General features: G+C 74.5%; 44 protein-coding genes (1 of these 44 only partly in view). 11 read left to right on the forward strand and 33 right to left on the reverse strand.

The genetic code is table 11. From position 1 onward, the window contains the following. Positions 1-963 carry the final stretch of a LuxR C-terminal-related transcriptional regulator gene (locus ABT263_RS17495; RefSeq protein WP_352291268.1) on the forward strand. It extends 1,095 nt beyond the left edge of the window, so 963 of the gene's 2,058 nt are visible here — the last part of the coding sequence; its start codon lies off the left edge, out of view; the stop codon is at positions 961-963. A gap of 259 nt (positions 964-1,222) precedes the next feature. On the opposite strand, the gene sucD is transcribed toward ABT263_RS17495, so the two are convergent. The 5 genes from sucD to ABT263_RS17520 form a co-directional block, all read right to left on the reverse strand. After that, a complete protein-coding gene (sucD, locus tag ABT263_RS17500; RefSeq protein ID WP_329488045.1) occupies positions 1,223-2,107 on the reverse strand; it encodes a succinate--CoA ligase subunit alpha in 885 nt (294 codons plus the stop codon). Between the two features lie 18 nt (positions 2,108-2,125). Next, positions 2,126-3,298: an ADP-forming succinate--CoA ligase subunit beta gene (sucC, locus tag ABT263_RS17505; RefSeq protein WP_329488047.1), complete on the reverse strand. Its 1,173-nt coding sequence runs from the start codon at positions 3,296-3,298 to the stop codon at positions 2,126-2,128. 337 nt (positions 3,299-3,635) lie between these two features. After that, positions 3,636-4,826, reverse strand: a complete 1,191-nt coding sequence (locus ABT263_RS17510) for a VWA domain-containing protein (RefSeq protein WP_352291269.1) — start codon at positions 4,824-4,826, stop codon at positions 3,636-3,638. A gap of 155 nt (positions 4,827-4,981) precedes the next feature. Further along, positions 4,982-7,294, reverse strand: a complete 2,313-nt coding sequence (locus ABT263_RS17515; RefSeq protein WP_352291270.1) for a DUF5682 family protein — start codon at positions 7,292-7,294, stop codon at positions 4,982-4,984. Positions 7,295-7,431: 137 nt separating this feature from the next. Continuing rightward, on the reverse strand, positions 7,432-8,514 hold the full coding sequence (locus ABT263_RS17520) for an ATP-binding protein (protein ID WP_352291271.1): 1,083 nt from the start codon (positions 8,512-8,514) through the stop codon (positions 7,432-7,434). A 178-nt stretch (positions 8,515-8,692) separates the two neighbouring features. Between ABT263_RS17520 and ABT263_RS17525 the strand changes: the two genes are divergently transcribed. Both ABT263_RS17525 and ABT263_RS17530 read left to right on the forward strand, forming a co-directional pair. Continuing rightward, complete coding sequence (locus tag ABT263_RS17525; RefSeq protein ID WP_352291272.1) at positions 8,693-10,015, forward strand: SWIM zinc finger family protein; 1,323 nt, start codon at positions 8,693-8,695, stop codon at positions 10,013-10,015. Positions 10,016-10,124: 109 nt separating this feature from the next. After that, positions 10,125-11,795: a DUF5691 domain-containing protein gene (locus tag ABT263_RS17530; RefSeq protein WP_352291273.1), complete on the forward strand. Its 1,671-nt coding sequence runs from the start codon at positions 10,125-10,127 to the stop codon at positions 11,793-11,795. A gap of 262 nt (positions 11,796-12,057) precedes the next feature. On the opposite strand, the gene icmB is transcribed toward ABT263_RS17530, so the two are convergent. Next, positions 12,058-12,465 carry a coenzyme B12-dependent isobutyryl CoA mutase small subunit gene (icmB, locus tag ABT263_RS17535; protein ID WP_329492132.1) on the reverse strand — a complete coding sequence of 136 codons (408 nt, stop codon included), beginning with the start codon at positions 12,463-12,465 and terminating at the stop codon, positions 12,058-12,060. Positions 12,466-12,816: 351 nt separating this feature from the next. On the opposite strand from icmB, the gene ABT263_RS17540 reads away from it, so the two are divergent. Further along, positions 12,817-13,626, forward strand: coding sequence for a M23 family metallopeptidase (locus ABT263_RS17540; RefSeq protein WP_352291274.1), 810 nt, complete (start codon positions 12,817-12,819; stop codon positions 13,624-13,626). A gap of 111 nt (positions 13,627-13,737) precedes the next feature. On the opposite strand, the gene pcrA is transcribed toward ABT263_RS17540, so the two are convergent. The 3 genes from pcrA to ABT263_RS17555 form a co-directional block, all read right to left on the reverse strand. After that, a complete protein-coding gene (gene pcrA / locus ABT263_RS17545) occupies positions 13,738-16,368 on the reverse strand; it encodes a DNA helicase PcrA (RefSeq protein WP_352291275.1) in 2,631 nt (876 codons plus the stop codon). Positions 16,369-16,485: 117 nt separating this feature from the next. Beyond that, positions 16,486-17,184 carry a LuxR C-terminal-related transcriptional regulator gene (locus tag ABT263_RS17550; protein ID WP_329488057.1) on the reverse strand — a complete coding sequence of 233 codons (699 nt, stop codon included), beginning with the start codon at positions 17,182-17,184 and terminating at the stop codon, positions 16,486-16,488. After that, on the reverse strand, positions 17,177-18,523 hold the full coding sequence (locus tag ABT263_RS17555) for a PspC domain-containing protein (protein ID WP_502885816.1): 1,347 nt from the start codon (positions 18,521-18,523) through the stop codon (positions 17,177-17,179). The genes ABT263_RS17550 and ABT263_RS17555 overlap by 8 nt, the downstream gene beginning before the upstream one ends. Positions 18,524-18,785: 262 nt before the next feature. On the opposite strand from ABT263_RS17555, the gene ABT263_RS17560 reads away from it, so the two are divergent. Together ABT263_RS17560 and ABT263_RS17565 are read left to right on the forward strand one after the other, a co-directional pair. Continuing rightward, complete coding sequence (locus ABT263_RS17560; protein WP_352291276.1) at positions 18,786-20,225, forward strand: PspC domain-containing protein; 1,440 nt, start codon at positions 18,786-18,788, stop codon at positions 20,223-20,225. Then, positions 20,222-20,443 carry a hypothetical protein gene (locus ABT263_RS17565; protein ID WP_352291277.1) on the forward strand — a complete coding sequence of 74 codons (222 nt, stop codon included), beginning with the start codon at positions 20,222-20,224 and terminating at the stop codon, positions 20,441-20,443. Before ABT263_RS17560 ends, ABT263_RS17565 begins: the two co-directional genes overlap by 4 nt. A gap of 29 nt (positions 20,444-20,472) precedes the next feature. Here ABT263_RS17565 and ABT263_RS17570 read toward each other — a convergent pair whose 3' ends face one another. The 7 genes from ABT263_RS17570 to ABT263_RS17600 form a co-directional block, all read right to left on the reverse strand. Continuing rightward, a complete protein-coding gene (locus tag ABT263_RS17570) occupies positions 20,473-21,522 on the reverse strand; it encodes a Rieske 2Fe-2S domain-containing protein (RefSeq protein ID WP_329488063.1) in 1,050 nt (349 codons plus the stop codon). Positions 21,523-21,727: 205 nt separating this feature from the next. After that, positions 21,728-23,323: a glutamine-hydrolyzing GMP synthase gene (gene guaA, locus ABT263_RS17575; RefSeq protein ID WP_329488065.1), complete on the reverse strand. Its 1,596-nt coding sequence runs from the start codon at positions 23,321-23,323 to the stop codon at positions 21,728-21,730. Between the two features lie 1,157 nt (positions 23,324-24,480). Then, entirely contained in the window at positions 24,481-26,019 is a 1,539-nt protein-coding gene (locus ABT263_RS17580; RefSeq protein ID WP_352291278.1) for a hypothetical protein, read from the reverse strand. Between the two features lie 304 nt (positions 26,020-26,323). Continuing rightward, positions 26,324-28,126, reverse strand: coding sequence for a GMC oxidoreductase (locus ABT263_RS17585; RefSeq protein WP_352291279.1), 1,803 nt, complete (start codon positions 28,124-28,126; stop codon positions 26,324-26,326). Between the two features lie 99 nt (positions 28,127-28,225). Beyond that, the gene (locus tag ABT263_RS17590; RefSeq protein WP_329488071.1) at positions 28,226-29,869 is read right to left on the reverse strand and encodes a succinic semialdehyde dehydrogenase; all 1,644 of its coding nucleotides are present in this window, start codon (positions 29,867-29,869) and stop codon (positions 28,226-28,228) included. Positions 29,870-29,975: 106 nt separating this feature from the next. Next, positions 29,976-31,766 carry a protein kinase domain-containing protein gene (locus ABT263_RS17595; protein ID WP_352291280.1) on the reverse strand — a complete coding sequence of 597 codons (1,791 nt, stop codon included), beginning with the start codon at positions 31,764-31,766 and terminating at the stop codon, positions 29,976-29,978. 159 nt (positions 31,767-31,925) lie between these two features. Continuing rightward, positions 31,926-33,026, reverse strand: coding sequence for a protein kinase (locus ABT263_RS17600; RefSeq protein ID WP_352291281.1), 1,101 nt, complete (start codon positions 33,024-33,026; stop codon positions 31,926-31,928). A gap of 110 nt (positions 33,027-33,136) precedes the next feature. Between ABT263_RS17600 and ABT263_RS17605 the strand changes: the two genes are divergently transcribed. Next, entirely contained in the window at positions 33,137-33,685 is a 549-nt protein-coding gene (locus ABT263_RS17605) for an SHOCT domain-containing protein (protein WP_352291282.1), read from the forward strand. A 45-nt stretch (positions 33,686-33,730) separates the two neighbouring features. Here the strand turns inward: ABT263_RS17605 and ABT263_RS17610 are convergent, their stop codons facing one another. Beyond that, positions 33,731-35,668, reverse strand: coding sequence for a serine/threonine-protein kinase (locus ABT263_RS17610; protein WP_352291283.1), 1,938 nt, complete (start codon positions 35,666-35,668; stop codon positions 33,731-33,733). A gap of 252 nt (positions 35,669-35,920) precedes the next feature. On the opposite strand from ABT263_RS17610, the gene ABT263_RS17615 reads away from it, so the two are divergent. Beyond that, positions 35,921-36,499, forward strand: coding sequence for a hypothetical protein (locus tag ABT263_RS17615; RefSeq protein WP_352291284.1), 579 nt, complete (start codon positions 35,921-35,923; stop codon positions 36,497-36,499). Between the two features lie 58 nt (positions 36,500-36,557). Here ABT263_RS17615 and ABT263_RS17620 read toward each other — a convergent pair whose 3' ends face one another. The 4 genes from ABT263_RS17620 to ABT263_RS17635 all read right to left on the reverse strand — a co-directional run bounded on the left by ABT263_RS17620 (position 36,558) and on the right by ABT263_RS17635 (position 41,312). Next, the gene (locus ABT263_RS17620) at positions 36,558-37,685 is read right to left on the reverse strand and encodes a GuaB3 family IMP dehydrogenase-related protein (protein WP_352291285.1); all 1,128 of its coding nucleotides are present in this window, start codon (positions 37,683-37,685) and stop codon (positions 36,558-36,560) included. Between the two features lie 167 nt (positions 37,686-37,852). Beyond that, positions 37,853-39,355: an IMP dehydrogenase gene (guaB, locus tag ABT263_RS17625; protein ID WP_352291286.1), complete on the reverse strand. Its 1,503-nt coding sequence runs from the start codon at positions 39,353-39,355 to the stop codon at positions 37,853-37,855. A gap of 260 nt (positions 39,356-39,615) precedes the next feature. Further along, entirely contained in the window at positions 39,616-40,200 is a 585-nt protein-coding gene (gene shbA / locus ABT263_RS17630; RefSeq protein WP_329492134.1) for an RNA polymerase sigma factor ShbA, read from the reverse strand. A gap of 500 nt (positions 40,201-40,700) precedes the next feature. Next, the gene (locus ABT263_RS17635; RefSeq protein WP_014136228.1) at positions 40,701-41,312 is read right to left on the reverse strand and encodes a response regulator transcription factor; all 612 of its coding nucleotides are present in this window, start codon (positions 41,310-41,312) and stop codon (positions 40,701-40,703) included. A gap of 559 nt (positions 41,313-41,871) precedes the next feature. On the opposite strand from ABT263_RS17635, the gene ABT263_RS17640 reads away from it, so the two are divergent. Further along, a complete protein-coding gene (locus ABT263_RS17640) occupies positions 41,872-42,198 on the forward strand; it encodes a WhiB family transcriptional regulator (protein WP_329488083.1) in 327 nt (108 codons plus the stop codon). 79 nt (positions 42,199-42,277) lie between these two features. Here the strand turns inward: ABT263_RS17640 and ABT263_RS17645 are convergent, their stop codons facing one another. The 3 genes from ABT263_RS17645 to groES form a co-directional block, all read right to left on the reverse strand. Beyond that, the gene (locus tag ABT263_RS17645) at positions 42,278-43,297 is read right to left on the reverse strand and encodes a LysR family transcriptional regulator (RefSeq protein ID WP_352291287.1); all 1,020 of its coding nucleotides are present in this window, start codon (positions 43,295-43,297) and stop codon (positions 42,278-42,280) included. Between the two features lie 132 nt (positions 43,298-43,429). Then, positions 43,430-45,058 (reverse strand): chaperonin GroEL, encoded by a 1,629-nt coding sequence (gene groL, locus ABT263_RS17650; protein ID WP_352291288.1) that lies wholly within the window; start codon positions 45,056-45,058, stop codon positions 43,430-43,432. 132 nt (positions 45,059-45,190) lie between these two features. Further along, the gene (gene groES / locus ABT263_RS17655; RefSeq protein ID WP_014136232.1) at positions 45,191-45,496 is read right to left on the reverse strand and encodes a co-chaperone GroES; all 306 of its coding nucleotides are present in this window, start codon (positions 45,494-45,496) and stop codon (positions 45,191-45,193) included. A gap of 350 nt (positions 45,497-45,846) precedes the next feature. On the opposite strand from groES, the gene ABT263_RS17660 reads away from it, so the two are divergent. Beyond that, positions 45,847-47,022, forward strand: coding sequence for a THUMP-like domain-containing protein (locus ABT263_RS17660; protein ID WP_352291289.1), 1,176 nt, complete (start codon positions 45,847-45,849; stop codon positions 47,020-47,022). 12 nt (positions 47,023-47,034) lie between these two features. On the opposite strand, the gene ABT263_RS17665 is transcribed toward ABT263_RS17660, so the two are convergent. The 5 genes from ABT263_RS17665 to tsaB all read right to left on the reverse strand — a co-directional run bounded on the left by ABT263_RS17665 (position 47,035) and on the right by tsaB (position 50,660). Further along, positions 47,035-47,973, reverse strand: a complete 939-nt coding sequence (locus ABT263_RS17665) for a polysaccharide deacetylase family protein (protein WP_352291290.1) — start codon at positions 47,971-47,973, stop codon at positions 47,035-47,037. 60 nt (positions 47,974-48,033) lie between these two features. Beyond that, positions 48,034-48,351: a hypothetical protein gene (locus ABT263_RS17670; protein ID WP_502885815.1), complete on the reverse strand. Its 318-nt coding sequence runs from the start codon at positions 48,349-48,351 to the stop codon at positions 48,034-48,036. After that, a complete protein-coding gene (gene tsaD / locus ABT263_RS17675; RefSeq protein WP_352291291.1) occupies positions 48,348-49,436 on the reverse strand; it encodes a tRNA (adenosine(37)-N6)-threonylcarbamoyltransferase complex transferase subunit TsaD in 1,089 nt (362 codons plus the stop codon). The genes ABT263_RS17670 and tsaD overlap by 4 nt, the downstream gene beginning before the upstream one ends. Continuing rightward, the gene (gene rimI, locus ABT263_RS17680; protein WP_329492135.1) at positions 49,429-49,908 is read right to left on the reverse strand and encodes a ribosomal protein S18-alanine N-acetyltransferase; all 480 of its coding nucleotides are present in this window, start codon (positions 49,906-49,908) and stop codon (positions 49,429-49,431) included. Before rimI ends, tsaD begins: the two co-directional genes overlap by 8 nt. Before the next feature lie 95 nt (positions 49,909-50,003). Next, on the reverse strand, positions 50,004-50,660 hold the full coding sequence (gene tsaB / locus ABT263_RS17685) for a tRNA (adenosine(37)-N6)-threonylcarbamoyltransferase complex dimerization subunit type 1 TsaB (RefSeq protein WP_352291292.1): 657 nt from the start codon (positions 50,658-50,660) through the stop codon (positions 50,004-50,006). A gap of 174 nt (positions 50,661-50,834) precedes the next feature. Here tsaB and ABT263_RS17690 point away from each other — a divergent pair, with 174 nt between their 5' ends. After that, positions 50,835-51,407 (forward strand): hypothetical protein, encoded by a 573-nt coding sequence (locus tag ABT263_RS17690; protein WP_329492136.1) that lies wholly within the window; start codon positions 50,835-50,837, stop codon positions 51,405-51,407. Positions 51,408-51,515: 108 nt separating this feature from the next. Here the strand turns inward: ABT263_RS17690 and ABT263_RS17695 are convergent, their stop codons facing one another. From ABT263_RS17695 to alr, 4 genes are all read right to left on the reverse strand, one after another. Next, positions 51,516-51,713, reverse strand: coding sequence for a hypothetical protein (locus ABT263_RS17695; RefSeq protein ID WP_352291293.1), 198 nt, complete (start codon positions 51,711-51,713; stop codon positions 51,516-51,518). A 173-nt stretch (positions 51,714-51,886) separates the two neighbouring features. Next, positions 51,887-52,384, reverse strand: coding sequence for a tRNA (adenosine(37)-N6)-threonylcarbamoyltransferase complex ATPase subunit type 1 TsaE (tsaE, locus tag ABT263_RS17700; protein WP_352291294.1), 498 nt, complete (start codon positions 52,382-52,384; stop codon positions 51,887-51,889). Positions 52,385-52,487: 103 nt separating this feature from the next. Further along, the gene (locus tag ABT263_RS17705; RefSeq protein WP_352291295.1) at positions 52,488-53,957 is read right to left on the reverse strand and encodes an alpha/beta fold hydrolase; all 1,470 of its coding nucleotides are present in this window, start codon (positions 53,955-53,957) and stop codon (positions 52,488-52,490) included. Continuing rightward, positions 53,954-55,210 carry an alanine racemase gene (gene alr, locus ABT263_RS17710; RefSeq protein ID WP_352291296.1) on the reverse strand — a complete coding sequence of 419 codons (1,257 nt, stop codon included), beginning with the start codon at positions 55,208-55,210 and terminating at the stop codon, positions 53,954-53,956. Before alr ends, ABT263_RS17705 begins: the two co-directional genes overlap by 4 nt. Positions 55,211-55,480: the final 270 nt, after the last annotated feature.

Here is a 55,480-nt window from a genome sequence, read left to right on the forward strand (position 1 = left end):
GTCTTCCTGCTCACCTCCTGCAAGCACCGCGCCGTGCACTGCGTGCGGCTGGCCTTCGGCGAGGCGCGCCGGCACTGGGACGAGGTGGCGGCCGGGGCCGATCCGGAGGGCTGGGTGCGGGCGCGGGCCTGTGAGGCGGCGCTCTCGCCGTGGCACCGGGGCGGTCCGCGGCGGACGCACGTCTGGCGGCTGCCGCACCGGCGGATCAAGGTCCGCCCGGCCGACGAGTCGCAGGCCGTACTGCCGGACCACGACCGGCTCACCGACCGGGACCGCGCTCTGCTCAAGGCGCTCAAGCGGCTCTCCCGCCCGCAGCGCCGGGCGCTGGTGCTGCACGACGGCCTGGGCCTGCCCGCCACCGCCGTGGCCGTCGAGGTGGAGTCGACCGTGGCGGCCGCCGAGGGCCGGGTGTGGGCCGCCCGGGCGGCGTTGGCGGAGTGGGTACCGGACCTGGTCGGGTCCGATCCGGCCGCCGAGGGTTTCGCCGACGGGCTCGCCGGACTGCTGCACCGGGCCGCCGTCCGCGGCTGCCCGGAGCCGCAACGGCCTCCGGTGCCGGTGCTGCGCGCCAGGCACCGACTGGCGAACGCCACCCGGACCGGGGCGGCGGTGCTGATCACGGTGGCGGTCGGCGGCGCGGCGGCGGCGACACTGGCCGGCAGCGGCCCGGGGTCGCTGTTCCACCGGGCCCCCGAACCGCCGAAGCAGGCGGTCTGCGGCGCGGTCAACGGCTCCGCCGTGCCGCTCGTCCCGGACGGTCCGCCGACGGGCATCCGCAGTCTCTGGTGCAGTCCGACGCCCGGGGTCGAGCCGGTCGTGGCGGACCCGCCGCCGCCCCGGGCGCCGCTGTGGGAGCTGCCGGCCGCCGCGCGCGCCGCGGCGGCCCTGCCCCCGCCCGGCTCGGCGGGCGGGCCGGCGGCCTGCACCCGCTGGTCGCTCCTCCCCTGCCCGGCGGACCGCTGAGCGGCCCGCCGACGGAGTCCCCGGCCTCCGACCCGGGCCAGGGCGGACGCCGGGGCGCCGGGGCGACGGGGCGCCGGGACGCCGGGACGCCGGGACGCCGGGGCGCCGGGGCGACGGGCCACACCTCACCGGCGACCGCCGGAGCCGCGGCCGGATCGGCGAACGGTGGGGCCGCCGCTCTCCCGGCCGGAGGCCCCGCCACAACGGCGAGCGCCCCGCCCGGAGATCCGGACGGGGCGCTCGATGCGCAGGGCGAGCGTCAGCCGTTGATCAGCTCACGCGCCAGGCGGGCGGTCTCGGACGGCGTCTTGCCGACCTTGACGCCGGCGGCCTCCAGGGCCTCCTTCTTCGCCTGCGCGGTGCCCGAGGAGCCGGAGACGATGGCGCCGGCGTGGCCCATGGTCTTGCCCTCGGGGGCGGTGAAGCCCGCGACGTAGCCGACGACCGGCTTGGTGACGTGCTCGGCGATGTAGGCCGCGGCACGCTCCTCGGCGTCGCCGCCGATCTCACCGATCATGACGATGAGCTCGGTCTCCGGGTCCTCCTGGAAGGCCTTGAGAGCGTCGATGTGGGTGGTCCCGATGACCGGGTCACCGCCGATGCCCACGGCCGAGGAGAAGCCGATGTCCCGCAGCTCGTACATGAGCTGGTAGGTCAGGGTGCCGGACTTCGACACCAGGCCGATCTTGCCGGCCTGGGTGATGTCCGCCGGGATGATGCCGGCGTTGGACTGTCCGGGGCTGATCAGGCCCGGGCAGTTCGGGCCGATGATCCGGGTCTTGTTGCCCTTCGAGCCCGCGTACGCCCAGAAGGCGGCCGAGTCGTGGACCGGGACACCCTCGGTGATGACGACCGCGAGGCCGATCTCGGCGTCGATGGCCTCGACGACGGCGTCCTTGGTGAACTTCGGCGGCACGAAGATGACGGTGACGTCGGCACCGGTCTTCTCGATGGCCTCGGCGACGGAGCCGAAGACGGGCACGTCGGTGCCGTCGACGTCGACCGTGGTGCCGGCCTTGCGCGGGTTCACGCCACCGACGATCTGGGTGCCCGAGGCGAGCATGCGGCGGGTGTGCTTCATGCCCTCGGAGCCGGTCATGCCCTGGACGATGACCTTGCTGTCCTTGGTAAGGAAGATAGCCATGGTGTTAAGTCCCCTTCCTTACTTGTTGGCCAGCTCGGCGGCACGGTCGGCGGCGCCGTCCATGGTGTCGACGCGCTGCACCAGCGGGTGGTTGGCGTCGTCGAGGATCTTGCGACCAAGCTCGGCGTTGTTGCCGTCCAGGCGGACGACCAGCGGCTTGGAGACGTTCTCGCCCTTGGACTCCAGCAGGGCCAGGGCCTGCACGATGCCGTTCGCGACGGCGTCGCACGCGGTGATGCCACCGAAGACGTTGACGAAGACCGACTTGACGTCGGGGTCGCCCAGGATGATCTCCAGGCCGTTCGCCATGACCTCGGCGGACGCGCCGCCACCGATGTCGAGGAAGTTGGCGGGCTTGACGCCGCCGTGGCTCTCGCCCGCGTAGGCGACCACGTCGAGGGTGCTCATGACGAGACCCGCGCCGTTGCCGATGATGCCGACCTGGCCGTCGAGCTTGACGTAGTTCAGGCCCTTGGCCTTCGCCGCCGCCTCCAGCGGGTTGGCGGCGGCCTTGTCCTCGAGCGCCTCGTGCTCGGGCTGGCGGAACTCGGCGTTCTCGTCCAGGGAGACCTTGCCGTCGAGCGCGATGATCTTGCCGTCGCCGGACTTGATCAGCGGGTTGACCTCGACGAGGAGGGCGTCCTCCTTGATGAAGACGACCCAGAGCTTCTGCAGGACATCGGCGACCTGGTCCGCGATCTCCGCCGGGAACTTCGCGGCGGCGACGATCTCGGCGGCCTTCTCCGGGGTGCAGCCCTCGTTGGCGTCGACCGGGATCTTGGCGAGCGCCTCGGGGTTCTCCTCCGCGACGACCTCGATCTCCACACCGCCCTCCACGCTGGCCATGGCCAGGAAGGTGCGGTTGGTGCGGTCCAGCAGGAAGGAGACGTAGTACTCCTCCTTGATGTCCGCCGTCTGGGCCAGCATCACCTTGTGAACGGTGTGGCCCTTGATGTCCATCCCGAGGATCGCCTCGGCCTTGGCGACGGCGTCCGCCGGGTCGGCGGCGAGCTTCACGCCACCGGCCTTGCCTCGGCCGCCCACCTTCACCTGAGCCTTGACGACGGCGCGGCCGCCGAAGCGCTCCGCGATGGCGGCAGCGTCTGCGGCGGTCTCGATGACATCACCGTCAAGCACGGGAACCCCGTGCTTGGCGAAGAGGTCCCTCGCCTGGTACTCGAACAGGTCCACGTGTTTGTCCTTGTTCGTGGTCGCGGATTGTGTCTCTACGAGCGTGCCACGGCAGGATCTTCGCTGCGGGTCGTCGGGGCGGTGCGGGTACGCAGAGGTACGGCCTTGCGGCCCACACAGCCACGGGCGCACACGTCAATCAACACGCGCGTCACGTCCGTCTGGCAGGTTATCCCCGGACGGCAGGCGTGTTTCGCCCGGGACCGGCCCGGCTTGGGTGAGAACCGTCACAGCCAGGCCCCGACCGGCTGCCGCGCGCCCTGCTCAGCAGGTGCGCAGATCAGCGGTGGGGCCGGGCCCGGGTTCGCTCGTCCGGGTGAACCCGCGCACCCGGTCGCTACCCGCCCTGCGGCGGGACGGGGATCGGCCGCTTCTCGATCGCCGCCGCCATGACGTCCGGGAACGCGTCCGGCGTGCAGGCGAACGCGGGGGCGCCGAGCGTGGCCAGGGCGGCCGCGTGCGCGTGGTCGTACGCGGGCGCCCCTTCGTCGGAGAGCGCGAGCAGCGCGACGAACTGGACGCCGGCCGCCTTCATCGCCGCCACCCGCTTGAGCATCTCGTTCCGGATGCCGCCCTCGTAGAGGTCGCTGATCAGCACCACGACGGTCTCGGACGGGCGGGTGATCCTCGACTGGCAGTAGGCCAGCGCGCGGTTGATGTCGGTGCCGCCGCCGAGCTGGGTCGCGAACAGGACGTCCACCGGGTCGCCGAGCTGCTCGGTGAGGTCGACCACCGAGGTGTCGAAGACCACCAGCCGGGTGTCCAGCGTCCTCATCGAGGCCAGCACCGCGCCGAACACCGCCGAGTGCACCACCGAGGGGGCCATCGAGCCGGACTGGTCGATGCAGAGGATGACGTCCTTCTTCACCGCGCGCTGCGCCCGGGCGTAGCCGACCAGCCGCTCGGGGACGACGGTGCCGTGCTCGGGCAGGTAGTTCTTCAGGTTGGCCCGGATGGTGCGGTCCCAGTCGATGTCGCGGTGGCGCGGGCGGTTCACCCGGGCGCTGCGGTCCAGCGCGCCGCCCAGGGTGGCCCGGGTGCGGTCGGCGAGCCGGCGCTCCAGCTCCGCGACCACCTTGCCGACCACCGCACGGGCGCTCTCCCGGGTCGTCTCGGGCAGCGCGTGCTTCAACGAGAGCAGGGTGGCGACCAGGTGGACGTCGGGCTCGACGGCCTCCAGCATCTCCGGCTCCAGCAGCAGGCGGTCCAGGCCGAGGCGGGTGATGGCGTCCTGCTGCATCAGCTGGACGACGCTGGTGGGGAAGTACTCGCGGATGTCCCCGAGCCACCGGGCCACCTGCGGCGCCGAGCCGCCCAGCCCCGCGGTGCGCCGGCCGGACCGCCCGGCCCGGCCCTCCTGCGGCGTGCCCCGGTACAGCGCGGCGAGCGCGCCGTCCATCGCGGCGTCCCGGCCGCGCAGCGCGCTGCCGGTGCCGTCCGCCTCGCCGCCGAGCACCAGCCGCCAGCGGCGCAGCCGCTCCTCGGCGGCGAGGGTGACGGGAGCGGCGGGGGTGGTGGCCTCTGCCATCGGGTGCTCCTTCCGGTCCATCGGGTCAGGTGCGTCGTCGGGTGCGGGTGCGGGCGCATCGGGTCGGGCGCGTCGGTGCGTCGGGTCGGGCGCGTCGGGTGCGGGTGCGGGCGCATCGGGTCGGGCGCGTCGCGCCGGGCGCGCCGGGTGCGGGGTCAGGTGTCGCGGCCCTCGGCCTGTCGGGGGATCCGCGGCGGCCCCGCGGGGTGGACCGGGCAGCCGGGCAGGCCGAGCAGCAGGGCGACCACGGGCAGCGCCGCGTCGGCGCGGGCCGGATCCAGCTCGGGGCCCGTGCCCGCCGCCGCCACCGGCTCGGTGCCCAGCGGACCGGCCGCGACCCTGCTGCCGACGGTGGTGCGGACGCCCGCCTCCAGCGCGGAGAAGGTGCGGCGCAGCAGCGGCAGCACATCGGTGAAGACCTCGGCCGGCACCGCCGTCAGCCACCCGTCGAGCAGGCCGAGCAGCCGGGTGTCGTGCAGCAGCAGGGCGCCGCCGCCGCTGAGGAAGCCCTCCACCCAGCCGGCCGCGTCCGCCGGGGCGTTGGCCGCCGAGAGGACGAGGCCCATCCGGCGGCCGGCCTCCTCCGAGTCGAGCCGTCCGTCGTCCAGCAGCAGCCGGACGGCGCGCCCGCGCAGCAGGCCGGGCACGCCCGTGGCCGGACCGCCGACCGGTTCGCGGCGGGCGAGCGCCCGCAGCGTCCCGGCCCACCGGTCGACGAGCCCGCTGCCCGCCTCCAGCAGGCCGATCGCGCCGTGCACCTCGTCGAGCCGACCGCGCACCGCCTCCGCGCCGGCCGTGTCCAGCCCGGTGCAGGCGGGCGGCAGCCCGACGCAGATCCGGTCGGCGAGGCCGGTCGCGACCTCGCCGAGCGCACGGTGGTCGGTGCCGCGGACATCGCCGTAGCGCAGCGCGCGGACCAGCGCCGGCAGCGCCCCGGCCAGCTGGGCGACGTCGGTGTCGAGCGCGGCGCAGTCGGCGAGGATCCGCATCACGGCGGGCAGCGCGTCGGCCAGCCCGGCCAGCAGGCAGGTCTCGACCAGGGCGGTCAGCTCGGCGAGCTCCACCGCGGCCCGCGCCGCGCCGACCGCCCGGCCGGTCGCCGCCTCCTCGACGGTGGTGCCCCACTGGGCGGCCTCGGCGATCCGGACGGCGAACTCGGGCTGCCAGCAGAGCCGCCAGCTCTCCCGGAAGGTGCCCGTCGAGGTGACGGCGGAGCGGCTCGGCACGCCCCAGTCGATGCCGAGCAGCCGCAGCCGGTGCAGCAGCCGGGAGCGGGCCGCGTCGTTCTCCTTACGCAGGTCCAGGTCCAACTCCCGCGGCTCGACCGCCGGCTTCAGCCGCAGCGAGCGCTGCAGCCGGGTCAGGTCCCGCTGCAACGGCACCGCCGGAGCGCCGTCCGGCACCCCGCCGAGGACGTCCCCGGTGACCAGGCGGTCGTGCACCAGCGCCAGTGCGACGTCCGAGCCGTCGCACATCACCGAGCGGACGGCGTCCAGGGTCTCGGTCAGGCCGGCGAGCGGGCGGCCGCGCATCACCGCCAGCGTCCGGGCCAGCCGGACGGCCTCGATCACGTGCGCCGAGGAGACCGGGTGGTCCTCGGCCCGCAGCAGGTCGGCGGCCCTGGTCAACCAGAGCGGCACCGGATCACCCGTGGTGGTGAACAGGTGGTGGTACCAGCCCGGCGAGACGATCCCGGCGCCGTAACCGCTCTGCTGGGAGAGCCGGCGGTGCGTCCACGGCACCCAGGTGATGTCGGTGCGCACCTTCTTCGGCAGGCCGGCCAGCACCGCCCGGTCGTGCGCGACGGTCGGCAGCACGGCCAGCGCCGGGACGTGGAACGCCCCGCAGACCACGGCGATCCGCCGGTGCCCGGCCCGCTTGGCGGCCCGGATCTGCTGGCGCATGTACGCCTCCCGCAGGTCGTCGCGCCGGACGGGCCCGCCGGGCGCGACGTCCTCGCGCAGCGCCGCCATCGCCTCGGCGACCGCGGCGAACGGGGCCAGCGCGTCGGTACCGGGCGAGCGGTGCTCGATCACGTCCTCCCACCAGCGCTCCGGGTCGTCGCTGCCGGCGGCCTCGGCGAGCATCCCGATCGGGTCCGCCGCCCGCTCCGGCTCCTCCCCCTGCTCCGGCTGCTCCCGCTCCTCGGCTAGGCCGTAGGCCGCCGGGAGGTCGATGAAGCGGACCGGTACGCCGGCGTCGAGTCCGTACCGGATCGCCACCCACTCCGGGGAGAACTCGGCGTAGGGCCAGAACGCGGCCCTGGCCGGGTCGTCCACGACGTGGGCGAGCAGGGCGACCGGTGGCACCATGTCCTTCTCGGCCGCCAGCCCGACGATCGGATCGGCCTCCGGCGGGCCCTCGATCAGCACCGCGTCCGGCCGCAACTGCTCCAGTGCGGCGGCCACCGCGCGGGCCGAGCCGGGACCGTGGTGCCGTACGCCCAGCAGCGTCACCTCCGCGCTCATCGCGCCCTCCCTCCTCGTGCCTCGAACTGACTCGGACTGAATCGAACTGCTCAGCACTGCTCTGAACTGCCTTGAACTGCCTTGGACCGCCTCGAACTGCCGCGAACCGCCGTGAACTGCCATGAACTGCCATGGCGTCAGCGGGCGTTCTCCCGGGCGGCGCGGTAGAAGTCCTTCCAGCCGTCCCGCTCGCGCAGCACGCCCTCGACGTACTCGCGCCAGACCACCTGGTCCGCCACCGGATCCCGGACGACGGCGCCGAGGATGCCGGCCGTGACGTCGCCGGCCCGCAGCACGCCGTCCCCGAAGTGGGTGGCCAGCGCCAGACCGTTGGTCACCACCGAGATGGCCTCGGCCGTCGACAGCGTGCCGCTCGGCGTCTTCACCTTCGTCCGGCCGTCCACCGTGAGGCCGGCCCGCAGCTCCCGGAAGACCGTCACCACCCGCCTGATCTCCTCGGCTCCACCGGGCAGTGGGGCGAGCTCCAGCGAGCGGCCGAGCTGGTCGACCCGCCGGGTGACGATGTCCACCTCCTCCTCCAGCGAGCCGGGGAGCGGCAGCACCACGGTGTTGAACCGTCGGCGCAGGGCGCTCGACAGCTCGTTGACGCCGCGGTCCCGGTCGTTCGCCGTGGCGATCAGGTTGAACCCGCGCACGGCCTGCGTCTCGCCGCCCAACTCCGGTATCGGCAGCGTCTTCTCCGACAGGATGGTGATCAGACTGTCCTGGACGTCCGCCGGGATCCGGGTCAGCTCCTCGACCCGGGCGATCTTCCCGTCCGCCATCGCCCGCATCAGCGGCGAGGGCACCAGCGCCGCCCGGCTCGGACCGTTGGTCAGCAACTGGGCGTAGTTCCAGCCGTACCGGACGGCCTCCTCCGGCGTACCGGCCGTCCCCTGCACCAGCAGGGTCGAATCGCCGCTGATCGCCGCCGCGAGGTGCTCCGACACCCAGGTCTTCGCGGTGCCGGGCACGCCGAGCAGCAGCAGCGCCCGGTCCGTGGCCAGCGTCGTCACGGCGACCTCGACGATCCGCCGCGGGCCGATGTACTTGGGGGTGACCACGGTGCCGTCCGGCAGCTCGCCACCGAGCAGATAGGTGGCGACGGCCCACGGCGAGAGCTTCCAGTGCTCGGGACGCGGGTGGTCGTCCTGCGCGGCCAGCGCGGCCAGTTCCGCCGCGAAGGCGTCCTCCGCGTGCTGCCGCAGAACGTCGGTCATCAGGGGGCTCCTTCGGGTCGGCCGCCGGACACACCGGTGGCGGGCGGCGAGGTGATCGGGGGGAGCCAGGTCGGCGTCCCGGCCTGTGGGAACCACCCTGCACCGGACCACTGACAATCCTGACCGGACCTCAGTTCGACCACCCGGCCTGTCAGTCCCTCCGCCTACCGTCGTCGGCATGGAGGAACGCTGGAGCACCGAACACGTCCTGTCCCTGGCACCCGACGCGAGCTCGCAGAAGGCCGCGGGCAAGCTCTCCTCGCCCGCGCCCTGGTCGGCCACGGGCACCGACGGCGCCGCGCTCTGGGGCGAGTGCAGGGGCAGCGGCCGGACGCCCTACCGCACCGCCGTCGAGCTGGCCACGCCCGCCTACTCGTGCACCTGCCCGAGCCGGAAGTTCCCCTGCAAGCACGCGCTCGGGCTGCTGCTGCTCTGGAGCGGCACCCCCGAGGCCGTCCCGGCCGGCGAGCCTTCCGACTGGGCATCCGACTGGCTGGCCGAGCGCCGCGACCGTGCCGAGCGGCGGCCGACCGGCGCCACCGCCGCGGCCGACCCGGCCGCCGCCCTCCGCCGGGCCGAGAAGCGCCACGCCCGGGTGGCCGCCGGCGCCGGTGAGCTGCGTCTGCGGCTGGCCGACCGGGTCCGCCACGGCCTCGCGGACCCGTCCGCCGCCGGCCCCTGGGAGGAGGTCGCCGCCCGGATGGTCGACGCCCAGGCCCCCGGCCTCGCCACCCGCGTCCGCGAACTCGACGCCGTCACCGGGCCCGACCTCCTGGAGGAGTACGCCATGCTCCATCTGCTCGCCACCGCCGCCACCCGGATCGACGACCTGCCCGCCCCGCTCGCCGCCACCGTCCGGGCCCGGGTCGGCTACACCACCGACGCCGCCGAGGTGCTGGCCGGCCCCACCGTCCGCGACCGCTGGTACGTCCTCGGCAGCCGCACCTCCCCGCTGGACGGCGCAGCGGACGAACGCCTCACCACCCGCCGGCTCTGGCTGCGCGGCGCGAAGACCGGCCGGGCCGCCCTGCTCCTCGCCTTCGGCCGCCCCGGCCGGGCCCCCGACCTCGCTCTCCCCACCGGCCACCTGCTGGAGGCCGAACTCGCCTTCCACCCCGGGGCCCGCCCCCTGCGCGCCGCCCTCGGCACCCGCTACGACGCCCCCGGCCAGGGCCCCGCCGCCCCGCCGCCCGGGCTCACCCCCGCCGAAGCGGTCGCCGCCTACGGCGACGCCGTCGCGGACGATCCCTGGCTGGACGCCTGGCCGGCCGTCCTGACCGGCGTCGTCCCGGTCCTCACCCCCGACGGCTGGCAGCTCACCGACGGCCGGCACACGCTCCCGGTCCACCGCGGTGCCATCCCCGAAGCGGCCCTCTGGCGCCTCGCGGCCGTTTCCACCGGCCGCCCCCTCACCGTCTTCGGCGAGCAGGGCCACCACGGTTTCGCCCCGGTCACCGCCTGGGGCGCGGACCACCGCCCGATCGACCTCACCACCGGGTAGGCCCCGAAGCGGGGACCGGCCCGCGCGGCCCACGGGCCCGCCGCGGGCCCCGGCGCCCCACCCGCCCGAGAGCCTCCGACCAGCACCCACCGACCCGCAGGAGCCCCGCGTGCCGCCCACCGCCCCGACCCCGACCGACCCCTGGGAGTCCCTCCACACCACCGCCCTCCTCGGCACCGACCGCCGCCCCCTGCCGCCCCCGGCCGCCGGTGACTCCGCCGCCCACCTGGCCGTCGACCGCACCGACCCGGCCACCGCCCTGCTCGAACTCGCCGCCCTGGAGACCGTCCGCCGCCGCGCCGGAGCCCGCCCGGCCCCCGCCGGCGAGGCCGTCACCGCCCAGCTCGCCGCCCCCGCCCCCGAGGACCACCGGCCCGAACTGCCCGCCCCCGCGGCCCGCCGGCTCACCCTCCTGCTCGGCAGCCGGGGCGCCGGATCCCCCGGCACCCTCGCCAACCTCACCGAACTGCTCCCGCAGTGGCTCGCCACCGCCCGCGCCCGGGGCTTCCGCCCACCCGCCGCCGCCGTACCGGCCCTGCTGGACGCCGCCCGCGGCCGGACCGAGCTGCGCCCCGACGCCGTGGCGCTGGCCGGCCCCCTGGGCCGCTGGCTCGCCGCCCGGAACGCCGACTGGCGCTTCGTCCTCCGCACCACCACGGACGCGCCCGCCGGCACGGCCGCGCCCGGCGGACCGGACGGACCCGACGGAGCGGCGGCTCCCGGGGACCACCACCTCTGGCACGAGGGGCTCTTCGCCGAGCGCGTCACCCATCTGACCGCGCTGCGCCGGAGCGACCCCGCCGCCGGCCTCGCCCTGCTGGTGAGCACCTGGCCCACCGAGCGCGCCGAGGACCGGCTGCTCTTCCTGGACGCCCTCCAGGACGGCCTCTCGCTCGCCGACGAGCCCTTCCTCGAAGCCGCGTTGGGCGATCGCAGCAAGAACGTCCGGGCCACCGCCGCCGAGTTGCTCTCGACCCTCCCCGGCTCCACCCTCGCCCACCGGATGGCCGAGCGCGCCCGGGCCGCCGTCCGCCTCTCCGAGCGCGGCACGCACCTGCTCGTCACCCCGCCCACCGAGTGCGACACCGCGATGCAGCGCGACGGCATACCACTCAAGTCGCCCACCGGGCGCGGCGAGCGGGCCTGGTGGTTCGGCGAGGTGATCGCCGCCACGCCGCTCTCGCTGTGGCCGGAGTCCACCGGTCTGACGCCGGGCCGGCTGCTCGGGCTCCGGGTGGGCGACAGCCTCGACGAGAGCGACAGCAGCTGGGCCGACGACCTGCGCGAGGCCTGGGCCAGGGCCGCCGTCCGCCAGCAGGACGCCGACTGGGCACGGGCGTTGCTGGGCCCCGCCCCGGCCCCCGCACCGGGGTCCCGCGGCGGCCGCGCCGCCCGTGCCCCCCGGAGCACCGGGGCCCCCGCCAAGCTGCTCGCCGTCCTCCCGGCCGCCGAACGCGCCGTCTGGACGGCCGCGTTCATCGAGGTGCACGGCCTCGGCGAGGCCTTCCAACTGCTCGGGGCCTGCGCGGCTCCGTGGACCCCGCCGCTGTCCACCGCCGTCGTCGCGGCGCTCGCCCGGGCGGCCGCCTCCGGGGCGTACCCGTGGAGCCACAGCGGGGTGCTCGGCATGACGGAGCGCGCGCTCTCCCCCGCAACGGCCACCGCCGTCGAGGAGTTGGCCGCCGAGGCGGCGCCCGCCGGCGCCTGGGCCGAGACCTTCTCCCGGCTGGCCGGCACCCTGCGCTTCCGGGAGGCGATGCTCGCCGAACTCGGCGCCTGACCGCCCGCGCCGGAACGCGGCCGGGCCGGTACGGGGGTGTCCCGTACCGGCCCGGCCCAGCGCTCGGCAGGCACGCGCCCCATCGGCGCGCACCCCTCGGGCACGCACCCGGCTGGCGCACGGTCGAAGCAGGCGCACGGTGGAAGCAGCCGCTCGGTGGAAGCAGCCGCTCGCCCGCAGCGGGCGCGCTACGGCAGGCGCGCACTTCGGCGGGCGCGTACCCGGCAGGCGCGCGCCCCGCGGAACACCTCCGCCCGAGGGGTCAGCTCGCGGCCCGCAGGTTCGCCTCGACCCAGGCCACCACGTCCCGGGTCGGCGTCCCCGGGGTGAAGATGTCCGCGACGCCCATCGCCTTGAGCTCGACGATGTCCTCTTCCGGGATGATGCCGCCGCAGAAGACCTTGATGTCCTCCGCCTCGCGCTCCCGCAGCAGCTCCAGCACCCGCGCGCAGAGCGTCATGTGCGCCCCGGAGAGGACCGACAGCCCGATGCCGTCCGCGTCCTCCTGGATCGCGGTGTCGACGATCTGCTCGGGCGTCTGGTGCAGGCCGGTGTAGATGACCTCCATACCGGCATCACGCAGGGCACGCGCGATGACCTTGGCGCCGCGGTCGTGACCGTCGAGCCCGGGCTTGGCGACCACCACACGGATCGGGCCTGACACACCCATCACTGCCTCCTGGACTTCGTCGTCCACCACCCACCGGACCTCGTCGGGCACGGGCGCGGTTAACCAGCAATAACAACCTGAGGGGAGGTTAGCGTCACCCGGGCGGACTGACCGTGCCGCCCCTCAAGAGGAGGGCAAAATCACAGGCCCACCCCTTGCTACCGACGGGTATACCCCGACGGCTCCGTCCGCAGGCCGCCAACTCCCCTCTTGACATACGGACTTTTGTCCGGATCCCGGCGTTACGGCTACAGTCTCGGCTGTTTTCCCCTCGCCTTTCCGTCCGTCCCTCCCCTCGCCCTTCCCCTCGCCCGACGATGTGCCCGAGGTCCACCGAGGAGGCAGCCCCCGATGGCTCCCGACGCAGCCGCCCGCCCGACCCGTGCGGAGCTGCGGGTGGCCGCCCGCGAGCAGTCGCGCGCCCAGCGCCGCGGCGCCGCCAAGGCCGCCACCCGGACCGCCCTGCTGCGCGTCGCGCTGCCGTCGATGGCCGCCCTCGGAGTGGCCGGGGCAGCCGCCGCGACCGTCCAGGGCGAGGCCGACCAGCAGCGTGCGCAGGCGGCCGGCCGGGCCCCCGAGCAGGCCGCCGAGGCCCCGGACACCGCGCCCGCCAGGGCCGCCGCCCAGCAGGTCCTCGCCGCGGGCGAGGCCGACCAGGCATCCCGCGGCGACGCCCGCGCTCCCCTCTCCGGCACCCAGCCCGCCGGCCCGGCGGGCGGGACGGCGCTCGCCGCTCCGGCCCCGACGCCGGAGCCCGAGCTCCCGAAGGTCATCCTCCCGGTCGCCCAGCACGGGCTCGGCGAGATGTTCGGCGCGTCCGGGACGCACTGGGCGGCCCGCCACACCGGCATCGACTTCCCCGTCGACGGCGGCACCCAGGTCATGGCGGTCACGGACGGCGTGATCCGCACGCAGTGGAACCCGTCGTACGGCTACATGTCGATACTGAAGATGGCCGACGGCACCGAGGCCTGGTACTGCCATCTGCGGTCGTACAAGATCCGCAAGGGGACCGTGAAGGCGGGCGACGTCATCGCCTTCGTCGGCAGCAGCGGCAACAGCACCGGCCCGCACCTGCACTTCGAGATCCGCCCGGCCGGCGGCGGCGCCCCCGTCGACCCGCTGCCGTGGTTCCTCGCCCAGGGCGTCGACCCCCGCTGACCGCGCCCCGCCGGGCGGGTACTTCGCCCCGGCCCCGCCCCGCCGGACCGGTCGCGGCCGCCCCGGCCCGGCGCGGACCCGGGTGGAACCCCGGGTCCGCGCCGCCGGGCCCTACAGCTTCTCCACCGGCGCGTACCGCAGCAGCAGCTGCTTGCGCCCCTCCGTTCCGAAGTCCACCGTGGCCTGCGCCTTGTCGCCGACACCGGCGGTGGCCACCACGGTGCCCAGGCCGAAGGTGTCGTGGGTGACGCGGTCCCCCACCGCCAGGGCCACGACCTCCCGCTCGACCGCCGTACCGGCCCGCCGGGCCGACTGCCCCCAGCCCGCCTTCGGCGAGGCCGTCGCCGCACCGCGCGACGCGCCCCGGGAGGAGCCGCCCGAACCGGCGGACTTCCCGCCCCAGGACGACCCCGAGGAGTACCCGCGCGAGGCCGGCACCGACGCCGCGCCCGTCCGCTTCCACTCCACCAGCGTCTCCGGGATCTCCTCCAGGAACCGCGAGGCCGGGTTGTACGAGGGCTGCCCCCAGGCACTGCGCAGCACCGAACGCGTCAGGTAGAGCCGCTCCCGCGCCCGGGTGAGGCCGACGTACGCGAGCCGGCGCTCCTCCTCCAGCTCCTTGACCTGGTTGAGCGCCCGCATGTGCGGGAAGATGCCGTCCTCCATGCCGGTCAGGAAGACCACCGGGAACTCCAGCCCCTTGGCGGTGTGCAGGGTCATCATCGTGATGACGCCCCGGCCCTCCTCGTCCTCGTCCGGGATCTGGTCCGAGTCCGCGACGAGCGCGACCCGCTCCAGGAAGTCGGCCAGCGAGCCGACCGGCGGCGCGTCGTCCTCCCCCGCGTCGGGCCGCTCGCCCGGGTCCTGCTCGTACTCCAGGGCGACGGAGGCCAGCTCCTGGAGGTTCTCCACCCGCGTCTCGTCCTGCGGGTCCGTGGAGGACTGCAGCTCGGCGAGGTAGCCCGTCTCCTCCAGCACCGCCTCCAGCACCGCGGCGGGCCCGGCACCCGACTCGACGACCTGCCGCAGTCCGGCCATCAGCGCGTTGAACTTCTTCACCGCGTTCGCCGAGCGGGCGGCCATGCCGTACGCCTCGTCGACCCGCTGGAGCGCCTGCGCGAAGGAGATCCGCTCGCGCCCGGCGAGCGCGTCGATCATCGCCTCGGCCCGCTCGCCGATGCCGCGCTTGGGCACGTTGAGGATCCGGCGCAGCGGCACGGTGTCCTCCGGGTTGGAGAGCACCCGCAGGTACGCCAGGACGTCCCGGACCTCCTTGCGCTCGTAGAAGCGCACCCCGCCGACCACCTTGTACGGCAGGCCGACCCGGATGAACACCTCCTCGAACACCCGGGACTGGGCGTTGGTCCGGTAGAAGATCGCGACGTCGCCGGGCTTGGCGTCGCCCCGGTCGGTCAGCCGGTCGATCTCGTCGGCGATGAACTGGGCCTCGCCGTGCTCGTCGTCCGCGACGTAGCCGACGACCTTCTCGCCGTGGTCACCGGCCGTCCAGAGCTTCTTCTCGCGGCGGCTGGTGTTCCGCTCGATGACGGCGTTGGCGGCGCTCAGGATGGTCTGCGTGGAGCGGTAGTTCTGCTCCAGCAGGATCGTGGTCGCGTTCGGGTAGTCCTCCTCGAACTGGAGGATGTTGCGGATCGTCGCACCGCGGAAGGCGTAGATCGACTGGTCCGCGTCACCGACCACGCACAGCTCGGCCGGCGGCACCTCGGCCAGCCGTCCGGCGGCCGGGTCGACGTAGTCGCCGTCCACGGTGCGCTTCGGCGCGGCCGCGGCGGAGCCCCCGCTGAGCTCCCGGACCAGCATGTACTGGGCGTGGTTGGTGTCCTGGTACTCGTCGACCAGGATGTGCCGGAACCGCCGCCGGTAGTGCTCCGCGACGTCGGGGAAGGCCTGGAGCAGGTTCACCGTCGTCATGATGATGTCGTCGAAGTCGAGCGCGTTGGCCTCGCGCAGCCGCCGCTGGTAGAGGAAGTAGGCCTCGGCCAGCTTCTTCTCCATCGGGTTGGCCGCCTGGTCGGCGTACGTCTCCTCGTCGATCAGCTCGTTCTTGAGGTTGCTGACCTTGGCCGTGAAGGACTTCGGCGGGAACTGCTTCGGGTCCAGGTCGAGGTCCCGGCAGACCAGGGACATCAGCCGCTGGGAGTCGGCCGAGTCGTAGATCGAGAACGAGGACGTGAAGCCGAGGAGCTTGCTCTCCCGGCGCAGGATCCGCACGCAGGCGCTGTGGAAGGTGGACACCCACATCGCCCGGGCCCGCGGCCCGACCAGCTGCTCGACGCGCTCGCGCATCTCGCCGGCCGCCTTGTTGGTGAAGGTGATCGCCAGGATCTCGCCCGGCTGCACCCCGCGGGCGCCCAGAAGGTGGGCGATCCGGTGGGTCAGCACGCGCGTCTTGCCGGAGCCGGCGCCGGCCACGATGAGCAGCGGCGAGCCCGCGTGCAGGACCGCCTCGCGCTGCGGGTCGTTCATCCCCTCCAGCAGCTGGGCCGGGTCCACCACCGGGCGGGCGGCGCCGTTGCGGTAGAAGGCGTCCCGCTCGGCCTGGGCCGCGTGGTCGGTCTGGAACAGCCCCTCGGGGATCGCCTCCTCGTACGCGTCGTACGGGACGTCGTCCTCGAACGGCGGCGGCTCCTGCGTCGTCGGGGCGGCGGCGGGCTGCTGCTTCGACCCGGCGGCGGGGGCCTCGAAACCGGGGAGCGGGAGGTCGTCAAAGAGGCTACTCATGGCACTCCGAGTCTATGGCCCCGCACTGACAAGCCCGCCCGGCCCGGAGGAATCCGGGCCGGGCGGGCGGCCTCGCGAGGGCCGTCGGCCCTGGCGCGAGCGGCGTCGCGAGGGCCGTCAGACCAGGCGGCGGGCAGTGGCCCACCGGGTCAGCTCGTGCCGGTTGCTCAGCTGGAGCTTGCGCAGCACGGCCGAGACGTGGCTCTCCACCGTCTTCACCGAGATGAACAGCTGCTTCGCGATCTCCTTGTACGCGTAGCCGCGCGCGATCAGCCGCAGCACCTCGCGCTCGCGCTGGGTCAGCCGGTCGAGGTCCTCGTCCACCGGCGGGGTGTCCGTGGCGGCGAAGGCGTCCAGCACGAAGCCGGCCAGCCGCGGCGAGAACACCGCGTCGCCGTCGGCGATCCGGAAGACGGCGTTGACCAGGTCCGTGCCGGTGATCGTCTTGGTGACGTAGCCGCGGGCCCCGCCGCGGATCACGCCGATGACGTCCTCGGCGGCGTCCGAGACGGACAGCGCCAGGAACTTCACCTGCTCGCCCATCAGCCCGGCCGAGCGGCGCAGCACCTCGACCCCGCCGCCGCCCGGCAGGTGGACGTCGAGCAGCACCACGTCGGGCCTGGTCTCGGCGACCACGCGGACCGCCGACTCCACGTCGTCGGCCTCGCCGACCACGTCGATCCCGGTGACCTCGGTGCGCCCGATCTCGGCCCGCACCCCCGTCCGGAACATCCGGTGGTCGTCGACCAGTACGACCCGCGCGACCCTCCCCCCGCCCTCGGCCGGGGTCCCTCCCGTCGGCGCTGCGTCAGTCATTCGTTCTCTCCATCTCCAGCTCGACCTCGGTGCCGCCGTCCGGCGCGGGCCGCACCCGTGCGGTGCCGCCGTTGCGCTTCATCCGGCCGATGATCGACTCGCGGACACCCATCCGGTCCTCGGGCACCGTGTCGGGGTCGAAGCCGGGGCCGTGGTCGCGTACGAACACCGACACCGTCTCTCCCTCCACCTCGGCGTAGACCTGGACCGGTCCCCCGCCACCGTACTTGGCCGCGTTGACCGTCGCCTCCCTCGCGGCCTGCATCTGCGCGGTGATCCGCTCGTCCATCGGGCAGTCGCCGACCACGACCAGCTCGACCGGGACGCCGTGCCGGTCCTCGACCTCGGCGACCACCGCGCGCAGGCTCTCCGCCATGGTGTCCGGCGCGTCCTCGGCGACCGCCTCCGGGCGGTAGAGCCAGAGCCGCAGCTCGCGCTCCTGGGCCCGGGCGAGCCGCAGCACCTCCTTCGGATCCTCGGCCCGGCGCTGGATCAGGGTCAGGGTGTGCAGCACCGAGTCGTGGACGTGGGCCGCGATCTCGGCGCGCTCCTGCGCGCGGATGCGGGCGGTCCGCTCGGCGCCGAGGTCCTGCCACATCCGCAGCGCGTACGGGCCCACCAGCACCAGGACGCCGGCCAGCACCGCCAGCGAGGCCTCCACCACCGAGCCGAGCGTGGAGCCGCTGCCCTGCATGGCGAGGAAGGCGATGGTGCCGGCGACCACCAGCAGCACACCGCCGCCGACCCGGGTGTAGGCCCCGCGCCGCTTCTCGCCCTCCTCCAGGCCGAACCAGCGCTGCCAGCGGGAGTCGTCGGCCTGCCGCCAGACCAGCGCGACACCGACGCCGATCGCCAGCAGCGGCCAGGTGTACGGCCGGGCGGTCTGCACGCCGAGCGCGTTCAGCAGGGCGATCAGCCCGATCACCACCATGACCAGCGCGGCGAGCTGCCCCAGACCGCCCTGGCGCCGCCCGGCCCGCCCCGGGGCGGGCTCCCCGCCCGGTTCGACCACCGCCGTGGCGGGCTCGCCCTGCAGCGCGTGCTGCAGCAGTTCGCGCAGCCGGCCGATCCAGCCGCGCCGACCCTTGCTCAGCTCCGCCCCCGACGCCCCGGAGGCCTGCCAGGAGCCGGCCGGCACGAAGGCGCCGTTGACGTAGACCCAGTGCGCGCCGCCGCGCTGCGCGGGCTCGCCGATGCCGATCGGCACCACGAACCAGAACGCCGCGTACAGCAGTGCGCCGATCCCCTGCGCGAAGAAGAGCAGCACGAAGGCGACCCGGACCCAGGCGACCGGCAGCCCGAGGTGCACCGCGAGCCCGTGCGCGACGCCGCCGAGCATCCGGCCCTGGGGGCTCCGGTAGAGCCGCCGGTACGGCGGGCGCTCGCTGCCGGGCACGGCCGGGTCGGCGACGGCCGCCGACGCGGGGTCGGGGACGAGGGGGCGGGGATCGGTACCGGGTGCTGCCACGGCACCGATGGTTCCACGCACGCGGGCCCGGGCGCATCAGGGTGGAGCCCCCATCCCTCTCAGGGACAAGTCAGGGTACGGACAGGGCTCGCACCGGTTGGGCGGCGCCGCCGGAGCCACCAGGATGGTGGGCATGACCGAGGACCACCGCATCCAGGAGACCGGGACGAGCGCCCCGCCGGCACCCGACCGCCCGCCGCTGAACCGCACCGAGCACCACCGCGTGGTGGCCGGGGTCTGCGGCGGCCTGGGCCGGCACCTGGACATCGACCCGGTGGTCTTCCGGGTGGTGACGGTCGTGCTCTGCCTCTCCGGCGGCCTCGGGCTCTTCCTGTACGGGCTGGCCTGGCTGATCATCCCGACCGAGCCGGTCCCGGACGGCCGGGGCGGCAGCAAGGGCGGACGCACCGAGCTCCAGCGGGTGCTCACCGGCCGGGTGGACGGCCAGTCGATCGGCGCGGTGCTGCTGACCGTGATCGGCACCGGCGTCTTCTTCGCCTCGATGGGCGACGGGGACACCATGTTCCCGCTGCTGCTGCTCGGGGCCCTGGTCTTCCTGGCGGTCCGCTACGACCCGGAGCGGCGCCACGGCCGGCTGCGCGGGCGCCGGCGCGGCCGGGACCGGCGGCACGGCCCGTACGACCGGTGGTTCCCGGAGGCCGAATCGGCCGCCGCCGACCACTCCTGGCCGCGCACCGACGAGGGCGAGCGGGCCCGCGAGCGGCACGCCCGGGAGCGGGCATCCGGCACGGTGCCGGCCGACACCCCGCACGCGGGCCCGAGCGGCTACCTGTGGGACCCCCGCCACCCCGAGCGCAACCCGTACGGCGCAACCGCCACGCCTCCTCCCGGCGGCCCCGCGCAGCCCTGGTGGCAGCGCCCCGACCTGCCCGAGGGCGACCCGCTGCGCAAGGGCGGTCCGGCCGCCCCGGCGCCGCCGCGGCCGGTGGTGGTGCACCGCCGGCACGAGCGCTCGCCGCTCGGCCTGATCGGGCTGCTCCTGGCGGTCGGCGCGGCCAGCGCGGTCTGGTCGGCCTCCGCCCACGGCGGCGCCGAGGTGGTGACCGGCACGGTACTGGCCACCGCGCTGCTGGTGGTCGGGCTGACCCTGCTGGTGGGCGCCAAGTTCGGCCGGGCCCGCCGGCTGGTCGTCCCGGGCCTGCTGCTCACCCTGGCGCTGGCGTTCACCCACGGCTCGTCGTTCTCGGTCCAGAACGCCGTCGGCGACCGCGACTGGACGGTCGCCTCGGCGGGCGACCTGGACGACCGGTACACGCTCGGACTCGGCAACGGCCGGCTGGACCTCAGCGGGCTGGACCCGGCCGGTGCCACCCTGCACAGCACCGTCGACCTCGGCGCGGGGCAGCTCACCGTGGTGGTGCCCCCGGACGTGACGGTGAGCCTGGACACCAAGGTCGGGCTGGGCAACGTCAAGGTGCCCGGGTCGGACGAGGTCAGCGGCAACAGCTCCCGCAGCTTCCGACTGCACCCGGTGGACGGTCAGGCATCCAAGGGCACGCTCGTCCTCTCGCTGAGGGTCGGGCTCGGCGACATCAAGGTGGTCCAGTCGTGAGGAAGCACCAGCTCGACCCGTTCTCGCTGATCGCGGGAGGCCTGTTCACCGTGATCGCGGTGCTCTACCTGGTGGCGGCGATCAACGACGTCTCCGTGAACGGCCGGATCGTCATCCCGGTGACCTTCATCGTGCTCGGCGTCGGCGGGCTGGCCGGGGCGGTCGCGGCGGCGGTGCGACGCGGCCGTCCGGAGCCGCGGGACCAGGACGCGCCCTGACGGGCGCGCCCCGGCGGGGGCCGCGCAGCTCAGCTCTGCAGCGGCCCGAGGTTCAGCTTGTCGCCGTCCTTGGTGACCCCGTACCGGGGCAGCGGCTTGGTGGCCGGGCCGTTGACCACCGCGCCGGTGGCCGCGTCGAACCGGGAGCCGTGGCACGGGCAGTAGAACTGGCCGTTCTTCGGCGCGTCGACCGCGCAGCCGGAGTGCGTGCAGATCGAGGAGAGCCCGCAGTACTGGCCGGCCTTGGGCTGGACGATGTAGACCGCGTCACCGGTGGCCGGGTCCTTGACCTGGGCCGAGCCGCCGACCGGGACGCTCGCGGCGTCCACCGAGACGGGCGGTCCGGCGGGCGCCGGCGCGGCCGAGGGGCCGACGGCCTTCTTGTCCCGGCCGAAGGTGGCGGTCAGCGAGCCGGTGAGCAGCCCGGCGCCGCCGATCGCGACGGCCGCGATCCCGCCGTCCATCAGGGCCCGCCGCCGGACGTGCTGCTCGCGCAGCCCGCGCTCGCGGTCCCGGGCGGCCCGCCGGGCCAGGTAGCCGTCCAGCGAGAGGTACGGGGTGCCGGCCAGCACCAGCGGGGTCCAGGCCATCAGGTAGGCCAGGTCGTTGCCGAGGTAGTACGGCGAGACGTTCCAGCTGACGGTCAGCCAGAGGCTCAGGTTGATCAGCGCGCCGCCGAGCGCCGCGACCCGGCCCCAGAGGCCGAGCAGGGTGCCGAGGCCGACCGCCAGCTCGCCGAAGGCGACGGCGAGCGCGAACAGGGTCGGCGCGTCGAGCGCGGCTCCGAGCAGGAACGAGATCGGGCTGGAGCCCTTGGCCGCCTGGGTCTGCGAGACGAACGACGCCGGGTCGCCGGCGCCGGCCAGGTAGTGCGAGTCGGCGAGCTTGTCCAGCGCCGCGTAGACGAAGGTGACGCCCAGGAAGATCCGCAGCGGCAGCAGCGCGTACCGGGAGGCGGCCGCCTTGCGCTGGGCCAGTCGCCCGGCCCTGCCGCCGCCCGCCGCCACCGCGCCGGTCACCGTGGAGTCGCCCGCCGCCGTGGAGCTGCTGGTCGCCACGGAGCTGCTGGCCTCCGACATCCCTCACACCTTCCTTCACGGCCCGCCATCACCTGACAGGTCCGGTCCGCATTCTGCACGCTCGTGAGCGCTTTCGGTGGGAGATCCCACCCGGCGGGCGCCCGGTGCCCCGGTCCGCCACCGCGAACGGCCGCGCCGTCGCTCCCTTGTGTACGGGAACGACGGCGCGGCCGTTCAATGCCGGTTCAGGGCCGGCGGGGAGTGCCTACTCCCACTCGATGGTGCCCGGCGGCTTGCTGGTGCAGTCCAGCACCACGCGGTTCACGTCGGCGACCTCGTTGGTGATCCGGGTGGAGATCTTCGCCAGCACGTCGTACGGCAGGCGCGACCAGTCCGCCGTCATGGCGTCCTCGGAGGAGACCGGGCGCAGCACGATCGGGTGGCCGTACGTCCGGCCGTCGCCCTGGACGCCGACGCTGCGGACGTCCGCGAGCAGCACCACCGGGCACTGCCAGATCTCGCGGTCCAGGCCGGCCGCGGTCAGCTCCTCGCGGGCGATCGCGTCGGCCTCGCGGAGCAGGTCCAGGCGCTCCTTGGTGACCTCGCCGACGATCCGGATGCCCAGGCCGGGGCCCGGGAACGGCTGGCGCTGGACGATCTCCTCCGGCAGGCCGAGCTCCTGGCCGACCATCCGGACCTCGTCCTTGAAGAGCTTGCGCAGCGGCTCGACCAGCTGGAACTGCAGGTCCTCGGGCAGGCCGCCGACGTTGTGGTGGGACTTGATGTTGGCGGTGCCGGTACCGCCGCCGGACTCCACCACGTCCGGGTACAGGGTGCCCTGGACCAGGAAGTCCACGGACTCGCCGTGCTCGCCGGCCTCGGCCACGATCTCGGCCTGGGCCTGCTCGAAGACCCGGATGAACTCCCGGCCGATGATCTTGCGCTTCTCCTCCGGGTCGCTGACGCCCTTCAGCGCGTTCAGGAAGCGCTCCTGCGCGTCGACGACCTTCAGCTGCACACCGGTGGCCGCGACGAAGTCCTTCTCGACCTGCTCGGTCTCGCCCTTGCGCATCAGACCGTGGTCGACGTAGACGCAGGTCAGCTTGGTGCCGATGGCCTTGTTGACCAGGGCGGCCGCGACCGCGGAGTCCACGCCGCCGGAGAGGCCGCAGATGGCGCGCTTGTCGCCGACCTGGGCGCGGATCAGCGCGACCTGCTCGTCGACCACGTTGCCGGTGGTCCAGGTCGGCGCGATGCCGGCGCCGCGGTAGAGGAAGTGCTCCAGGATCTGCTGGCCGTGGTCGGAGTGCAGCACCTCGGGGTGGTACTGCACGCCGTAGAGGCGGGCCTCGTCGTTCTCGAAGGCCGCGACCGGGACCACCCCGGTGGAGGCGGTGACGGTGAAGCCCTCGGGCGCGGCGGAGCAGGCGTCGCCGTGCGACATCCACACCGAGTGCTGCGCCGGGACGCCCTCGAACAGGGTCGAGCCGGTGCGGGAGACCGTCAGCGGGGTGCGGCCGTACTCACGCGCACCGCTGTTGTCGACGGTGCCGCCGAGCGTCTTGGCCATCAGCTGGAAGCCGTAGCACATGCCGAAGACCGGCACCCCGGCCTCGAAGATCGCGCGGTCGAGCTGCGGCGCGCCCTGCTCGTAGACCGACGAGGGACCGCCGGAGAGGATGATCGCCTTCGGGTTCTTGGCGAGCATCTCCGCGACCGGCATGCTGCTCGGCACGATCTCGCTGTAGACCCGGGCCTCACGCACCCGACGGGCGATGAGCTGGGCGTACTGGGCACCGAAGTCGACGACCAGGACGGTGTCGGTCTCAGGCGCGGACTGGTCGGGAATAGCAGAGGACACGGACGGCCTTCCGGCAGCGGTATCTAGAGGTGTCGCGGAGCACGCCCCCGGAGGGACGGCGGCGGCGACGGGCGGGGGTCTGGGCACGAGTCTACCGGGCTGCCCGGTTTCACTCGTCTGCACGTCCAGGAGACCGTGACCGGCCGGGCGGCCGCTTCGTTGCATCTGACGAACGCACGACCGCGCCGCGCCCGCCAGGTGCGCCGCCTCCGCCCCGGCAGGGGCGCCGCCGTGCGGACTAGCAGGACCACGCGTGGAGCTCATCCCAGTCCACCGGCGCGCGTGGCGCAGCCGCTGTCCCGGCCCCGCCGGGAGCGCTGCGCCGTGGGACCGCGCGCGGGTGCAGCGGCCGGCCAGCAGGGGACAGCGACCCCGGCCGTGACTGGACACCCAAGGAGGTGGGGCGGCCGGCCCCGGGGACGCCCGGGTACCGGCCGCCGCACCCCGGCGCGCCCCGGGCGCGCACCGTTCACCGTCCCCGCGCCACCGTGCGCTTCCCTGTGCGCTGCAGCACCACCACTACGCACGGTGATCATCGACAGCGCCCGCCCCGTGCCTCCCGGCGGACCGCCGAGCCGGTCCGAACGGCCGCCGCGCCCCGGCCGGGACGAAAATGGACTGTGCCGAATCATGCCGAATCGGTTGCAGAGCAAGCCCTTCGTCCAGCACGATGCTGCTTGGAAGAGGTTCTCCCGGCAGCCGAAGGCCCCCCGCGGAGTGCCGTCCCGATGCCTCCGAGACCCGCGATGGCAACGATTATCACCTCACGCTCCGTGAGCGAGAGTCCGGTGCAGGCATGCGCGCCGGCCCGCCCCGCCGCGTGCGTACCCGCCCTGCGCGACCGGCCCACCTCATGCCGGTGCCGCGCCGGCACCACCCAGAAGCCATTCGACGCGACGGCGCTCCTCCCCCGGCGCCGTCACCCCCAGCACCGGCGCAGCCCTGACGCCGAGTGCTGAGCGACAAAGGGCCCCGTTCCCCCGCGGGGCCCTTTGCCCTGTTCGGGGACGGAGCGCCCGGTTCCGCACCGCTCCGGCCGCGCCACCGCTGCCGACCACGCCACCGCTGCCCGCCCGCGACCGCGTTCCGGCGGCGGTCGGCCGAGCCGCACGGACGCGTGAGGGGCGCGCGGCTGCTGGCCACGCGCCCCTCGACCGCTACTGCTGCTTGCGCCAGACGCTCGGGTCGACCGGGTCGTCCTCGCCCGGCGACCGCGCGGGCGGCACCCCGCCGGACGGCATCGCCGGCGGCTCCTCGTGCGAGCCGATCACCTCGCTCACCCCCGGCCGCACGCCGGGTTCCGGCGCGATCCCCGCCTCCTGCGGCGCGCGGTCCGGAGCGGGCGCCCCCTGGTACGGCGCGTCCTGCGGCGCCGCGCCGGGCACCGCCTGGGCCCGGCCGCCGCCCGTGGCCGCCAGCAAGGGCGGCACCGCCAGCGCGCCGACCGCCGCCCAGACCACATTGACCGCCAGCACGGTGGCGAAGGCCAGCCCCACCGCGTACTCGGCGCCGAACTCCCGCTGCCGCCCGGAGTACGTCGTGGTGGAACTCGTCGAGACCACCGCGCCGGCGATCGCCATCAGCAGGCTGAGCCCCGCCGCGTACACCACCGCCAGCCGGAGCCGGTCGGCCGCGTCCAGCCGCCGCCGGTACGCCGTCCACCCGAGGAAGGCCACCGCGGCCAGCGCGAGCAGGCCGGTCCACCGCCAGTCGGCGCTCTCCCCGTGCAGGTCGAAGAAGGAGAACTCGCCGTTGTCACGCGGGCCGGACTCCCAGTCCGGGTCCGCGGTGGAGGGGCTACCGCCGCTGCCCACCTTCAGCGTCGCCGCCGACCCCAGGCCGAGCAGCAGCAGACCGACGTTCGGCAGCACGGCCAGCGAGGCGCCGGCCTCGCCGCCCTCGCCCTGGACGGCGATCAGCACGAAGCCGACGAGCGAGGCGAGGCCGATCGTCATCGTCAGCGCACGGCCCGCCGCCAGCGCGGCCACCGCCCAGCCGCGTACCGCCCGGTTGCGCCAGGCCGCCCAGCGCAGCGCGTCCGTCCCGTGGACGGCGAACGCCACCAGCCCGGCCAGCAGCGCCGTCGAGCCGACCGCCTGGAGCCAGCCGGAGTCGGCCGAGTACGTCACACCGCCCAACGAGCCGGCGTAGTCGTCCACGTCGAACCGGCCGCCGGAGGTCCCCGGGTGCCAGTCGGCGCCGGCGACCAGGCCGATCAGCAGGGTCACCGCCGCCGCGGCCACCGCGGTCCGCAGCGCCTCGGCGGCCGCCTGCCGGCTGGTCCACTGCTCACCGGTACCGGCCTGGCGCCGGCGCGCGGCGGCCCGCAGACCGATCCAGAGCGCGAGCAGCCAGAGCGCGGTGACCGTCATCGGCACCGCCCGGACGAGCGCCTCGCCGCCACCGTCCCCGTACCGGCCCCCGCCGGTGAAGCCCAACTCGAACGGCGCGCCGAGGGCGGCCAGCGCGAGCGCCAGCGCACCACCGAAGCGCTCGCCGAAGGACGGCGCCCGGAACAGGTAGAAGAAGGTGTAGTCGTCCGGGACCGCCGCGATCAGCGCCGCCAGGAACAGCACCGCGGTCGGCGCGACCATCACCTTGAACGCCGGGCGCCAGTCCGCGCCGGTCAGCCCCCGCAGGAGGGCCGGGCGCGCGGTGGCCGGGTCGTAGGGCCGGCCGGTGCCCCAACTGCCCACCGCCGGCGGCGCGAAGGCGGGCGGGGCCGGTGGTGCGGCGGGCGGCGGAGGCGTGAACCCGGCGGGCGGTGCCGCGGGCGGGGCGGGCGGCGGCGGGGGCGGCGGCATCAGCGGCCGCCCGCACGAGGCACAGCCGAGCGCCCCCTCCCCCGAAGCCGCGCCGCACGATGCGCAAATGGCCATGGACCCCGAACCCCCCGTGAACGGTTGCTCCCTGGTCCCCCCAGGGAGCCCGTTTATCCCATCGTGCCCGGACGGCTGTCAACCGGCGCCGGCCACGGCTGCCCAGCGGACCGGCGGAGCGTCAGGAGGCTTCCGGGTCACGCTTCTTGGGCACCGCCGGAACGGCGAGCAGCGGCAGTCGCAGCGCACCGAAGGCCCCGGCCGGCACGGCCGGACGCACCGGCGCCACCGCCGCGACCCGCCGGTAGGCCTCGCCCGGAGCCGGGCGGCCGTCCGCCTCGCCCTTGTTGGGCCACATCGACATGGCCCGCTCGGCCTGCGCGGTGATCGTCAGTGAGGGGTTCACCCCGAGGTTGGCGGAGACCGCGGAACCGTCCACCACGCTGATCCCGGGGTGGCCGTGGAGCCGGTGGTACGGGTCGACCACGCCGGTCTCGGCGGAGTCGCCGATGGGGCAGCCGCCGAGGAAGTGGGCGGTCATCGGGATGTCGAAGATCTCGCCGACGGTGCTGCCCGCGAACCCGTTGATCTCGGCGGCCAGCGCCTGGGCGCCCTGCTCGGCCGCCGGGATCCAGCTCGGGTTGGGCGCGCCGTGGCCCTGGGTGGAGGTCAGCTGGCCCTTGCCGAGGCCCTTGGTCTTCAGCGAGACGGTGATCGAGTTGTCCAGCGACTGCATCACCAGGCCGATGATGGTCTTCTCCGACCAGCGGTGCTGGTTCATCGACCGCGCGAAGGTCACCGGGTGGCGGGCCGCCGTGCCCAGGTAGCGCAGCCAGCGGGGGCCCTTCCCGCCGCCCTTGACCTGCATGATGGACAGCGCGCCCATCGCGTTGGAGCCCTTGCCGTAGCGCACCGGCTCGATGTGGGTGTTCGCGTCCGGGTGGATCGAGGAGGTGATCGCGACGCCCTTGGTGAAGTCCGCCCGGCTGCCGTAGCGCCGGTCGGTCGTCTGCGCGCCGACCAGCGCCTCGGAGTTCGTCCGGGTCAGCTCGCCGAGCCGGGCGGAGAGCCGCGGCAGGTGGCCGCCGTCGCGCATCCGGTGCAGCAGCGACTGGGTGCCGTAGGTGCCGGCCGCGACCACCACCCGGGCGGCGGTGATCGTGCGCGCGCCCGCCTTGACCCGGTCCGTCGTGGAGCGGGCGTCGGTCCGGCGGACGTCCACCGCGAAGCCCTCGCCGTGCTCGCGGATCCGGGCCACCGTGGTGAGCGGGTGGATCTCGGCGCCACCGCGCTCGGCCAGGTACAGGTAGTTCTCGGTGAGCATGTTCTTGGCCCCGTGCCGGCACCCGGTCATGCACTCGCCGCACTCCACGCAGGCCCGCCGGGCCGGGCCGGCCCCGCCGAAGTACGGATCGGCCACCTCCTCGCCGGGCGCCGCCCCGACAGCGCCGTCGGAGTCCTTCCCGTCGCCGAAGAAGACCCCGACCGGGGCCAGGTGGAAGGTGTCCCCGACGCCCATCTTCTCGGCGGCCGCCTTCAGATGGACGTCGGAAGGGGTGACGGTCGGGTTGAGCCGGACCCCGAGCATCCGCTGCGCCTGGTCGTAGAACGGCGCCAACTCCTCCTGCCAGTCCGTGATGTGGCGCCACTGGCGGTCCTCGAAGAACGCCTTCGGCGGCACGTACAGGGTGTTCGCGTAGTTCAGCGAGCCGCCGCCGACCCCGGCGCCCGCCAGGATCATCACATTGGCCAGCAGGTGGATCCGCTGGATGCCGTACAGGCCGAGCCTGGGCGCCCACAGGTACTTGGCGAGGTCCCAGGAGTTCCGGGGCAGTTCGTCGCGCTCGAAGCGCCGCCCGGCCTCCAGGACGGCGACCCGGTAGCCCTTCTCGGTCAGCCGCAGCGCGGAGACCGAACCACCGAAGCCCGAGCCGATCACGACCACGTCGTAGTCGAAGTCCGCCTCGTCGCGGGACGCCACCATGTGCCACTGCTCCTTCGGGATACGAACGGACTTCGGGGCCGGGCGCCCGGGCCGGGCGGCTCGGCCGGTCGGTCCGGCCCTCGGCCGGACCGGAGGGGACTACTTGAACCGCAGCGCCTTCAGGACCCGCAGCCCGCCGGTGAACACCGCGGCGAACTGCCGGTCGTCCAGGCCGAAGGCGGGCGCGAGCGGCATCACCCGCTGGCTGGCGATGGTCTGCGCCTCGGTGAACCGCAGGATGCCCTCGGCACCGTGCCGCCGGCCGAGCCCGGACTCGCCCATCCCGCCCATCGGCGAGCCGACCGAGCCGTACGCCGCCGCGTAGCCCTCGTTGACGTTGACCGTGCCGGTACGCAGCCGCGCCGCGATCGCCCGGCCGCGCCGGCCGTCCTTCGTCCAGACGCTGGAGTTGAGCCCGTACGGCGTGGAGTTGGCGATGGCCACCGCCTCGTCCTCGGTGTCGAAGCGGTACACCGAGACCACCGGGCCGAAGGTCTCCTCGGAGCAGACCGCCATCTCCGGGGTGACCCCGTCCAGGATGGTCGGCTCGTGGAAGAACGGGCCGAGGTCCGGACGGGCGCGGCCGCCGGCCACCACCGTGGCGCCGGCCTTGACCGCCTCCTCCACGTGCCGGGTGGTGGCGTCCAGCTGTCGCACCGAGACCAGCGACCCCATGTCCGCGCCGTAGGCGAGGCCGCCGCCCAGCCGCAGCGCACGGGTGCGCGCGGCGAACTTCGCCAGGAACGCGTCGGCCACCGAGCGGTGCACCAGCAGCCGCTCGATCGAGATGCAGAGCTGGCCGGCGGAGGAGAAGCAGGCCCGGACGGCGCCCTCGGCGGCCCGGTCGAGGTCGGCGTCGGCGAGCACCAGCATGGCGTTCTTGCCGCCGAGTTCGAGCGAGGCGCCGACCAGCCGGGCGGCGGCCCGCTGGGCGACCTCGCGGCCGGTGCGGGTGGAGCCGGTGAACGAGACGTAGTCGGCGTGCTCGACGACGGCCGGCCCGACCACCGGGCCGTCACCGATCACGATCTGCCACAGGTCGGCCGGCAGCCCGGCCTCGATCAGCAGCTCGCGGGCCCAGAGCGCGGTCAGCGCGGTCTGCGTGTCCGGCTTGTTGACCACCGCGTTGCCCGCCACGAAGGCGGGCAGCGCGTCGCCGATGGACAGCTCCAGCGGGTAGTTCCAGGGCGAGATGTGCCCGATCACGCCCTTGGCGCGGCGGGCCTCGACCGCCCGGGTGAGCACCGGCAGCGCCCCGCCGTGCCGCTTGTCGCGCAGGTACCCGTGCGCGGCGCGCCCGTAGTGCCGGGCCGCCATGGCGACGGCCAGCACCTCCTCGAAGGCGTGCAGCCGGGCCTTGCCGGTCTCCGCCTGGATGAGGTCCAGGACCTCGTCCTGGCGCTTGAGCAGCAGGTCGTGGAAGCGCAGCAGGACGGCGGCGCGGCGGCGGACCGGCAGCGCGGCCCAGACCGGCTGGGCGCGCCGGGCCAGCTCGTAGGCGACCTCGACGTCGGCCGGGGTCGAGCGCGGCAGGGCGGCCAGCGGCTCACCGGTCAGCGGGGCGACGGTCTCCACCAGGTCCGGCTCGCCCGCCGCGGTGACCCCGGCGGCGAGGCGGGTGACCAGGGAGGGCGGCACGGCCGCGGCGACGGTACGGCCGCCGCCGGGGGCCGCGGGGTTGCGGTCCGCGGCGCCGGCGCCGGGCTGCTCGGAGACCGTGGCATCTGCTGTGAGGTCCGTCATGGGGCGCAGCCTAGGCGCTCGGCGGCCGGTTCGGTACCCGTCGGTAACAAGAATGTCGGCGCGCCGCGGCGCGGCCGGGAGCCCGCCGGCCCGGTGGGGCGACGGCTCAGCGGGTGGGCGTGAAGTCCTTGAGCACCGCGTTGAACCGCTGCTCCCCCTCCGGCCAGTCCTTGTCCGTGTCCGGGCTGGAGAGGTAGATGGCGTAGCCCGTCCCGTCGCGGTCGATGAACTCCGCCTCTATCGCCCGCCGCCGGCCGCCCTCCTTGGCCGCGTAGCTGAACTCCCAGACCGCCGCGTCGTGGCCGTTCACCAGGACGCTGGTCAGCTTGTGCTGGCGGTACTCCTTCAGCTTCGAGACCGTGGTCTCCATCTGCCGCAGGTGCTCCAGCGGCTTGACCGACTGGCCGACGGTGACGGCGAACTGGAGGTAGTGGGTCTTGTTGTCCGGGCTGTAGAAGATCTGGTTCGCGGTGTCGGTGCTGCGCTGCCAGGCCGGGGTGGCCACCGGCAGCGGGAACCGGAAGCCCGCCGGGTCGTCCACCCAGCGGTAGCCGGTGGGCGGGGGATCGGTGTCGCCGGACGCGGTGGGCTGCGGCGTCCCGGAGCCGGTGGCGGTCGGGGAGGGACCGGGCTCCGGGGCTCCCCGGTCACGGGTCGCGAGGAAGGTCGCCCCGGCGGCCACCACCGCCACGGTCAGGGCGATCGCGGCGACCCGCAGCACGGCCCGGCGCCTGGCCGGGCCACGCGCGGGCGAAACGGAGTGCGCTCCCGGCGTGGGCGTGGCGGCGTGCGCTCCCGACAGGGGCGTGGCGGCATGCGCTCCCGACAGGGGCGTGGCGGCATGCGCCCCGGACAGCACGGCCGGTCCGGCGGGCCCCAGCGGCCCCGTACCCGGCCGCTCGGCGTCCACCGCGGCGTGTACCGGCGGCTGCGGCGCGGTCGGCCCCTCGGAGTCGACGACCGGGACCGGCCCGGCCGGCCCGTCGGTGCGGTCGACCACCGGCACCGACTGGGTGGGCGTCTTGACCGGCGCGACGGGCTTGAAGCCCATGGTGTGCCCGGCCTTCACCTCGGCCAGCATCCGGGCCGCCTCGTCCGCGCTCGGCCGCTCGGCCGGGTCCTTCGCCATCAGCGCGGCCAGCACCGGCCCCAGCGCCCCGGCCCGCCTCGGCTCCGGCAGCGGCTCGCCGACCACCGCGGCCAGCGTGGTCAGCGGCGAGGTCCGGCGAAACGGCGAGTCGCCCTCCACGGCCGCGTACAGCGTCGCCCCGAGGCCCCACAGGTCGGAGGCCGGGCCCGGCCGCTCGCCCTGGGCGCGCTCCGGCGCGAGGTAGTCCGGCGAGCCGACCAGGTCGCCCGGGCGGGTCAGCTCGGTCGAGCCCTCGAAGGTCGCGATGCCGAAGTCCAGCAGCACCACCCGCCCGGTGCCGCGCTCCAGCAGCACGTTGGCCGGCTTCACGTCCCGGTGCAGCACGCCCAGCTGGTGCCCGCGGTGCAGCGCGGCCAGCACCTGGCCGCCAACCTCGGCGGCGGCGCGCGGCGAGAGGGTGCCGTCCTGGCTGATCACATCGGCCAGCGAGCGGCCGTCGACCAGCTCCATCACGATCCACGGCTTGCCGTCCTGCTCCAGCACGTCGTGGACGGTGATCACGCCGGGGTGCTTGATCCGGGCGGCGGCGCTGGCTTCGCGCTTCATCCGGGCGTTCAGGATCTGCAGTTCCTCCTCGGGGAGGTGGCTGACGGTCAGCTCCTTGACCGCGACCTCGCGGTCCAGCATCCGGTCCCAGGCCCGCCAGACCGTGCCCATGCCGCCCCGGCCGAGCCGGTCGCCCAGCTCGTAGCGCCCGGCCAGCAGCCGCTCACCCTCGGCCGTCCCCGGCCGGTCCTGCACGCCCATCGGCGACCGCTCCCCCTCCTCCACCTGCCGTCACCGCGACGGAGGGCCCGGTACAGACCACATTTCGAACAGCTCTCACGGCACACCCTAGGCGCACTGCCCGGCCCCCGGTAACCTCCCCCGGCCGCAGGAGGGACGGGGGCGGCCCGGCGGACACCGTCAGCCTGCGAACATCACCACGGCGGCCACCCCGAGCACCAGCAGCAGGAACACCCCGCCGACCAGGACCGGGCCCAGCAGGGCGGGTGGCAGCAACGGCTTCCGGGCGGGCGGCGGACCGGCGTCGGGCGCCGCCTCCGGGCGCGGGGCGCCGCGGCCGCGCCGGCGCGGGTTCAGCGGTACCAGCGGTCCCTCCGGCCGGAGTTCGAGCGCCCGGGCCGCGCGCTCCTCGTCGACCGGCTCCGGGGCACCCGCCAACAGGTCCGCCAGCTCCCGCCGGATGCCCGCCGCCCCCGGCCGCAGCGCCGGGTCGGGCTGCAGCAGCCGCTCGACCAGTGGCGCCAGCGGCCCGCAGACCGTCGACGGCTCCCGCCGGCCGTCGCGCACCGCGGTCACCAACTCGGGCACCCCCTGGTCGGGGTACGGCGAGCGGCCCGTCACCAGCCGGTGCAGCAGCACGCCCAGCGCCCAGCAGTCCCCGGCCGGGCCGCCGTCCAGCGGCCAGCGCTCCGCCACCGCACCGACCAGGGTGGCGCGGACCTCGTACCGGCGGCGGCCGCCGGGCCCGCCCAGCTCCTCCGCCAGCGCCTCCTCCGCCACCCCCGGGAGCAGCCCGCCCAGCAGGGCCGCACCGTCCTCGCAGACCAGGACGGACTCGGCGGTCAGGTTGCCGTGCGTGAGCCCGGCCTCGTGCAGCGCCCGCAGCGCGCCGGCCAGGTCCGCCGCCAACTCGGCCGCCCGGTACGGCGCGACCGGTCCGGCGGCGGCCAGGTCGGCCAGCAGCACCCCGGCCGGCCACTCCTCGACCGTCCGGAGCAGGTCACCCTCGACGAACGCGCCGACGCCCTGCAGCAGCCTCGGGTGCACGGGCGCGGCCGAACCGACCTCGGCCACCCGGCGGACCAGCCGCTCGCTCTGCTCGGGCATCGGGCCGTCCGGATCGTCCGGGTCGTGACCGCTCGTCAGCAGCGCGGGAAGCTCCAGCGCGCGCAGCAGGACGGTGGCTCCCGTCCGCTCGTCCACCGCGAGTGCCCGCAGCGCCTCCGGACGGTCCGTCAGTCGGTAACGCCCCGCCAGTACCTGACCCGGACCCGCTCGCATGGGTGTTCCTCTCGCTCACCGCCCAGCCTAGGCCCTGACCGGCCGAACCTCGCCGGGTGCGCGGCGACCGGCCCAACGGGCCGCGTCGACGACCGCATTACGCTCGTTCCATGGACTGGACCGATCTGATCGACGCGGCCTTCGACGTGGCCGGCAACAGCAACCGTGACAACCGGGCCGAGGCCCTGCGCACCGTCGAGGCGAACGTCGTGCCCGACGAGAAGCCGGTCGCCTCCACGGCCGGGCGCCACCCCGACCACTTCCGCAAGGGCGTACTGGTCCTCACCACCCAGCGGCTGCTCTTCCTGAAGGACGGCAAGCCGCCCGTCCCGGTTCCGCTCTCCGCGGTGACGGACGCGACCGTCAACCGGAGCAGGCTCAACGGCGAGGTGCTGCTGGTGGTCGCGCTCACCGGCTCGCACCGCTTCGAGGACGTGGTCAAGGCCGAGGTGTTCGCCGAGCAGATCCGGGCCACCGCCCGGCTGGTCCGCGAGGCCGCGGCGAAGGCCCCGGCCGCACCCGCCGGCGCCCCGGCCGTCGCGCCGGCCGCCTCCGGCACCGAGCTGCTGGACCAGTTGGAGCGGCTGACCGCCCTGCACACCGCGGGGGCGCTCACCGACGAGGAGTTCAGCCGCGCCAAGCAGCGCCTGATCGGCTGACCTCCGCCGGCCGGGCCCGGCCTCGGGCCCGGCCGGCGGAGCCGCCTACGGCGCGGGCTGGAAGGTGTCGAAGGCGACCTGACGGGCCTGCACGCTCGCCGGCGTGCCCCAGTCCGCGTCCGGGGTGATCCAGTAGATCGAGTACCCGTACTTGGCCGGAGTGCCGGTCACGAAGCCCCGGTTGAGCGAGTGCATCCTGGGCGTGCCGTTGGTCCACTCCCAGTCGGCGGAGTTGGCCCAGTCCCGGTAGGTGATGGCCTGCAGCTGCACCCGCTGGTAGTTGCTGACCTGGGCGCGCAGCCCCGGCTCGGACTCCTGCCAGTCGGCGACCGCGCTCGGGCCCGGGGTGGTGGTCCACTCGATCTTCAGCGTGCTGCCGTTGCCCTTGAAGACCCGGCGGATGGACTCCGAGCCGGCGGGCTGCAGCCAGTCCGGCAGGACGATCGAGAAGCCGGTCGGGTCCTTGTACTCGTGGTACCCGGCGGGCACCGCCGCGCCGGGAGCCGCCGGGGCGGGCGGCACGGCGGCGGGCTGGGTCGCGGGCACGGCGGCCGGAGTGGTCTCGGCCGGAGCCGCCCCGCTCCCGGCCGGGGTCGTCGCGGCCGGTGCCCCCGGCGCCGGCGTACCGGGCGCGGCGCTGCCGGGCCACGCGGTAGCGGCCGCCGGAGTGTCGGGTGCCGAGGGACCGGTCACGGCGGCCGGGGAGGTGGCGCCCGCGCCGTTGGCCGCGCCGCCGTCGGCGTCGCCGAAGGCCCGGACCATCGCCACCGCCCCGGCGATCAGCAGCAGCACCACCACGACGGTCACCACGGCGAGCCGCCGCCGGCCCTTGCGCGGATCGGCGCCGGCGGCCTGGGTCGCCCCGAGGGTCCACTCGCTGGTCACCGGCCGGATCGGCTCCGCCGCGGGCGCGGCGGCGGCCCCGGCGGCGGGCCTCGCGGTGTCCTCGGCGGGCTCGGCGTCCTTGGCCCGGCTGCCCACCCGGACGGTGCCGAGTAGCCCGCCGATCGTGCGCCGGGGGGTCTCCCCGCCCGTCGGCTTCGCCGTGGCGCCGCCCTCGGAGTCGCCTCCCGCTGCTTCGTCGGCCGCGGGCTCCCCGGCGGCCGCCTTCACCGGCATCGCGTGCTCGGTGGTCGACTCCGCCCGGGTGGTCGCGTCGGCCACCACCCGCTTGAGCAGCGAGCGGGTCTGCGAGGCGTCCAGCCGCTCGGCCGGGTCCTTCGCCAGCAGCCCCTCGATGACCGGCCGCAGCGGCCCGGCGTTGAACGGCGTGCCGAGCTCCTCCGTCATCACCGCCGTCAGGGTGGCGAGCGCCGAGCCCCGGTCGTACGGCGGCCGGCCCTCGACCATCGCGTACAGCGTGCCGCCCAGCGACCAGAGGTCGGCCGGCGGCCCGGGCTTCTGCCCGCGGGCCCGCTCCGGGGATATGTACGAGGGCGCGCCGACCAGCATGCCGGTCGAGGTCACCGAGGCGTCGCCCTCCACGCTGGCGATGCCGAAGTCGGTGAGCACCACCCGGCCGTCCTCGCCGATCAGCACGTTGGACGGCTTCACGTCACGGTGCAGGATGCCGTGCGCGTGCGCGGCGACGAGCACCCCCAGCACGTCCAGCGCGATCTCGGCGGCCCGGCCGGGCGACAGCGGCCCGTCCTCCTTGATCACGTCCGCCAGCGAGCGGGACTCCACCAGCTCCATGACGATCCACGGCCGGTCGTCCTCCTCGACGACGTCGAAGACGGTGACGGCCGAGCCGTGCCGGATCCGGGCGGTGGCCTTGGCCTCGCGCAGTGTCCGGACGATCAGCCGGTGCTTCTCGTCCTCGTCGACGCTGCCGTTCATCCGCAGTTCCTTGACCGCGACGATCCGGCCCAGCATCTCGTCCTCGGCACGCCACACGGTGCCCATGCCGCCGCGCCCGAGCACCGCGTCCAGCCGGTAGCGTCCGGCCAGGAGGCGGCCGGTGGAGCCCTGCGCCTGGGTCATTCGGAACGTTCCCCCATGTGCTGCTGGCGGTCGAGGTGACGGCGCGTCGGCCCGGCGCGGGCCCGAACGCCAAGCCTCCATCATCCCCTGTCCCGAGGGCCCGCGACCACCCGGCCCCCGGCCAGCCTGGTGACGGACCGGAACGGCCCCGGCGCTCCGTGCCCGATCTGTGATCGAAAACTCTGTCCGGCCGCCCCCGGGCGCTGCTAGCGTTCGGCAGCTCACCGTCTTTCCCGGGGGGATTCGACGCCCATGACCGCACCCGCACCGGGCACTGACGGCCGGTCGGACCGGCCGCGTACGGCCACGCACTACTCCGTCGCACCGGAACCGGAGACCCCCGAGGGCTATGCCGCCCCGGGCATGCCCGGGGCCCCGGTGGCCGGTTACCACCCCGCCCCCGCCCCCGAGCCCGCCCCGCAGGGCCGGGGCCGCCGGGGCGGCCGCACCGCCGTCGCGATCACCCTCGCGGTCGCCGCGATGCTGGCCGGCGCGCTGGCCTACGGTCTCGCCCCGGCGCGGGCGGCGAGCACCGTCGGCTGGCTGGCCATCGCCCCGGCCGCCGCCGTCGCCCTGCCGCTCGGCCGGCTCGGCGGCCGCGGCCACGCCCTGCCCCCGCTGGGCGCGCTGCTCGCCGCCGGCGCGCTCTTCCTCGGCCAGCTGATCGGCGAGGCCCGCCGGCTGCCCGGGCCGACCGGTGCGTACGACGCGCTGCTCCGGGACGCCCTCGCCCACTGGCGCGCCGACCGCCACCCGCTGGACGCCGTCTTCTACGGCATCGCGCTGATCGGCGGCTTCCTGCTCACCCGCCGCGCGGCCGCCCGGGACTGAACGCGGGAGGCCCCCGCCGGAACGCGTCCGGCGGGGGCCTCCCGCACAGCGGGGCGGCTCAGCGGTGGTTGAGCGCCGGGTTGACCGTCACCTCGACCCGCTGGAACTCCTTGAGCTCCGTGTAGCCGGTGGTGGCCATCGCGCGGCGCAGCGCGCCGAACAGGTTCATGGTGCCGTCGGGGGTGTGCGACGGACCGGTGAGGATCTCCTCGGTGGTGCCGACCGTGCCGAGGTTGACCCGCTTGCCGCGCGGCAGCTCCTCGTGGACGGCCTCCATGCCCCAGTGGAAGCCCTTGCCCGGGGCGTCCGTGGCGCGGGCCAGCGCCGCGCCGATCATCACCGCGTCGGCGCCGCAGGCGACGGCCTTGGGGATGTCACCGCTGTAGCCGACCCCACCGTCCGCGATCACGTGCACGTAGCGGCCGCCGGACTCGTCCATGTAGTCGCGGCGGGCGGCCGCGACGTCGGCGACGGCGGTGGCCATCGGCACCTGGATGCCGAGGACGCCACGGGTGGTGTGGGCGGCGCCGCCGCCGAAGCCGACCAGCACGCCGGCCGCACCGGTGCGCATCAGGTGCAGCGCGGCCGTGTAGGTGGCGCAGCCGCCGACGATGACCGGGACGTCCAGCTCGTAGATGAACTGCTTGAGGTTCAGCGGCTCGGCGCCGCTGGAGACGTGCTCCGCGGAGACGGTGGTGCCGCGGATGACGAAGACGTCGACACCGGCGTCCACGACGGCCTTCGAGAACTCGGCGGTGCGCTGCGGGGAGAGCGCGGCGGCGGTGACCACGCCGGAGTCGCGGACCTCCTGGATCCGCTGCTTGATCAGGTCGGCCTGGATCGGCGCGGCGTAGACCTCCTGCAGGCGGCGGGTGGCGGCGGCCTCGTCGGTGAACGTGGCGATCTCGTCCAGCAGCGGCTGCGGGTCCTCGTAGCGGGTCCAGAGGCCTTCCAGGTTGAGCACGCCCAGACCGCCGAGGCGGCCGATCGCGATGGCCTGCTGCGGGGAGACCACGCTGTCCATCGGGGCGGCCAGGAACGGCAGGTCGAAGCGGTAGGCATCGATCTGCCAGGCGATCGAGACCTCCTTCGGGTCCCGGGTGCGGCGGCTGGGGACGACGGCGATGTCGTCGAATGCGTACGCCCGGCGGCCGCGCTTGCCTCGCCCGATCTCGATCTCAGTCACTTCGTTCGAGCCCTTCTGGTTTGTTGCTCATACCCGCCGGGTCACCCCGGCCGCCCCCAGTATCCCGCACGCTGTGCTAGTCGCGCGCTCGCCTCCGGGGCGCTCCACCCGACAAGCACGAGGGACCCACCGCCGGGTGGCGGTGGGTCCCTCGGTGTCGGGCGGTGTCAGCGGCTGGTGTAGTTCGGCGCCTCGACGGTCATCTGGATGTCGTGCGGGTGGCTCTCCTTGAGGCCCGCCGAGGTGATCCGGACGAACCGGCCCTTGCTCTCCATCTCGGCGATGGTGGCCGCGCCGACGTAGCCCATGGTCTGGCGCAGGCCGCCGACCAGCTGGTGCAGCACCGCGGACAGCGGCCCGCGGTAGGGCACCTGGCCCTCGATGCCCTCGGGGACGAGCTTGTCGTCCGAGGCCACCTCGGCCTGGAAGTAGCGGTCCTTGGAGTACGAGCGGCCCTGGCCGCGGGACTGCATGGCGCCCAGCGAGCCCATGCCGCGGTAGGACTTGAACTGCTTGCCGTTGATGAACAGCAGCTCGCCCGGGGACTCCTCGCAGCCGGCCAGCAGCGAGCCCAGCATCACGGTGTCGGCACCGGCGGCGAGCGCCTTGCCGATGTCGCCGGAGTACTGCAGGCCGCCGTCACCGATCACCGGCACGCCGGCCGCCTGGCACGCGACCGCGGCCTCGTAGATGGCGGTGACCTGCGGGACGCCGATGCCGGCGACCACGCGGGTGGTGCAGATGGAGCCGGGGCCGACGCCGACCTTGACGCCGTCCACGCCGGCGTCGATCAGCGCCTGGGCGCCGTCACGGGTGGCGACGTTGCCGCCGACCACGTCGATGCCGACGGCGGCCTTGATCTTGGCGATCCAGGCCAGCGCGTTGTGGCTGTGGCCGTGCGAGGTGTCCACGACCAGGAAGTCCGCGCCGGCCTCGACCAGGGCCTGGGCCCGGTCGAACGCCTCGGCGCTGGCGCCGACGGCGGCACCGACGAGCAGCCGGCCCTCGGCGTCCTTGGCGGCGTTCGGGTACTTCTCGGCCTTGACGAAGTCCTTGACGGTGATCAGGCCCTTGATCCGGCCCTCGTCGTCGACCAGCGGGAGCTTCTCGATCTTGTGGCGGCGCAGCAGGCCGATCGCGTCCTCGCCGGAGATGCCGACCTTGCCGGTGATCAGCGGCATCGGGGTCATGATCTCGCGGACCTGGCGGGTGCGGTCCGACTCGAAGGCCATGTCACGGTTGGTGACGATGCCGAGGAGCCGGCCCGACTCGTCCGCGATCGGCACGCCGCTGATCCGGAACTTGGCACAGAGCGCGTCCGCCTCGCCCAGGGTGGTCTCCGGGCCGACCGTGATCGGGTCGGTGACCATGCCAGACTCGGAGCGCTTCACCAGGTCGACCTGGTTGGCCTGGTCCTCGACCGAGAGGTTGCGGTGCAGGACGCCGACGCCGCCCTGCCGGGCCATCGCGATCGCCATCCGCGCCTCGGTGACCTTGTCCATCGCCGCGGACAGCAGCGGGATGTTGACGCGCACGTTCCGGGAGACCCGCGAGGAGGTGTCGACCTGGTTCGGCAGCACCTCGGAGGCCCCGGGCAGCAGCAGCACGTCGTCGTACGTGAGCCCGAGCATCGCGAACTTCTCGGGTACGCCTGCGGCGTTGTAGGACATTTGGGGGTACCTTCCGTGGCCGGCCTAATCCGCTCGCGCCCTGAGGGTGGGGGCGCACTCCATCGCTCACTCGCTCAGGCCGCCGAAAGCTCGGTGCCATTGGAGGAACCTCCAGGGAAACCCCGCTCGCACCCACGGAACTTTGGCGACCCGCCCAGGCGCCGATACCCCATGGTACTGGCACCGCGAATGTGTCCTCGTGTGCCCTTGACAACACCGACCGCCCATGGGCCATTCCGGCCCCCCACCAGGGCGGACGATCAGGAGGACTCCTCCGCGAGCGCCCGCAGCCGGCTGAGCGCCCGGTGCTGGGCGACCCGGACCGCGCCGGGCGACATCCCGAGCATCTCGCCGGTCTCCTCCGCCGACAGCCCGGCGGCCACCCGCAGCAGCACCAGCTCACGCTGACGGGCCGGCAGGTTGGAGAGCAGCTCCTTGGCCCAGGCCGCGTCGCTGCTGAGCAGCGCCCGCTCCTCGGGGCCGAGCGCCTCGTCCGGCACCTCCGGCAGGTCGTCCTGCGGGACGACCGTCGAGCCGGGGCCGCGCATCGCGGCCCGCTGCAGATCGGCGATCTTGTGCGCGGCGATGCCGTAGACGAAGGCCTCGAACGGGCGGCCCTGGTCCCGGTAGCGCGGCAGTGCGCAGAGCACCGCGACGCAGACCTCCTGGGCGACGTCGTCCACGTGGTGCCGGGCCCCGCCCGGCAGCCGGACCAGCCGGCCGCGGCAGTAGCGCAGGGCCAGCGGGTGGACGTAGGCGAGCAGCGCGTCGATCGCCGGACCCTCGCCCCGGACGGCGGCCGCGACCAGCTCGCCGACCAACGGGGAGCTGCCGGTGCCGAGCACCGGGGGGCGGCCGGGGCCGATGTCGTCGGGGCCGTGTTCGGGGCCCTGGTCGGAGCCGTGGTCCGGCTCGCCGCCCCCGAGATCCGCGTACGACGGACCGCGGCCCGGACCGGAGGGCTCGGCCTCCACCGGGTCAGCCTCGCCGGGAGTACCGGCAACGTCGTCACGCATCGGTCCATGGTGCCTGGTCGAACGGGAAAACGCGGCACCGCGTCCGGAGTTGTGCACCGGAACGTTATGCGGTGCGACGCCGGGCACCGCGCCGTCGCGCACCACCGGCCCCTCCTGCACCGTGCCACCTCCCGCCCCGCTGCCGTCGGTGGTCCCGTCCGTCGCGCCGTCCGCCGAATGCGCTGCGGCTCCGTGGTTCGCCGCAGTGCCTGTCCGCTGGTCCCCGAGGTGCTCCACACCTCCATGGTGCAACCTCGGGACCGTAACGTCACACGCCCCTGCGGGGGGAACCGCGACGAGCGCGCCGCAGCCGGCGGAGCCGGCGGTGGTCAGCGGACCAGGCCCCACCGGAAGCCCAGGGCCACCGCGTGCGCGCGGTCCGAGGCGCCGAGCTTCTTGAACAGCCGTCGGGCGTGGGTCTTCACGGTGTCCTCGGAGAGGAAGAGCTCGCGGCCGATCTCGGCGTTGCTGCGGCCGTGGCTCATGCCCTCCAGCACCTGGATCTCACGCGCCGTCAGCGTCGGAGCGGCGCCCATGTCGGGGCTGCGCAGCCGGCGCGGGGCGAGCCGCCAGGTCGGGTCGGCGAGGGCCTGGGTGACGGTCGCCCGCAGCTCGGCGCGCGAGGCGTCCTTGTGCAGGTAACCGCGGGCACCGGCGGCCACCGCGAGGGCGACGCCGTCGAGGTCCTCGGCGACGGTGAGCATGATGATCCGCGCGCCCGGGTCGGCGGACAGCAGCCGCCGGACCGTCTCGACCCCGCCGAGGCCGGGCATCCGGACGTCCATCAGAACGAGATCGGAGCGGTCGGCCACCCAGCGGCGGAGGACCTCCTCCCCGTTCGTCGCGGTGGTGACCCGGTCGACGCCGGGTACGGTCGCGACCGCGCGGCGAAGCGCCTCGCGGGCGAGCGGGGAATCGTCGCAAACGAGAACGGAAGTCATGACCGTCGTCCTCCGCAGCTGATCCGCGTCACGTTGAGCCTCCTGGCTGGTACGAATCTCTCCGACACGGCCGATTGGCGACGGACTCCGTGCCGATCGCCTGAACTTCCCCGCGATCGTTCCCGACGTCCGGCGCCCGCTAACCGCCTCCGCACTTCCAACGACCGTCACTCGAATGAGTTACGGCTTTCAGGGCCATCTCCACCACTGTACGTGGCCAACCCGTTACCGATCAGCTACCTCGCGGTGCACACGCCGCTCTTTTGTGCAGCTCGCGCGCGGCGGGCGCACCACCCGCACACCGGTACGGATCGTCGCGCGCCCGTCGGCCACCCGATTGCCACGTCTGCGCCTGCCGAACTCAATGCCCACTTTGCCTGTTTTTATAGCTTTTGTATGGTCATTGACTGTTGTGCAACTCTGTGGGTGACTTGTCCATGGAGTTGCCGTAAGTCATATTTCCAGGTGTCCACACCAGCGCATCGATGCCTCGCCGTGCCGTGCAGCCCCGCCCGCCGATGGCCGGTCCGCGGCCGCGAGCCTCTGAAGGGAATGAGCCATGGCAGATTTCTCCCGCCTCCCCGGCCCCAACGCCGATCTCTGGGACTGGCAGCTCTCCGCGGCCTGCCGCGGCGTGGACAGCTCGCTCTTCTTCCACCCCGAAGGGGAGCGCGGCGCCGCGCGGAGTTCGCGCGAGGCGAGCGCCAAGGAGGTCTGCATGCGCTGCCCGGTACGCACCGAATGCGCGGCGCACGCCCTGGCCGTCCGCGAGCCGTACGGCGTCTGGGGAGGCCTGACCGAGGATGAGCGCGAGGAGATGATGGGCCGCTCGCGCAACCGCCTCGTGGAAGTACCGCTGGTCGCGCCGACGGGGCTGCCGCGCTAGGCACGCACCCGCTCCGCGCCATGAAGAAACGTTTCTTCATGGCGCTTCGAGCCGCCGGTCCGCCCGGGCGAACGCCCGGTCAGCGCCCGGCCGCCGCGCCCGCCAGCCGCTCCAGCATCAGCGCCACCGCCGGCACCTCGGCGAGGTCCGGCAGGGTCAGGGCGACCACCTGCCGCACCGCCGGCGCCCCCGAGGCGGTCCGCACCGGCACCGCCGACACGCCGTCGGGGCGCACCGACTCCAGCGCCAGCCCCGGCAGCACCGCCACCCCGAGCCCGGCCGCCACCAGGCCGACCACCGCCGGGTAGTCGTCGGTCGCGAAGTCGATCCGGGGCTCGAAGCCCGCCCCCGCACAGAGTTCCACCAGGTGCCCCCGGCACTGCGGGCAGCCCGCGATCCACTGCTCCCCCGCCAGTTCGCCGAGTTCCACCGGCCCGCGCCCGTCGCCGCGCCCCGACAGCGGGTGCGCGGCGGGCAGCAGGCCGACCATCGGGTCGTCGAGCAGCGGGGTGACCACCAGGTCGGACCAGTCGGTGGTGGCGCTGAGCTGCTGGGCCTCCAGATTGGCCTCGGCCCGCGCCTCGCGCGGCGTGCCGTGCCCGGGAGCGGACGCCGGAAGGGGCGTCGGCGCGCCGCCGGGAGCCTGCGGATACCGGAAGGCCAGCGCGATCTCGCACTCGCCGCCGCGCAGCATCGCCAGCGACTCCGGCGGTTCGGCCTCGACCAGCGACACGCGCACCCCCGGATGGCTGTCCCGCAGCCGGGCGACGGCCGGCGGCACCAGGGTGGAACTCGCGGTGGGGAAGGAGACCAGCCGCACCCGCCCGGCCCGCAGTCCGGCGATCGCCGCGACCTCCTCCTCGGCGGCGGAGAGCCCGGCCAGGATGCCGGTGGCATGCTTGAGGAGCACCCGCCCGGCCTCGCTCAGCTGCATGCCGCGCCCCGAACGGACCACCAGCGGGGTGTCGACGGACTTCTCCAGCGCCTTCATCTGCTGGCTGATGGCGGGCTGCGTACAGCCCAGCTCACGGGCGGCGGCGGAGAAGGAGCCGGTGCGGGCGACGGCACGCAGAACGCGCAGGTGGCGGGCCTCGATCATGCCTCAGTTATAAGGCAATCTTTGCTTTATGCAAAATTCAACTGATAGTTGAAGAGTCAAACGCCCCACACGCCGTAGGCCCGGCCCGTACCCCGAGGGGCGCGGACCGGGCCTGCGGTCACTGATCAGACGTCAGTGGGAGTGGCCGTGGCCGCCGTGCGAGTGGCCGTTGTCGGCCTCCTCTTCCTTCTTCTCCACCACGAGGGTCTCGGTGGTGAGCAGCAGGGAGGCGATCGACGCGGCGTTCTCCAGCGCGGAGCGGGTGACCTTGACCGGGTCGATGACGCCGGCCTTCAGCAGGTCGCCGTACTCACCGGTGGCGGCGTTGAAGCCGTGACCGGCCTCCAGCTCGGCGACCTTGTGGGTGATGACGTAGCCCTCGAGGCCGGCGTTCTGGGCGATCCAGCGCAGCGGCTCGGCGAGCGCCTTGCGGACGACCGCGACACCGGTCGCCTCGTCGCCCGACAGGCCCAGGCCGCCCTCCAGCACCTTGGCGGCGTGGACGAGGGAGGCGCCACCGCCGGCGACGATGCCCTCCTCGACCGCGGCACGGGTCGCCGAGATGGCGTCCTCCAGGCGGTGCTTGCGCTCCTTCAGCTCCACCTCGGTGGCGGCGCCGACCTTGATGACGCAGACGCCGCCGGCCAGCTTGGCCAGGCGCTCCTGCAGCTTCTCGCGGTCCCAGTCGGAGTCCGTGTTGGCGATCTCGCCCTTGATCTGGGCGACGCGGCCGGCGACGGCCTCGGTGTCACCGGCACCGTCGACGACGGTGGTCTCGTCCTTGGTGATGGTCACGCGGCGGGCGGTGCCCAGCACGTCCAGACCGGCCTGGTCGAGCTTGAGGCCGACCTCCTCGGAGATGACCGTGGCACCGGTCAGGGTGGCCAGGTCGCCCAGGATCGCCTTGCGGCGGTCACCGAAGCCCGGGGCCTTGACGGCGACCGCGTTGAAGGTGCCGCGGATCTTGTTCACCACGAGGGTGGACAGCGCCTCGCCGTCGACGTCCTCGGCGATGATCAGCAGCGGCTTCGAGGCACCGCCCTGCAGGATCTTCTCCAGCAGCGGGAGCAGCTCCTGGATGGAGGAGATCTTGCCCTGGTTGATCAGGATGTACGGGTCCTCCAGGACCGCCTCCTGCCGCTCCGCGTCGGTGACGAAGTACGGCGACAGGTAACCCTTGTCGAACTGCATGCCCTCGGTGAAGTCCAGCTCCACGCCGAAGGTGTTGGACTCCTCGACGGTGATGACACCGTCCTTGCCGACCTTGTCGATCGCCTCGGCGATGAGCTCGCCGACCTGGGTGTCCTGCGCGGAGAGGGACGCGACGGCGGCGACGTCGTCCTTGCCCTCGATCTCGCGGGCGATGGACAGCAGGTGCTCGGAGACCGCGGCGACGGCCTTGTCGATGCCCTTCTTCAGGGCGGCCGGGCCGGCGCCCGCGGCGACGTTGCGCAGACCCTCGTTGACCAGGGCCTGGGCCAGCACGGTGGCGGTGGTGGTGCCGTCGCCCGCGACGTCGTTGGTCTTGGTGGCGACCTCCTTGACGAGCTGCGCGCCAAGGTTCTCGTACGGGTCGTCGAGCTCGACCTCACGGGCGATGGTGACACCGTCGTTGGTGATGGTCGGCGCACCGAACTTCTTGTCGATGACGACGTTGCGGCCCTTGGGGCCGATGGTCACCTTGACGGTGTCGGCCAGCTTGTTGACACCGCGCTCCAGCGAGCGGCGGGCGTCCTCGTCGAACTGCAGGATCTTCGCCATGTTCCCTATTCCCTCGGGGCTGCGACCGGCACGCCGGCCACCGGACTACGTGAACCAACAACCACGCCCCGGGCCCCTGTCACTGGGACACGGATCCGGGGCGGGCTGGAACGTCTTACTTCTCGGTGCTGCTTACTTCTCGATGATGGCGAGAACGTCGCGCGCCGAGAGGACGAGGTACTCCTCGCCCTGGTACTTCACCTCGGTGCCGCCGTACTTCGAGTACAGGACGATGTCACCGACGGCGACGTCGAGCGGCAGACGCTGGCCGTCCTCGAAGCGGCCCGGGCCGACAGCCAGGACGACGCCCTCCTGGGGCTTCTCCTTGGCGGTGTCCGGGATAACCAGGCCGGAGGCCGTGGTGGTCTCGGCGTCGAGCGGCTGGACCACGATGCGGTCCTCGAGCGGCTTGATGGCAACCTTGCTGCTGGTGGTCACGTCCGAGCTCCCCTTCGGAGATTACGGGGTTGTCTAACGGGTAGTGGCGAACCTACGGGCCTGCCGTCGCGGGGGTCAGACACGCTTCTTCGCGTTAGCACTCTCCTGGTGGAGAGTGCCAAGGACGACCATAGGCCGCGGTTAGCACTCAGTCAACCAGAGTGCCAACGACGCGCCCGAAACGGTTCTCGCGGGCGGCTGCCGGGCCGCACTCCCGTACGACGCCGCCGATGATCCGCACGCGTGCGCGTCCGATCAGGGCCCACTCCACCAGTGCGCTCGCCCCTCCGCCCCGGTCCGGTCCGTCCGCCCCGGGCGGCCCGGCGCGCCGACCCGGGGAGAATGAGCGGGTGGAGACCGAGAACCTGCAGCCCCTGCTGACCCCCGAGGGGCAGTCCCTGCTCGCCGAGCTGCGCGAGTTCGCGCCCGAGGAGGAGCTGGCGCTGGCGACCAGGCTGCGCCGGGAGCACTCGGCGGAGCTGGTCTCGGCGGCGTTCGGGCAGGCCCGGCTGCGGCAGCGGGCGCGGGCGAAGTTCGGCGCGGACGCCGACCTGATGTACTTCACGCCCAACGGCGTCGAGCAGTCCACCCGGCGCAGCGTCGCCGAGTGGCGGGCACGGCGCTTCGCCGAGCTGGGCGTGCGGCGGCTGGCCGACCTCTGCTGCGGGATCGGCGGCGACGTCCTCGCGCTGGCCCGGGCCGGGATCGAGGTGCTCGCCGTGGACCGGGACCCGGCGGCCTGCGCGGCCACCGCCGCCAACGCCGCCGCACTGGGCCTGGCGGACCTGGTCGAGGTGCGCTGCGCGGACGTCGCCGACGTCGACGTCACCGGCTACGACGCGGTCTTCACCGACCCGGCCCGCCGCACCTCGCGCGGCCGGGTGTTCGACCCCGAGGCGTACGCCCCGCCGCTGTCCTGGGCGATCGAGGCCGGCCGGCGCACCCCGATCGGCGCGCTCAAGGTGGCCCCCGGCATCCCGCACACGGCCGTGCCGGGTGACGCGGAGGCCGAGTGGGTCTCCGACCACGGCGACGTCAAGGAGGCGGTGCTCTGGTTCGGCACCGGGGCCGACCGCCCGCACCGCGCCACCCTGCTGCCGCACGGCGACTCGCTGACCGGCGGCGACCTGCCCGACCCGCCGGCCGGACCGGTCGGCCGCTACCTCTACGAGCCGGACGGCGCGGTGATCCGGGCCCACCTGGTCGCCGAGGTGGCCGAGCGGGTGCACGGCCGGCTGATCGACCCGAAGATCGCCTACCTCACCTCGGACCGGCTGGTCGCCACCCCGTACGCGCACGCCTTCGAGCTGACCGACGTGCTGCCGTTCCACATCAAGAAGCTGAAGGCGCTGCTGCGCGAGCGGGCCGTCGGCACCGTGGTGATCAAGAAGCGGGGGATGGCGATCACCCCGGAGGAGCTGCGCCGCCAGCTGAAGCCGAGCGGGCCGAACAGCGTCACCGTGATCCTCTGCCGCACCGACCAGGGCCCGCTGATGATGCTCGGCCGGCCGGTGGCGCTCCCGTAGGCGGACTCCCGGTCAGCCGGCGGGCGGCCGGATGTAGTCCTCCAGCCGGGCCACCGCGAAACCCTGCTCCTGGATGCGGGCCAGCAGCTCCCCGAACATCTGCGTCATCGTCTCGCCCTTGAGGTCCTTGGGCCCCCGGAAGTGGGCGAGGACGATGTCGCCGGGCCGGAGCTTCTTGTCCGCCGCCTGGTACTGCATGTCGTGGATCTGCATCGACTCGCGCCAGAGCACGATCGCGCGCGGCCCGCACTGCTGCACCGAGGTGTTCAGCGCCGGGGTGTTGGCGCCGTCCCCGTACGGCGGGCGGAACAACAGCGGCGCGGTGCCGTACTGCTGGGTCAGCGCGGACTGGGCGTCGCAGATCTCGGACTTCTGCTTCTCCGGCGCGACCTTGCTCATCTGGGCGTGGTCGACGGTGTGGTTGTGGATGTGGTTGCCGAGCGCCTGGAGCGGCTTGAAGTAGCCGTAGTTGTCCTTGACGATGTCCCGGGTCAGGAACATCGAGACCGGCACCTTGAGGTCGGTCAGCATCTCGACGAACTTCGGGTCCTTCTCGGCGCCGTCGTCGATGGTGACGAAGACGACCTTGTCGGTGGTCTTCACCTCACTGAACACCGGCACGGGGCCGGTCCGTTCGAGCTTGACCGGCTTGTCGGCCGGCGCCGGCGGGGCGGGCGGCAGCGGCGTGAGGTGCCACTTCGCCCAGGCCGCCGCGTCCCCGGCGGCGGGCACCGCGGCGGGTGTCGCCGTGGGCGTCGGCGTCGTCGCGGCGGACGGCCGCTGCCCGGCCGCCGGCGTCGTCGCGGCGGTCGCCGCGGGCCCGGCGCCCGTGCCGCCGCTGCCACAGCCGGTGGCGGCGGCCAGCAGGGCCAGCGCCCCCACCGCGTACGTCCTCGTCCTGCCCCGCCCGTACCGCTCCACCGCGCCGCGCTCCCAGCTACCGTCCAGCATGCTCTCAGCTATGCACGGTAGTGGCCGGCCGTTCGGTTCCCGGACAGGCCCGGCAGCTCGCTACTCCGGGTCCGCCCCGGACGCCGGGTTCGCCCCGGTCTCCGGGTGCTCGCTGGACTCCAGGTGCTCGCTGACGAAGGACCAGCGGTGCACCGGGCGGCCGGTCAGTGCGGCGGGCGGCTCGGGGACGGGCACCGGCTCCGCCGTCCACCAGGTGATCAGCAGCACCCGGTCGCCCGGCGCACCGAACAGCTCGGCGCGGACCAGACCGGCCGAGCCGCGCAGCGCGGGCAGCGCGACCTCGCGGACCCAGGCCGACAGCTCGGCCCCGCGGCCGTCGGCGGCCCGCGCTTCCCACATCGCGGCGGTGGTGGTCACCGACCGCCGCCCAGCGCCTGGTACGCCTGGCCGTGCACGTCCGTGTGCGGGACGTGCACCTCGGTGACGGGCAGCGAGGAGTCGGCCGACAGGTCGAAGGACGAGGGCGCGCGGTCGCGCCAGACCATCTCGGACCCCAGCGCGGCGACCATCGCCCCGTTGTCGGTGCACAGGCCCGGACGCGGCACCCGCAGCCGGATGCCCGCCTTGTCGCAGCGCTGCTGGGCCATCTCGCGCAGCCGGGAGTTGGCCGCCACGCCGCCGCCGATCATCAGGTGGTCGACGCCGTTCTCCTTGCAGGCCTTGACCGCCTTGCGGGTCAGCACATCGGTCACCGCCTCCTGGAACGAGGCCGCGACGTCCGCGATCGGCACCTCCTCGCCGGCCCGGCGCTTGGCCTCCACCCAGCGGGCGACGGCGGTCTTCAGGCCGGAGAACGAGAAGTCGTACGCCGGGTCCTTCGGGCCGCTCAGGCCCCGGGGGAAGGCGATCGCCTCGGGGTCGCCCTCACGGGCGGTGCGGTCGACCACCGGACCGCCGGGGAAGCCGAGGCCGAGCACCCGGGCGACCTTGTCGAAGGCCTCGCCGGCCGCGTCGTCGATGGTCGCGCCGAGCGGGCGGACGTCACGGGTGATGTCCTCGCTGAGCAGCAGCGAGGAGTGCCCGCCGGAGACCAGTAGGGCCATCGTCGGCGAGGGCAGGCGGCCGTGCTCCAGCTGGTCCACGCAGATGTGCGAGGCCAGGTGGTTGACCCCGTAGAGCGGCTTGTCCAGCGCCCAGGCGTAGGCCTTGGCGGCGCTCACGCCGACGAGCAGCGCACCCGCCAGGCCGGGGCCCGCCGTGACGGCGATGCCGTCGAGGTCGCTCGCCTTGATGCCGGCGGTGTCCAGGGCGCGCTGGATGGTCGGGACCATCGCCTCCAGGTGCGCGCGGCTGGCGATCTCGGGCACCACACCGCCGAACCGGGCGTGGTCGTTGACGCTGGAGGCCACCGCGTCGGCGAGCAGGGTGGTGCCGCGCACGATGCCGACGCCGGTCTCGTCGCAGGAGGTCTCGATACCGAGGACGAGCGGTTCGTCAGCCATGGCGGTCTTCCTTCAGGTCCTTCGGGTCAGTACTGGGGTGGTCGAGGCGCATCACCAGCGCGTCGATGCCGGCCGGCTGGTAGTAGTTGCGCCGGATGCCGACGGGTTCGAAGCCGAAGCGCTCGTAGAGCCGCTGGGCGCGCGGGTTGTCCACCCGCACCTCCAGCAGCAGCTCCGCGCAGTCGCGCCGGGCGGCCTCCCGGATCAGGTCGGTGAGCAGCAGCGCGCCGAGGCCGGTGCCCTGGTGCCGCGTGTCGACGGCGATGGTCTGCACATCGCCCTCGCCGGCCACCGCCATCAGCCCGGCGTAGCCGACGATCGCGCCGTCCGGGGTGGTGGCCACGGTGTAGTGGCGGGTGCCGCCGCGATGGGCCTCGGCCAGCTCGGACCAGTACATCCCGGTCGACCAGGCGTCCTCGGGGAAGAGCGCCAGCTCCAGCTCCATCACCGGTGCGATGTCCCACCAGCGCATCGGGCGCAGCGCGGTGCCGTGGCCCGGTCCGTCGGGGCCGTGCGCGCCGTTCGGGCTGGTCGGGCTGGTCGGGCCGTGCGCGCCGTTCGGGCCGGTCACGCCGGGAGCACCGCCTTGTAGCCGGCGGGCACCTGGGCGTCCGGGCGGCGCAGGTAGAGCGGCACGTTGGGCAGCAGCTCCCGCCCGGCGGCCAGCTCGGCGGCGGCGAAGTCGGCCAGCGCGCCCGCCGAGACGTGCTCGGGCCCGTGCGCGCCGGGGAAGGCCTCCGGGTACAGCAGCGCACCGGCGCCGACGGCCCGCGGCCGCGGCGTCAGCTCGGCCGGGCGGTCCACGGCGGGGCCCTCGGTGCGCCGGCCGTCCGCGTCGTACGAGGCCCAGTAGACCTCCTTGCGGCGCGCGTCGGTGGCCACCGTGAACGGCTGCCCGGCGAGGCCCTCGGCGCGCGCCCGGTGGGCGATCGCGTCCAGGGTGCAGACGCCGTGCACCGGGACGCCCAGCGCGTGGCCGAGCGCGGCGGCGGTCACCAGGCCGACCCGCAGGCCCGTGTAGGGGCCGGGGCCGACGCCCACCGCGATGCCGGTCAGCCGGTGCTTGTCGACACCGGCCTCCCGCAGCACCCGGTCGATGGCGGGGAGGAGCAGTTCACCGTGGCGCCTGGCGTCGACCTGGTCGGTCTCGGCGAGGACGGCCGTGCCGTCGTGGACGGCGGCGGTGACGGCAGGGGTAGCGGTGTCGAACGCGAGCAGCAGCACGGGTCAAGGTTAGACCGGTCGGAGCCGTGGACCGCCTCCGGTCCTGGTCCGCCCGATCGACAAGGCGTCCTGGTTCGGAACACACGTCCTACGGGGTGCGGGCGGGAACGAGCGGACCTGGCACGATGGGGCAGACGGGTTTTGGGACGGCGGTGGGAGCGACACGTGGCGAAGATGGGTCCTGGAGTGGTGGTCACGGGGCTGACCCTGGGGGCCCTGGCGGTGGTGAGCCTGCTGGCCTTCCAGGCCAACGGCGCACAGGACCGCGCAGGCGCCACCGGGCCGACCGCGAGCACCACCGCCTCGTCCGGCGGGCCGTCCGCGTCGGCCACCCCGACCGCCTCGGCCACCCCGACCGTCCCCGCGCTCCCGACCACCTCGGGGGCCGGTCTGCGGGTCGTCTACTCGGCCGGCAGCCACTACGTCTGGCTGGTCGACCCCAAGAAGAACCCGCAGGTGGTGGCCTCCTTCGCGGTCACCCCGGGATCGGTGGAGCCGACCCCCGGCAGCTACCCGGTGTACAGCCGGGCCGCCACCAGCACGGGCACGGACGGACGGCAGATCGAGCACGTGGTGCGCTTCGCCCAGCAGAACGGCGTGGTGTTCGGCTTCAGCGCGGCCGTGGACGGCGCCACCCCCGCCGCCGACCCGAAGACCAAGACCGGCGGGATCCGCAGCGGTCGGGCGGAGGGGCAGCTGCTCTGGGACTTCGCGCCGAGCGGCACCAAGGTCGTCGTGATCGCCTGAGGACGCGCGGCCCGCACGCCGGGGCGGGCGGCGGGCCCGAGGCGGCATCCGGCTCGGGTGCGGTGCCCGGCTCGGGTGCGGCCCCCGGTTCGGGGCGGATGTCGAGTGTCAGGCTGCGCGGGGCGTACCGGCCACCGGTTCGGCCGGTGCCGCGCTCTCCCGGCGCTCCGGCGGAGTGGAGACCGCCTCCGCGGCCGCACACGCGGCCAGCAGGGCCCGCATCGGTGCGCCCTGGACGCTGCGGACGGGCTCTCCGGCCCCGGTACCGCGCGGCGCGCGCTCCGGGGCGGGGGTGGTGCTCGACATGGCGCCTCCCTAGTTAGGCAGACCTAACCGCGACACCCATCCCATCACGCCCGGCACCCCGCCCGCAACACTTTGCCGACAGCCTGTCGGCAACCGTCGGTGTCGGCCCGTGCCCGTGGGTATTCACTTGTGTCGGCCGACGGCGCCGTCCGTGCCCGCCGGCGCTCGTCGGCTCAGGCCAGCGCGGCCAGCTCCACCCCGGTCCAGCGCGACCCGATCCCGTTCAGCAGCACCCGGCGCGGGTCCAGGTCGTCGTCGTCCGCCTCGGCGCCGATGGCGCGCTCGATCCGGACCTCCAGCCGGCTCTCGGCGAGCCGTTCGACCTTGCCCTCGCCCCACTCGACCACGACCACCGACTCCGGCAGCGAGACGTCCAGGTCGAGGTCCTCCATCTCGTCCAGGTCCCCGCCCAGCCGGTACGCGTCCACGTGCACCAGCGCCGGGCCGCCGACCAGCGACGGGTGCACCCGGGCGATCACGAAGGTCGGCGAGGTGACCGCCCCGCGCACCTGGAGGCCCTCCCCCAGGCCCCGGGTGAGCGTGGTCTTCCCGGCCCCCAGCTCCCCCGAGAGCAGCACCAGGTCCCCCGGCCGCAGCAGCGCGGCCAGCTCCCGGCCGAGTCGGCCCATCCGCTCGGGAGTGGCGACGGTGAGAGTGGCGTGCGAGCCCATGCGCGATTCAAGCCCTTCGATCCGTACTGCGGCGCACCGACCGCCGGGCGCCTCCGCTACGGTGCCACATCCCCGGCCGGGCGTGCGCCGGTGGCCCGGGCCGCTACGGCGTCTCGCCCACCGAGGAGGGCAGCGGCGCCGCGCCGCGGTAGTCGACCGCCTGTTTGAGCAGCGCGACCAGCCGCTGGTCGACGAGGTCCGGGCGCTCCAGCATCACCAGGTGCCCGGCGTCCTCCACCAGGAGCAGCTCGGCCCCGGGCAGCTGCTCGGCCATCGCCTCGCTGTGCGCGGGCGGGGTCAGCAGGTCCTTGGTGCCGGCGAGCACCAGGGTGGGGATGCCCCGCAGGGCCGCCAGCGCGGCGGTCTTCTCGTGCGCGCCGAACACCGGGTAGAACTCGGCCACCACGTCGATCGGCGTGGCGTCGAGCAACTGTTCGGCGAACCGCACCACGCCCGGGTCGACGTCCTTCCCCCCGAAGGAGAACTTCCGGTAGAAGACGGCGCTGACGTCCGCGCCGAGCCGCCGGGTCGCCTCGACCAGCTCGACCTGGCGGCCGAGCAGCTTCATGACCCCGGGTGCGACCTTCTTGAACAGCTTGGCGCCGACCGCCGGCAGACCGAGCGTCACGGCCTCCCAGTCCCCCGCCAGCGTGCCGATCAGCGCGACGCCGGCGACCCGGTCCCGGAACAGCTCCGGCTCCTGGTCGGCGAGCGCCATCACCGTCATCCCACCCATCGAGTGGCCGACCAGGACCAGCGGGCCGGTCGGCGCTACGGCGTCGATCACCGCCTTGAGGTCCCCGCCCAGCTGGTCGATGCTCGCGAGTTCACCGGCCAGGAACGAGCGGGAGCGCTCGGACCGGCCGTGGCTGCGCTGGTCCCAGAAGACCAGGCGCATGCCCTCGCGCAGCGCGGCCCGCTGGAAGTGCCAGCTGTCCTGGTTGAGGCAGTAGCCGTGGCAGAAGACCACGGTCAGCGGCTCGCGCCGCCCGACGGCGGCGGCGGGGCCGAGGCCCGAGCGCCGGCCGGCCCGCACCAGCGCGCCGGAGCCGCCCAGCAGACCGGGCAGCCCGCTCCGGTCGACCGGTCCGTCGCCGGTGCCGGCGCCGGAGCCGGTAGCGGTGCCGGGGCCGTCCGTCCGGCGGCGGACGAACCAGCCGCGGCGGGCGGCGGCACTGGTACCGGGGGCTGGGCCTGGGCCTGGGGCTGCGACGACCTCGTCGTCCGGGCGTTCTTCCGGGTGCTCTTCCGCGTGCTCCTCGGGCCGGACGCTGACGGGCTCGGGCCAGCCGGTGCCGTCCAGCTCGACGTACAGCTCGGTGCCGTCGGCGGCGGTCACCGTGCACGGGCGCCCGCGGAGCGAGCCGTACGGGGCGTTGGCGTCCAGCTCCGCGCGGGCCCGGCGGCGGGTGGCCCGGCCGACGGTCAGCCGCTCGATCGCCACACCGGCGGCCGCGCCGGCCGCGACCACGCCGACCGAGATCCCGATCAGACCGGCCCGGCTCACCCCGGAGGCCGCACCGGCCGCCTTGGCCACCGCCGCGACCGGACCGGAGCCGGCCTCCTCGCTCATACGCTCGCGCCCTCGGTCGCCGCGCCCCCGGTCGGCACGCCCTCGGCGGCCGGGACGTCGGCCGTCGGGGCCTCGGTGGTCGCGCCCAGGTAGCGGCGCGGCACCCGGGCGCCGATCCGGGTCACGATCTCGTAGGAGATGGTGCCGCAGGCCCGGCCCCAGTCCTCGGCGGTCGGCTCGCCCTGCTCGCCGTTGCCGAACAGCAGCACCTCGTCGCCGACCGCGGGGGTGTCGCCGCCGAGGTCGACGACGAACTGGTCCATCGCCACCCGACCGGCCACCGTGCGCCACTTTCCCGCGATCTGCACCGGGCCGGTGCCGCTGGCGTGCCGGGGGATGCCGTCGCTGTAGCCCACCGGCACCAGCCCCAGGGTGGTCGGGCCGGGCGTGGTGTAGTGGTGGCCGTAACTGACGCCGTGCCCGCCGGGCACGTGCTTGACCAGGGCCAGCCGGGCGGTCAGCGCCATCACCGGGCGCAGCCCGAAGTCGGCCGGCGAGCCGACCTCCGGGACGGGCGAGAGCCCGTACATCGCCAGGCCGGTACGGACCAGGTCGTAGTGCGATTGCGGGAGCAGCAGGGTGGCCGGGGAGTTGGCGAGGTGCCGCACCGCGGGGCGCAGCCCGGCCGCCTCCGCGTACGCGAGCGCCTCGCGGAACGCGTCCAGCTGGGCCTGGATGGAGGGGTGGCCGGGCTCGTCCGCGGCCGCGAAGTGCGACCAGACGCCGACCACCGTGAGCAGGCCCTCGGCCTCGGCGCGGCGCGCCGCGCCGACCAGCTCCGGCCAGTCGTGCGGCTGGCAGCCGTTGCGGCCGAGGCCGGTGTCGGCCTTCAGGTGCACCCGGGCCGGGACACCGGTCGCGCGGACGGCGGCGAGCAGCTCGTCCAGCGCCCACTGGGCGCTGACGGAGACGTCGATGTCGGCGAGCAGCGCCTCGCGCCAGGGGCCGCCCGGCGTCCAGAGCCAGCAGAGGATGCGGGCCTGGTCGGGGCGGATCCCGGCGGCGCGCAGAGCCAGCGCCTCCTGCGGGAGGGCGGTGCCGAGCCAGCCGATGCCTGCGGCGACCGCCTCGCGGGCACAGCGGACCGCGCCGTGGCCGTAGGCGTCCGCCTTGACCGTGGCCATCACCGTGGCGGCGCCGACGCGCTCGCGCAACGCGGCGAGGTTGCCGCGCAGGGCGGCCAGATCGATGGTCGCCTCAGCCCGTACGCCGTCGGTGAGAGTGGCCGTGCCGGTCGTGTTCGCAGTTGTCATCAGGGTCAGTCTCCCAGACGTCTCATGGTCCTCGCCGAACGGCCCGTCGGCGCGGCGGCCCGGCCCCCACCCGCCGACCCGCCCCTACACCCCGCCACCTCGTCCCCGACGCCCACGAAGCACCACCGGTTCCCACCGGGGCCGGAGAACCCGCGGCACCCGCAACCCGCAGCACCGGGGCGCGGGCGCCGCCGGGGCGGCCGGACCCGGGCCGGCGTGGGGGGGGGGGGGAGGGGGCGCCCCGCGGCCGCGGCCCCCCAGGAGCCCCCC

This window comes from Kitasatospora sp. NPDC001603, from assembly GCF_040298365.1.
In the GTDB taxonomy this organism is placed as follows: Bacteria; Actinomycetota; Actinomycetes; order Streptomycetales; family Streptomycetaceae; genus Kitasatospora.

Excerpts from the sequence above, each read along its gene's own strand:
- sucD (WP_329488045.1), bottom strand. The coding sequence starts at position 2,107 with ATGGCTATCTTCCTTACCAAGGACAGCAAGGTCATCGTCCAGGGCATG.
- ABT263_RS17510 (WP_352291269.1), bottom strand. The coding sequence starts at position 4,826 with ATGGCAGAGGCCACCACCCCCGCCGCTCCCGTCACCCTCGCCGCCGAG.
- ABT263_RS17515 (WP_352291270.1), bottom strand. The coding sequence starts at position 7,294 with ATGAGCGCGGAGGTGACGCTGCTGGGCGTACGGCACCACGGTCCCGGC.
- ABT263_RS17520 (WP_352291271.1), bottom strand. The coding sequence starts at position 8,514 with ATGACCGACGTTCTGCGGCAGCACGCGGAGGACGCCTTCGCGGCGGAA.
- ABT263_RS17525 (WP_352291272.1), top strand. The coding sequence starts at position 8,693 with ATGGAGGAACGCTGGAGCACCGAACACGTCCTGTCCCTGGCACCCGAC.
- icmB (WP_329492132.1), bottom strand. The coding sequence starts at position 12,465 with ATGGGTGTGTCAGGCCCGATCCGTGTGGTGGTCGCCAAGCCCGGGCTC.
- ABT263_RS17540 (WP_352291274.1), top strand. The coding sequence starts at position 12,817 with ATGGCTCCCGACGCAGCCGCCCGCCCGACCCGTGCGGAGCTGCGGGTG.
- pcrA (WP_352291275.1), bottom strand. The coding sequence starts at position 16,368 with ATGAGTAGCCTCTTTGACGACCTCCCGCTCCCCGGTTTCGAGGCCCCC.
- ABT263_RS17550 (WP_329488057.1), bottom strand. The coding sequence starts at position 17,184 with ATGACTGACGCAGCGCCGACGGGAGGGACCCCGGCCGAGGGCGGGGGG.
- ABT263_RS17555 (WP_502885816.1), bottom strand. The coding sequence starts at position 18,523 with ATGCTCGGCGGCGTCGCGCACGGGCTCGCGGTGCACCTCGGGCTGCCG.
- ABT263_RS17560 (WP_352291276.1), top strand. The coding sequence starts at position 18,786 with ATGACCGAGGACCACCGCATCCAGGAGACCGGGACGAGCGCCCCGCCG.
- ABT263_RS17570 (WP_329488063.1), bottom strand. The coding sequence starts at position 21,522 with ATGTCGGAGGCCAGCAGCTCCGTGGCGACCAGCAGCTCCACGGCGGCG.
- ABT263_RS17585 (WP_352291279.1), bottom strand. The coding sequence starts at position 28,126 with ATGGTGGCGTCCCGCGACGAGGCGGACTTCGACTACGACGTGGTCGTG.
- ABT263_RS17590 (WP_329488071.1), bottom strand. The coding sequence starts at position 29,869 with ATGACGGACCTCACAGCAGATGCCACGGTCTCCGAGCAGCCCGGCGCC.
- ABT263_RS17595 (WP_352291280.1), bottom strand. The coding sequence starts at position 31,766 with ATGGGCGTGCAGGACCGGCCGGGGACGGCCGAGGGTGAGCGGCTGCTG.
- ABT263_RS17600 (WP_352291281.1), bottom strand. The coding sequence starts at position 33,026 with ATGCGAGCGGGTCCGGGTCAGGTACTGGCGGGGCGTTACCGACTGACG.
- ABT263_RS17605 (WP_352291282.1), top strand. The coding sequence starts at position 33,137 with ATGGACTGGACCGATCTGATCGACGCGGCCTTCGACGTGGCCGGCAAC.
- ABT263_RS17610 (WP_352291283.1), bottom strand. The coding sequence starts at position 35,668 with ATGACCCAGGCGCAGGGCTCCACCGGCCGCCTCCTGGCCGGACGCTAC.
- ABT263_RS17615 (WP_352291284.1), top strand. The coding sequence starts at position 35,921 with ATGACCGCACCCGCACCGGGCACTGACGGCCGGTCGGACCGGCCGCGT.
- guaB (WP_352291286.1), bottom strand. The coding sequence starts at position 39,355 with ATGTCCTACAACGCCGCAGGCGTACCCGAGAAGTTCGCGATGCTCGGG.
- ABT263_RS17635 (WP_014136228.1), bottom strand. The coding sequence starts at position 41,312 with ATGACTTCCGTTCTCGTTTGCGACGATTCCCCGCTCGCCCGCGAGGCG.
- ABT263_RS17640 (WP_329488083.1), top strand. The coding sequence starts at position 41,872 with ATGGCAGATTTCTCCCGCCTCCCCGGCCCCAACGCCGATCTCTGGGAC.
- ABT263_RS17645 (WP_352291287.1), bottom strand. The coding sequence starts at position 43,297 with ATGATCGAGGCCCGCCACCTGCGCGTTCTGCGTGCCGTCGCCCGCACC.
- groL (WP_352291288.1), bottom strand. The coding sequence starts at position 45,058 with ATGGCGAAGATCCTGCAGTTCGACGAGGACGCCCGCCGCTCGCTGGAG.
- ABT263_RS17665 (WP_352291290.1), bottom strand. The coding sequence starts at position 47,973 with ATGCTGGACGGTAGCTGGGAGCGCGGCGCGGTGGAGCGGTACGGGCGG.
- tsaD (WP_352291291.1), bottom strand. The coding sequence starts at position 49,436 with ATGGCTGACGAACCGCTCGTCCTCGGTATCGAGACCTCCTGCGACGAG.
- rimI (WP_329492135.1), bottom strand. The coding sequence starts at position 49,908 with ATGCGCTGGTGGGACATCGCACCGGTGATGGAGCTGGAGCTGGCGCTC.
- ABT263_RS17690 (WP_329492136.1), top strand. The coding sequence starts at position 50,835 with ATGGGTCCTGGAGTGGTGGTCACGGGGCTGACCCTGGGGGCCCTGGCG.
- ABT263_RS17695 (WP_352291293.1), bottom strand. The coding sequence starts at position 51,713 with ATGTCGAGCACCACCCCCGCCCCGGAGCGCGCGCCGCGCGGTACCGGG.
- tsaE (WP_352291294.1), bottom strand. The coding sequence starts at position 52,384 with ATGGGCTCGCACGCCACTCTCACCGTCGCCACTCCCGAGCGGATGGGC.
- ABT263_RS17705 (WP_352291295.1), bottom strand. The coding sequence starts at position 53,957 with ATGAGCGAGGAGGCCGGCTCCGGTCCGGTCGCGGCGGTGGCCAAGGCG.
- alr (WP_352291296.1), bottom strand. The coding sequence starts at position 55,210 with ATGACAACTGCGAACACGACCGGCACGGCCACTCTCACCGACGGCGTA.